General features: G+C 64.7%; 48 protein-coding genes and 2 pseudogenes (1 of these 50 running past the window's edge). 13 read left to right on the top strand and 37 right to left on the bottom strand.

What is annotated here, in order from left to right; translation table 11 throughout:
- Positions 1-922 carry the 5' portion of an ergothioneine biosynthesis protein EgtB gene (gene egtB, locus ABQZ09_RS11905; RefSeq protein WP_349776966.1) on the bottom strand. The gene continues 362 nt to the left of window position 1, outside the view, so the window shows 922 of its 1,284 coding nt (coding positions 1-922); it begins with the start codon at positions 920-922; the stop codon falls past the left edge of the window.
- Positions 923-993: 71 nt separating this feature from the next.
- On the opposite strand from egtB, the gene ABQZ09_RS11900 reads away from it, so the two are divergent.
- Complete coding sequence (locus tag ABQZ09_RS11900) at positions 994-2,175, top strand: aminotransferase class V-fold PLP-dependent enzyme (protein WP_349776965.1); 1,182 nt, start codon at positions 994-996, stop codon at positions 2,173-2,175.
- A 117-nt stretch (positions 2,176-2,292) separates the two neighbouring features.
- Here the strand turns inward: ABQZ09_RS11900 and ABQZ09_RS11895 are convergent, their stop codons facing one another.
- From ABQZ09_RS11895 to ABQZ09_RS11880, 4 genes are read right to left on the bottom strand one after another with little or no spacing between them, the layout of a single operon-like run.
- Positions 2,293-3,765 carry an ABC transporter permease/substrate-binding protein gene (locus ABQZ09_RS11895; protein WP_349776964.1) on the bottom strand — a complete coding sequence of 491 codons (1,473 nt, stop codon included), beginning with the start codon at positions 3,763-3,765 and terminating at the stop codon, positions 2,293-2,295.
- The gene (locus tag ABQZ09_RS11890) at positions 3,762-4,499 is read right to left on the bottom strand and encodes an ATP-binding cassette domain-containing protein (protein ID WP_349776963.1); all 738 of its coding nucleotides are present in this window, start codon (positions 4,497-4,499) and stop codon (positions 3,762-3,764) included. Before ABQZ09_RS11890 ends, ABQZ09_RS11895 begins: the two co-directional genes overlap by 4 nt.
- 48 nt (positions 4,500-4,547) lie before the next feature.
- Complete coding sequence (locus tag ABQZ09_RS11885) at positions 4,548-4,958, bottom strand: EF-hand domain-containing protein (protein WP_349776962.1); 411 nt, start codon at positions 4,956-4,958, stop codon at positions 4,548-4,550.
- Positions 4,948-6,153 carry a DesA family fatty acid desaturase gene (locus tag ABQZ09_RS11880; RefSeq protein WP_349777045.1) on the bottom strand — a complete coding sequence of 402 codons (1,206 nt, stop codon included), beginning with the start codon at positions 6,151-6,153 and terminating at the stop codon, positions 4,948-4,950. The genes ABQZ09_RS11885 and ABQZ09_RS11880 overlap by 11 nt, the downstream gene beginning before the upstream one ends.
- Before the next feature lie 147 nt (positions 6,154-6,300).
- Here ABQZ09_RS11880 and ABQZ09_RS11875 point away from each other — a divergent pair, with 147 nt between their 5' ends.
- From ABQZ09_RS11875 to ABQZ09_RS11865, 3 genes are all read left to right on the top strand, one after another.
- Positions 6,301-7,137 carry an ABC transporter ATP-binding protein gene (locus tag ABQZ09_RS11875; protein ID WP_039407086.1) on the top strand — a complete coding sequence of 279 codons (837 nt, stop codon included), beginning with the start codon at positions 6,301-6,303 and terminating at the stop codon, positions 7,135-7,137.
- Between the two features lie 409 nt (positions 7,138-7,546).
- Complete coding sequence (locus ABQZ09_RS11870) at positions 7,547-8,557, top strand: TIGR00266 family protein (protein ID WP_039407083.1); 1,011 nt, start codon at positions 7,547-7,549, stop codon at positions 8,555-8,557.
- 471 nt (positions 8,558-9,028) lie between these two features.
- Positions 9,029-10,066: a patatin-like phospholipase family protein gene (locus tag ABQZ09_RS11865; protein WP_228889998.1), complete on the top strand. Its 1,038-nt coding sequence runs from the start codon at positions 9,029-9,031 to the stop codon at positions 10,064-10,066.
- Between the two features lie 342 nt (positions 10,067-10,408).
- Here ABQZ09_RS11865 and ABQZ09_RS11860 read toward each other — a convergent pair whose 3' ends face one another.
- Both ABQZ09_RS11860 and ABQZ09_RS11855 read right to left on the bottom strand, forming a co-directional pair.
- The gene (locus ABQZ09_RS11860) at positions 10,409-12,610 is read right to left on the bottom strand and encodes a TonB-dependent siderophore receptor (protein ID WP_349776961.1); all 2,202 of its coding nucleotides are present in this window, start codon (positions 12,608-12,610) and stop codon (positions 10,409-10,411) included.
- Between the two features lie 503 nt (positions 12,611-13,113).
- The gene (locus ABQZ09_RS11855; RefSeq protein ID WP_039566292.1) at positions 13,114-13,596 is read right to left on the bottom strand and encodes an Lrp/AsnC family transcriptional regulator; all 483 of its coding nucleotides are present in this window, start codon (positions 13,594-13,596) and stop codon (positions 13,114-13,116) included.
- A gap of 128 nt (positions 13,597-13,724) precedes the next feature.
- Between ABQZ09_RS11855 and phhA the strand changes: the two genes are divergently transcribed.
- Together phhA and ABQZ09_RS11845 are read left to right on the top strand one after the other, a co-directional pair.
- Positions 13,725-14,615, top strand: a complete 891-nt coding sequence (phhA, locus tag ABQZ09_RS11850) for a phenylalanine 4-monooxygenase (RefSeq protein ID WP_349776960.1) — start codon at positions 13,725-13,727, stop codon at positions 14,613-14,615.
- A gap of 140 nt (positions 14,616-14,755) precedes the next feature.
- A complete protein-coding gene (locus ABQZ09_RS11845) occupies positions 14,756-15,400 on the top strand; it encodes a DMP19 family protein (protein ID WP_039407065.1) in 645 nt (214 codons plus the stop codon).
- Between the two features lie 159 nt (positions 15,401-15,559).
- Here ABQZ09_RS11845 and ABQZ09_RS11840 read toward each other — a convergent pair whose 3' ends face one another.
- The 10 genes from ABQZ09_RS11840 to ABQZ09_RS11795 form a co-directional block, all read right to left on the bottom strand.
- A complete protein-coding gene (locus ABQZ09_RS11840; RefSeq protein ID WP_349776959.1) occupies positions 15,560-16,678 on the bottom strand; it encodes a GDSL-type esterase/lipase family protein in 1,119 nt (372 codons plus the stop codon).
- A 289-nt stretch (positions 16,679-16,967) separates the two neighbouring features.
- Positions 16,968-17,630 (bottom strand): RpiB/LacA/LacB family sugar-phosphate isomerase, encoded by a 663-nt coding sequence (locus tag ABQZ09_RS11835; RefSeq protein WP_039566719.1) that lies wholly within the window; start codon positions 17,628-17,630, stop codon positions 16,968-16,970.
- Between the two features lie 285 nt (positions 17,631-17,915).
- Positions 17,916-18,671, bottom strand: coding sequence for a 2-dehydro-3-deoxy-D-gluconate 5-dehydrogenase KduD (gene kduD / locus ABQZ09_RS11830; RefSeq protein ID WP_039407056.1), 756 nt, complete (start codon positions 18,669-18,671; stop codon positions 17,916-17,918).
- Between the two features lie 145 nt (positions 18,672-18,816).
- Positions 18,817-19,671, bottom strand: a complete 855-nt coding sequence (gene kduI / locus ABQZ09_RS11825; protein ID WP_047695036.1) for a 5-dehydro-4-deoxy-D-glucuronate isomerase — start codon at positions 19,669-19,671, stop codon at positions 18,817-18,819.
- A 714-nt stretch (positions 19,672-20,385) separates the two neighbouring features.
- A complete protein-coding gene (locus ABQZ09_RS11820; RefSeq protein ID WP_029218312.1) occupies positions 20,386-21,444 on the bottom strand; it encodes a LacI family DNA-binding transcriptional regulator in 1,059 nt (352 codons plus the stop codon).
- Positions 21,445-21,585: 141 nt separating this feature from the next.
- Complete coding sequence (locus ABQZ09_RS11815) at positions 21,586-23,169, bottom strand: family 43 glycosylhydrolase (protein WP_184553647.1); 1,584 nt, start codon at positions 23,167-23,169, stop codon at positions 21,586-21,588.
- Positions 23,170-23,367: 198 nt separating this feature from the next.
- Positions 23,368-24,651, bottom strand: coding sequence for a TRAP transporter large permease (locus ABQZ09_RS11810; protein ID WP_039407044.1), 1,284 nt, complete (start codon positions 24,649-24,651; stop codon positions 23,368-23,370).
- Complete coding sequence (locus ABQZ09_RS11805) at positions 24,651-25,172, bottom strand: TRAP transporter small permease (protein ID WP_039407042.1); 522 nt, start codon at positions 25,170-25,172, stop codon at positions 24,651-24,653. Before ABQZ09_RS11805 ends, ABQZ09_RS11810 begins: the two co-directional genes overlap by 1 nt.
- Positions 25,173-25,182: 10 nt before the next feature.
- Positions 25,183-26,181, bottom strand: a complete 999-nt coding sequence (locus ABQZ09_RS11800) for a TRAP transporter substrate-binding protein (protein ID WP_039407039.1) — start codon at positions 26,179-26,181, stop codon at positions 25,183-25,185.
- 38 nt (positions 26,182-26,219) lie between these two features.
- A complete protein-coding gene (locus tag ABQZ09_RS11795) occupies positions 26,220-27,041 on the bottom strand; it encodes a 2-keto-4-pentenoate hydratase (RefSeq protein ID WP_349776958.1) in 822 nt (273 codons plus the stop codon).
- A gap of 138 nt (positions 27,042-27,179) precedes the next feature.
- On the opposite strand from ABQZ09_RS11795, the gene ABQZ09_RS11790 reads away from it, so the two are divergent.
- From ABQZ09_RS11790 to ABQZ09_RS11780, 3 genes are all read left to right on the top strand, one after another.
- The gene (locus ABQZ09_RS11790) at positions 27,180-28,250 is read left to right on the top strand and encodes an alpha/beta hydrolase (protein ID WP_349776957.1); all 1,071 of its coding nucleotides are present in this window, start codon (positions 27,180-27,182) and stop codon (positions 28,248-28,250) included.
- A complete protein-coding gene (locus ABQZ09_RS11785; protein WP_349776956.1) occupies positions 28,247-29,869 on the top strand; it encodes a carboxylesterase/lipase family protein in 1,623 nt (540 codons plus the stop codon). Before ABQZ09_RS11790 ends, ABQZ09_RS11785 begins: the two co-directional genes overlap by 4 nt.
- A 183-nt stretch (positions 29,870-30,052) precedes the next feature.
- A complete protein-coding gene (locus ABQZ09_RS11780; protein WP_349776955.1) occupies positions 30,053-31,039 on the top strand; it encodes a rhamnogalacturonan acetylesterase in 987 nt (328 codons plus the stop codon).
- 301 nt (positions 31,040-31,340) lie between these two features.
- Here the strand turns inward: ABQZ09_RS11780 and ABQZ09_RS11775 are convergent, their stop codons facing one another.
- The 9 genes from ABQZ09_RS11775 to ABQZ09_RS19900 all read right to left on the bottom strand — a co-directional run bounded on the left by ABQZ09_RS11775 (position 31,341) and on the right by ABQZ09_RS19900 (position 45,204).
- Positions 31,341-32,489, bottom strand: coding sequence for an aldo/keto reductase (locus ABQZ09_RS11775; protein ID WP_349776954.1), 1,149 nt, complete (start codon positions 32,487-32,489; stop codon positions 31,341-31,343).
- Positions 32,490-32,556: 67 nt separating this feature from the next.
- On the bottom strand, positions 32,557-33,021 hold the full coding sequence (locus ABQZ09_RS11770) for a metallophosphoesterase family protein (protein WP_349776953.1): 465 nt from the start codon (positions 33,019-33,021) through the stop codon (positions 32,557-32,559).
- Positions 33,022-33,317: 296 nt separating this feature from the next.
- Positions 33,318-34,871: a PepSY-associated TM helix domain-containing protein gene (locus tag ABQZ09_RS11765; RefSeq protein ID WP_349776952.1), complete on the bottom strand. Its 1,554-nt coding sequence runs from the start codon at positions 34,869-34,871 to the stop codon at positions 33,318-33,320.
- A complete protein-coding gene (locus tag ABQZ09_RS11760; RefSeq protein WP_123137596.1) occupies positions 34,868-35,140 on the bottom strand; it encodes a hypothetical protein in 273 nt (90 codons plus the stop codon). Before ABQZ09_RS11760 ends, ABQZ09_RS11765 begins: the two co-directional genes overlap by 4 nt.
- Positions 35,130-35,429 carry a hypothetical protein gene (locus ABQZ09_RS11755; RefSeq protein ID WP_349776951.1) on the bottom strand — a complete coding sequence of 100 codons (300 nt, stop codon included), beginning with the start codon at positions 35,427-35,429 and terminating at the stop codon, positions 35,130-35,132. Before ABQZ09_RS11755 ends, ABQZ09_RS11760 begins: the two co-directional genes overlap by 11 nt.
- Before the next feature lie 388 nt (positions 35,430-35,817).
- Entirely contained in the window at positions 35,818-38,001 is a 2,184-nt protein-coding gene (gene glgB, locus ABQZ09_RS11750) for a 1,4-alpha-glucan branching protein GlgB (protein WP_349776950.1), read from the bottom strand.
- 11 nt (positions 38,002-38,012) lie between these two features.
- Entirely contained in the window at positions 38,013-41,363 is a 3,351-nt protein-coding gene (gene treS / locus ABQZ09_RS11745; protein ID WP_039407011.1) for a maltose alpha-D-glucosyltransferase, read from the bottom strand.
- A complete protein-coding gene (locus ABQZ09_RS11740) occupies positions 41,360-44,476 on the bottom strand; it encodes a maltotransferase domain-containing protein (RefSeq protein WP_349776949.1) in 3,117 nt (1,038 codons plus the stop codon). Before ABQZ09_RS11740 ends, treS begins: the two co-directional genes overlap by 4 nt.
- 452 nt (positions 44,477-44,928) lie before the next feature.
- The gene (locus tag ABQZ09_RS19900) at positions 44,929-45,204 is read right to left on the bottom strand and encodes a DUF6959 family protein (protein ID WP_503018964.1); all 276 of its coding nucleotides are present in this window, start codon (positions 45,202-45,204) and stop codon (positions 44,929-44,931) included.
- 435 nt (positions 45,205-45,639) lie between these two features.
- On the opposite strand from ABQZ09_RS19900, the gene ABQZ09_RS11735 reads away from it, so the two are divergent.
- Positions 45,640-45,939 (top strand): hypothetical protein, encoded by a 300-nt coding sequence (locus ABQZ09_RS11735; protein ID WP_349776948.1) that lies wholly within the window; start codon positions 45,640-45,642, stop codon positions 45,937-45,939.
- 76 nt (positions 45,940-46,015) lie between these two features.
- Here ABQZ09_RS11735 and ABQZ09_RS11730 read toward each other — a convergent pair whose 3' ends face one another.
- Positions 46,016-46,636 carry a DUF4142 domain-containing protein gene (locus ABQZ09_RS11730; RefSeq protein ID WP_349776947.1) on the bottom strand — a complete coding sequence of 207 codons (621 nt, stop codon included), beginning with the start codon at positions 46,634-46,636 and terminating at the stop codon, positions 46,016-46,018.
- Positions 46,637-46,917: 281 nt separating this feature from the next.
- On the opposite strand from ABQZ09_RS11730, the gene ABQZ09_RS11725 reads away from it, so the two are divergent.
- Positions 46,918-47,583, top strand: a complete 666-nt coding sequence (locus ABQZ09_RS11725) for a hypothetical protein (RefSeq protein WP_349776946.1) — start codon at positions 46,918-46,920, stop codon at positions 47,581-47,583.
- 1,236 nt (positions 47,584-48,819) lie between these two features.
- Here the strand turns inward: ABQZ09_RS11725 and ABQZ09_RS11720 are convergent.
- The 4 genes from ABQZ09_RS11720 to ABQZ09_RS11705 all read right to left on the bottom strand — a co-directional run bounded on the left by ABQZ09_RS11720 (position 48,820) and on the right by ABQZ09_RS11705 (position 50,780).
- Positions 48,820-49,179, bottom strand: a complete 360-nt coding sequence (locus tag ABQZ09_RS11720) for a hypothetical protein (RefSeq protein WP_184553671.1) — start codon at positions 49,177-49,179, stop codon at positions 48,820-48,822.
- Between the two features lie 63 nt (positions 49,180-49,242).
- Entirely contained in the window at positions 49,243-49,668 is a 426-nt protein-coding gene (locus ABQZ09_RS11715) for a hypothetical protein (protein WP_349776945.1), read from the bottom strand.
- A gap of 53 nt (positions 49,669-49,721) precedes the next feature.
- On the bottom strand, positions 49,722-50,279 hold the full coding sequence (locus ABQZ09_RS11710; RefSeq protein WP_349776944.1) for a hypothetical protein: 558 nt from the start codon (positions 50,277-50,279) through the stop codon (positions 49,722-49,724).
- Positions 50,280-50,303: 24 nt separating this feature from the next.
- A complete protein-coding gene (locus ABQZ09_RS11705) occupies positions 50,304-50,780 on the bottom strand; it encodes a DUF4262 domain-containing protein (protein WP_228313233.1) in 477 nt (158 codons plus the stop codon).
- Between the two features lie 250 nt (positions 50,781-51,030).
- Here ABQZ09_RS11705 and ABQZ09_RS11700 point away from each other — a divergent pair, with 250 nt between their 5' ends.
- A complete protein-coding gene (locus tag ABQZ09_RS11700) occupies positions 51,031-51,762 on the top strand; it encodes a carbon-nitrogen hydrolase family protein (RefSeq protein ID WP_228313232.1) in 732 nt (243 codons plus the stop codon).
- A 21-nt stretch (positions 51,763-51,783) separates the two neighbouring features.
- On the opposite strand, the pseudogene ABQZ09_RS11695 reads toward ABQZ09_RS11700, so the two are convergent.
- Positions 51,784-51,971 (bottom strand): annotated as a pseudogene (locus tag ABQZ09_RS11695) (SymE family type I addiction module toxin); the annotation flags it as partial.
- 771 nt (positions 51,972-52,742) lie between these two features.
- On the opposite strand from ABQZ09_RS11695, the gene ABQZ09_RS11690 reads away from it, so the two are divergent.
- Entirely contained in the window at positions 52,743-53,081 is a 339-nt protein-coding gene (locus ABQZ09_RS11690) for a Rossmann-fold NAD(P)-binding domain-containing protein (RefSeq protein ID WP_228313231.1), read from the top strand.
- Between the two features lie 320 nt (positions 53,082-53,401).
- Here the strand turns inward: ABQZ09_RS11690 and ABQZ09_RS11685 are convergent, their stop codons facing one another.
- The 5 genes and pseudogenes from ABQZ09_RS11685 to ABQZ09_RS11665 form a co-directional block, all read right to left on the bottom strand.
- Entirely contained in the window at positions 53,402-53,911 is a 510-nt protein-coding gene (locus ABQZ09_RS11685; RefSeq protein ID WP_349776943.1) for a hypothetical protein, read from the bottom strand.
- 387 nt (positions 53,912-54,298) lie between these two features.
- The gene (locus ABQZ09_RS11680; RefSeq protein WP_349776942.1) at positions 54,299-54,745 is read right to left on the bottom strand and encodes a hypothetical protein; all 447 of its coding nucleotides are present in this window, start codon (positions 54,743-54,745) and stop codon (positions 54,299-54,301) included.
- 176 nt (positions 54,746-54,921) lie between these two features.
- Positions 54,922-56,114 (bottom strand): annotated as a pseudogene (locus ABQZ09_RS11675) (RHS repeat-associated core domain-containing protein); the annotation flags it as partial.
- 58 nt (positions 56,115-56,172) lie between these two features.
- A complete protein-coding gene (locus ABQZ09_RS11670; RefSeq protein ID WP_349776941.1) occupies positions 56,173-56,535 on the bottom strand; it encodes a hypothetical protein in 363 nt (120 codons plus the stop codon).
- A partial coding sequence (locus ABQZ09_RS11665) for an RHS repeat-associated core domain-containing protein (protein ID WP_349776940.1) occupies positions 56,532-57,071 on the bottom strand: 540 nt, incomplete at its 5' end. The genes ABQZ09_RS11665 and ABQZ09_RS11670, both read right to left, overlap by 4 nt.

Below are 57,071 nucleotides of genomic sequence, written 5' to 3'. Positions count from 1 at the left end.
CGCCGGCCCAGCGCGCGAAGGCGTCGGCTTCGAACAGGCTCAGATGACAGACCGGCGCATGCGGGTCGCGCATGCGCCAGCCATCCAGGGTGAACTCGCGTCCGTCCGCGTCCCAGTACAGCGGGTGCTGCCAGCCTTGCGCCTGCACCATGGCCCAGCCATCGCTGAGCCAGGCGCCGGCACTGCGGTAGCCACCGGCGTCGATGAATTCCTGGAATTCGGCGTTGGTCACGACCCGATGCGCCAGCGCATGCGCGCCCACCAGCACGCGGTGACGGGGCGATTCGTTGTCGTAGGCAAAGCTGTCGCAGTGCGGCCATGCGGCAGCGCCGATCTCGACGATCTGCTCGTCGCGCGCGTGCCAGCGTAGCGCACTGGCAATGGCGGCAGGCGGCACCGGCGCATCGCGGTAGGCCGGCTGCAGCGGGTTGCTCCAGAGCGCGTGCTTGATATCGGTCAGCAGCAATTCCTGATGCTGCTGCTCGTGCTGGATGCCCAACTGCACGATGGTGCAGGCCTGCGCATCCAGCCGCCCCTCCTGCAGGCGTTGCTGCATGTGGCCGTCGACGGCCGCCCGGTAGTCGCGCACCTGCTGCAGCGACGGGCGCGACAATACGCCGCGACGCGCGCGCGCGTGCATCGGGCCCACGCTCTGGTAGTAGCTGTTGAACAGGAAATCCCATGCCGGGTCGAACACGCGATACGCCGGGTCGGCCTGCAACACGAAGCGTTCGAAGAACCAGGTGGTATGGGCCAGATGCCATTTGCTGGGGCTGGCATCGGGCATGCTCTGCACCATCGCGTCTTCGGCGCTCAACGGTGCGGCAAGGCGATCGCTCAACGCGCGAGTCTGCGCATAGCGTTCCAGCAGGGACAACTGCTGTTGCTGGCGATCGACCAGCAGGGGTGAGGTTGCAGACATCGCCGTATGCTTGGTCAGCGCCCGTGAACGCGCCGTGTCGGCGGCATGGCAGCCAGCGGTAAGCTGTTGGCATGCCAACGTCTTCGCTGTCCAGCTCGTTCCCCGCCCCCTTCGATTGGGCGCACCGCCAACAGGCATTTGCGCTGCCCGATGAGGTCATCTATCTGGACGCGGCCTCTCGCGGACCACTGCTGCGTGCAGTGCAGGGCGTTGCCCATGAGGCCGTCGCGGCGATGGCCACACCGTGGCGGTTGCCGTTCGATACGTGGGTGCGGGACATCGAGCAGCTGCGTGGGTTGGCTGCGCAGGTGTTCGATGGCGATGCCGACGCGGTGGCGATGCTGCCATCGGCCGCGCATGGGCTGGCCACGGCCGCACGCAATCTGCCGTTGCAGCGCGGCGAAGCGGTGCTGGTGCTGGAAGGGCAGTTCCCGTCCAACCTGCTGATCTGGCAGCGGCGGTGCAGCGAGGTCGGTGCGCACCTCGTGGCGGTGCCGACCGACAGCGGCGCCGACCTGAGCGAGGCGGTGCTGCAGGCCATCGAGCGCACACCGGCGCTGCGCATCGCGAGCCTGCCGCAGGCGTACTGGCTGGACGGACGGCAGCTGGACCTGGACCGCATCAGCGCGGCGCTGCATGCACGCGGTGCGGCGCTGGTGCTGGACCTCAGCCAGAGCCTGGGCGTGTTGCCGACCGATCTGCCGCGCTGGCGGCCAGCGTTCGTGGTCAGCGTCGGCCACAAGTGGCTGCTGGGGCCGATGGGTCTGGCGTGGCTGTGGGTGGCAGCACCGTGGCGCGTCGACGGGGTGCCGATCGAGGAGCACTGGATCGGCCGCGATGCCGGCAGCAGTTGGGAATTCCCCATCGCGCAGGCACCGCACTACCGCGAGGGCGCCCGTCGCTTCGATGCCGGCGGGGTGGCCGATCCGTTGAGGATCGCGATGGCCACCGCCGCCTTGCAACAAGTGCTTGCCTGGCAACCTGCGCGAATCGCCGCAGCGCTTGGCGCGCTCACCGCGCAGTGGGATGCGGCCCTGCAGGCACGCGGTCTGGGCAGCTGGTCCACGCCCGCGCATGCGCCGCACCTGACCGCCCTGCAGCCGCCGGCACACCGGCTGGAGGCCGTGGCAACGACCGTTGGCGAACGCGGGGCGATCTGCACGCGGCGTCACGGACGCCTGCGTATCGCACCGCACCTGAGTGTCACCGGTGAGGCGCTGTCAGGTCTGATCGCAGCGCTGCCAGGGGCATGAAGCCGCACGTAGGAGCGGACCCGGCCGCGACGGGCGTTACCGAACGTTGTCAGGCGTTACCGGGATAACGCCGTGCCCCGTGTAACGCCCCGTCGCGACCGGGTCCGCTCCTACGCGTCAAGCGCGCTGGCTGAAGCGCAAGCCACGCGGGGTGACCCAGCGTTCCAGCCCCTCGAACAGCGCCTGCACGATCAGCGCAAGTACCGCTGCAGGGATCGCGCCTTCCAGAATCAGGCCGATGTCGTCCAGACGGATGCCGGTGAGGATCGGCTGGCCATAGCCGCCGGCACCGATCAAGGCGCCCAGCGTGGCGGTGCCCACGTTGATCACCGCGGCGGTCTGGATGCCGGCCACGATCGTGCGGCGCGCCAGCGGCAACTCCACCCGCCACAAGCGCGTCCACGCGGGCACGCCGATCGCTTCGGCGGTCTGGCGCAGCTCGCGCGGGATCGAGGTCAGCCCGGCGTAGGTATTGCGTACGATCGGCAGCAGGCTATACAGAAACAACGCCGCAATCGCCGGTTTCGCGCCGATGCCGAACAGCGGGATCATGAACACGAACACGGCCAATGACGGCAGCGTCTGCAGCACGCCGGTCAACGACAGCACCCACTGGCCCAGACGCGGCCGCCGTGCGGCCAGCACGCCCAGCGGCAAGGCGATCAGCAGCGCCAAGCCCAGCGAAACGCCGACCAATGCCAGATGCTCGCGCGTGTGACGCAACAAGCGACTGAAACGCGAATCGGCTTGCGTGGCCGGCGCCACGCCCAGCCACTGCGCCGCAACCGCCGCCTCGCCTTGGCGCTCCAGCTTCACCTGCGCGTTGAGCCGCTGCATGGTGGCTTCGTCGATACGCCCCTGCAGCCCCTGCAACGCCTTGAGCATTGCCGGTGCGCGCTGTGCCAGATCCTTGCGATACAGAAAGACCGCCTGGTACTCCGGGAAGTAATGGCGGTCGTCGCGCAGCACCTGCAGCCGGTAATACGGAATCTCCGCATCGGTGCTGTACAGATCGGTGACCTCGATCGCTGCGCTCTGCAGCGCGCGATACGCCAGATCGTGATCCAGCCCGGTGGCGGTCTGCGGCAAGGCGTAGGCCGCACGCACGCCGGGCCAGCCGTCGGCGCGCTGCATGAATTCGTTGCTCAGGCCGATCTTCAGGGTTGGATGACGGGCCAGATCGGATAAGGTGGCGATGCCCAGCGCGCGTGCCCGCTCGCGCTGCATGCCGAATGCATAGTTGTTCTCGAAACCCAGCGATTGCGTCATCGCCAGGCCACGTGCATCCAGCGCCTCGCGCAGTTCGGCCTGGCTGGCGGTGGGCAGCTGCAGCAGTTCCTGCGCGAGTGTGCCGGTGTATTCGGCGTAGGCGTCGATCTGCCCGGTCTCCAGCGCGCGCCACAGGATGCGGGTGCCACCGAGCTGGGCGCGGTGCTGCACGTCCACCCCAGTACGCTTGCCGGCAGCGGTGGCGATCTCGCCCAGGATCACCGCCTCGGTGAAATTCTTCGAGCCCACCGTCACCCCGGCGGCCGACGCGCCGCCGCTGCAGATCAGCAGCATCACCATGGCAAGCACGCGCGCGATCATGCCGCGTCGCCGATGCTGCGCTGCGCGCTGAGAAAGCGCTGCACGAACGGCTCGGCCGGCTGCGCGAGCAAGGACTGCGCGCTGCCCTGCTGCACCACGCGGCCTGCGCGCATCAGCACCAGGGTGTCTGCCAGATACGCGGCTTCGGCAACGTCGTGGGTAACCAGCACCACGGTCTTGCCAAGCTGGGCGAACAGTTCGCGCATCTGCGCCTGCAGGTCGTACCGCACGATGGGGTCCAGCGCACCCAGCGGCTCGTCCAGCAGCAGCGCCGGCGGGTCCAGCATCAGGGCACGGATCAGGCCAACGCGCTGCCGCTGGCCACCGGAGAGTTCGGCCGGGTAGCGTGCCAGCAACGCCGGCGGCAGCTGGCAGAGCGTGCACAGACTCTCCAGCCGCGCCTGGATGCGCTCGCGCGGCCAGCCCAGGGTCCGTGCCAGCAACACCGCATTGCTGCGCGCGTCCATGTGCGGAAACAGGCCACCTTCCTGGATGACATAGCCGATGCGCTGGCGCTGCGCCTGCAGGCCGGCACGCGTCAGCGGCGTGCCATCGAAGCTGACGCTGCCGCTGTCGGGCCATTCCAGCCCGACCAGCATGCGCAGGACGGTGGACTTGCCGGCGCCGCTCGGCCCGATCAACGCCGTGGTCGCACCACGTGCAACTGTCAGCGTGACGTTGTCGAGCGCAATGGACTGGCCGTAATGCCGGCTGACCTGATCGAGAGTGAACATGCGCTCGAGCTTGCCCAAGCCGACGTCAGCCGGGCGCGAAGGTAGGCATCAGCGGGGCGGCGCCAGCAGCTCGCGTGCGCTCAGATAGCCGTCGCCATTGGCATCCTGCCGCGCAAACCGCTCGACCAGGCTGGCCCGGTGCGCCGTACGGGTAATCGGCTTGCCACGGCGGCCGGGCAACTCTTCGCCCTGCAGCACGCCGTCGTGATCGGCATCGCGCTGATCGAAGGCGTAACTCATCCAGGCCACATATTCATCGCGGCTGACCCGGCCATCGCCATCGCTGTCCATGCGCTTGAGATACTCCTGGCTGTCCTGCACCTGGGCATGCGCTGCGGGCACCCACGCCAGTACAAGGCAGGCCAGTACAACGCAGGCCATCAGCAGCGCAGGCGGCGCCAGACGATGCAACGCACGCGCACTCACGGCAGCACGCGTGCCGCCGGGCTTACGGCCCACTCAGCGCATAACCCTTGAGCCGCGCCGCGTAGGCTTGCAGCGCTGCATTGCCGCTGGCTTCGGCCTCGTGGCACCACTGCTGCAACTGCTTCAGGCGCTCGGATGCGTCGTGGCTGCGGGCCTCCAGCACCGCACTGAGCCGCGCGCGGTACTCGACCAAGGTGCGCATGCGCGGGCGTTGCGCCACCCACGCCTGCAACTGTGCGCGCGCATCCGGCTTGAGCCAGCGCCCGTCGTCGACCAGGCCCTTGCGCAGGCGTCGCGGCAACAGCTCGCGCAGCTTGGCGCCGGTGGCGGCGGCCTCGTCGCGCAACGCCGGCTTGAGCACATTGCGCTGGTAGTCGGTCATGGCCTGGAAGCGATGCGACAACAGCGCCTTGAGCGTATCGGCATCGGGCACGGCGATATTGGGGCGGATATCCAGCGACGGCGCCACGCGCAACACCTTGGCCAGACCCACGGCCTGCAATCCACGGATGGCGATCCAGCCGATGTCCAGTTCCCAGCGCCGCATCGAAAAGCGCGCCGAACTCGGGAAGGCGTGGTGGTTGTTGTGCAGTTCTTCGCCACCGATCCACAGCGCCCACGGGGTGAGGTTGGTGGAGGTGTCGGCGGATTCGAAATTGCGATAGCCCCACCAATGGCCCAGGCCATTGACCACGCCGGCGGCCCAGAACGGAATCCACGCCATCTGGATCGCCCACAGCGCGATGCCCGGCAGACCGAACAGCACCGTGTTGAGCACCAGCAAGGCGACCGGGCCGGCATTGGCATGCGGGGTATACAGGTGCCGCTCGATCCAGTCGGTGGGTGCGCCCTTGCCGTACTGCTCGATGTCGGCACGCTGCGCGCGCGCCTCGCGGTACAGCTCCACGCCACGCCAGAACACCTGCGAAATGCCCTTGGTCTGCGGGCTGTGCGGGTCTTCTTCGGTCTCCACCTTGGCGTGATGCTTGCGATGGATCGCCACCCACTCGCGGGTGATCATCGAGGTGGTGAGCCAGGTCCAGAAGCGGAAGAAATGCGCCACTACCGGATGGAAATCCACGCCGCGGTGGGCCTGGCTGCGATGCAGGTACAAGGTCACCGAGAAGATGGTGAGCTGGGTGAACGCCAGTAGCACTGCAAGCATGCCCCACACGCCCAGCCCGGCCACGCCGGCGGTCAGGAAGTCGATGATCGGGTCGGACAACATCGGCAGGTCCACGGCGGCGCATCTCGTTGGTCGATGCAGACATGATGGGGGCGATCGCGGCAAACTTCACCCTTCGCACGCGTAGGGTCGCCCCTACATTTCTAAAGCGGTTCACACGTCTGTCTTCCCACTGCCTGATGCCTCCGTATGACTGTTGTTACCGATGTTGCTGCTGTACCCGCCGATGCGCCGGCGTTGATCGAACTCGACCAGGCGAGTGTGATGCGCGGCCAGGTTCGCGTGTTGCATGCATTGCAATTGCGCATCGCGCTGGGCCAGCACACCGCCATCCTGGGCCCCAACGGCTGCGGCAAATCGTCCTTCATCAAACTCATCACCCGCGAGTTGTATCCGCTGGCACGCGGCGACGGACAGGCCTCGGTCAAGGTGCTGGGGCAGACGCGCTGGCAGGTGGACCGGTTGCGCTCGCAGCTGGGCATCGTCACCAGCGATCTGAGCGTCAACCTGGCCGACATGCCGGGGCTGGATGTGGAGAGCGCGGTGCTGTCCGGATTCTTCGCCAGCTACGTGGTACCGCCGCATCGGGAGATCGACGACGGCATGCGCGCCCGTGCCCGCGAAGCACTGGCGTTGGCGCAGGCGTTGCCGTTGCTGGACCGCCCGTTTGCCGAGCTGTCGGCCGGCGAAACCCGCCGGGTGCTGATCGCACGCGCCCTGGTCAACCGCCCGCGCGCCCTGTTGCTGGACGAGCCCTCCACCGGCCTGGATCTGGTGGCGCGCCAGCACCTGCTGGACACGATGCGTCATCTCGCCCGCCAGGGCATCACCCTGGTGCTGGTGACCCACCACATCGAAGAGATCGTGCCGGAGATCGCGCGGGTGATCCTGTTGCGCGCGGGCAAGGTAGTGGCCGATGGCGCGCGTGATGCGCTGCTCACCGATGCCAGCCTGTCGGCGGTGTTCGATGGCCCGGTGCGCGTGCATCGTGATGGCGAGCGCTATTGGGCGAGCGTTGGGGAGTGAGCGCTGCAGGGTGTTCCTGTGCGCCTGCCTGTCAGACGCGAGCGGGCACCGATGCGGATCTGCGGTGTGTGCGGTAGCCACGCACGCGCGGCGTGGATAGCCGACGCGGCTGCAATACGCGCTGTTTCCCGATGGCTACGGTGGCTTGCCTGGGTACAAGCGCGTGAACGTGTCTTGCCGCAATGTCGGTCCGTGCTGGCGCGCGGTGGTCCATGGCTCGCATCGCACCGTTGTACGCCGATGCGCGTGTGTGTGGCGCGGATGTGCTGCGTGCCCTGCGATGCACGGTGCTGCGCGTGGCACGCCCCGCCGCCGTGCCCACCTGCACCCAGCGCATGACCTTGGACACGGGACGCCGCCGCTGCGGTTGCGCTTAGACTCGCCGCACCTACAGACAGGAGGCGTCCCGATGGCCCAGTGGTATTTCCATGTTCCCGGACAGGCCGAACGCATCGGCCCGCTCGACGCTGCCAACGCCCGCGTATACGCCCAGCGCCAACCCGACGCACTGGCCTGGCGCGATGGGCTCGATGGCTGGACCCCGGCCCGTCAGCTGGCCGAACTGCAGGGCGGCGGCAGTGCGCCGCCACCGCTGACCGGCACGGCTGGCCGCGCCGATGAGATCGACTACCGCATCGTCGGCAACGACATGCAGTTCGTCGAGGTCGAGCTGGACCCGGGCGAGAGCGCCATCGCCGAGGCCGGTGCGCTGATGTACAAGGATTCGGCAGTGCAGATGGACACCGTGTTCGGCGACGGCTCGCATGCCGGCCAGAGCGGCGGTGGCGGGCTGATGGGCAAGCTGCTGTCGGCCGGCAAGCGCGTGGTCACCGGCGAGAGCATGTTCACCACCGTGTTCACCCACGCCGGCAGCGGCAAGGCCAAGGTCGCATTCGCCGCGCCCTACCCGGGCACGGTGCTGGCGCTGCGGCTGTCCGAGCATGGTGGCCAGTTGATCTGCCAGAAAGACAGCTTCCTGGCCGGCGCGCGCGGCGTGTCGCTGGGCATCGCCTTCCAGCGCAAGATCCTGACCGGCCTGTTCGGCGGCGAGGGTTTCATCATGCAGAAGCTCGAAGGCGACGGCTGGGTGTTCGTGCATGCCGGTGGCACCGTGGTGGAACGCGAGCTGGCGCCCGGCGAGCGTATCGATGTGGACACCGGCTGCGTGGTGGCCTATCACGCCGGCGTGGACATGGACGTGCGCCGCGTGGCCGGGTTGAAGAGCATGTTCTTCGGCGGCGAAGGCGTGTTCCTGGCCACCCTCACCGGCCCGGGCAAGGTCTGGCTGCAATCGCTGCCGTTCTCGCGCATGGCCGGCCGCATGCTGCAGGCCGCTCCGCAAGCCGGCGGCCAGCAACGCGGCGAAGGCTCGGTGCTGGGCGGATTGGGCCGGCTGCTGGATGGGGATAACCGGTTCTGAGTGGGCGCTGCGGCGGGTTGGCGTGGTGGTGATTTAGCGAGTGAGGGTGCGGGGCGAAGCAATCGTCGTGTCACTTCTCAAGGCGCGTGGCGACGCGTTTGTCACTCCAGGCCCTGGCAGGTGCCCGAGGCGCACCCTCATCCGCCCCTGCGGGGCACCTTCTCCCCATGACGGGGACAATGTCCCGGTGGAGAAGGGGATCAAAGCCCCTCTCCTGCGGGAGAGGGGTTGGAGTGAGGGTGCGGGGCGAAGCCATTCTTCGGAATGGATGCACGAAGCTTCGCGCGTACCCTCATCCGCCACTACGGGGCACCTTCTCCCCCATGAAGGGGGACAATGTCCCGGTGGGAGAAGGGAATGCAAGGCCTGCAGATGATGCCGTTTTGAATTAGCGCCACCCACGCCAATCACTGCAGCAGCAGTGGCAGCGCGCGTGTATTCTCCCTCGCCTTTCCCATCGACGTTTTCGCCATGACTGCGCTTCGCCGCCCCCGCTCGCTTGCCCTGTTGTCCCTGCTCGGTCTGCTCTCGGCCTGCGGTGGCGAGCCACGCCCGGCCCTGCCCGCGCCGGTGGTGCAGCCGCCGTCGGCGACGGCAGCCAAACCGGTCAAGATCGGGATCGCGCTCGGCGGCGGCGCCGTCAAGGGCTTTGCGCATATCGGCGTGATCAAGATGCTCGAAGCCAACGGGTTTGCCCCGGTGGTGGTATCCGGCACTAGCGCCGGCAGCGTGGTCGGCGCGCTGTATGCCAGCGGCATGACGGCCTTCGACATGCAGGAAAAGGCGGTGGCGCTGGACCAGACCAGCATCCGCGACGTGCGGCTGTTTTCCGGCGGCCTGGTACAGGGCCAGAAGCTGCAGGACTACGTCAACGACCAGTTGGGCGGCAAGCCGATCGAAAAGTTACGCAAGCCGTTTGCCGCCGTGGCCACGCGCCTGGAAGATGGCGAGCGCACGGTGTTCGTGCGCGGCAATGCCGGCCAGGCGGTGCGTGCGTCCAGCAGTATTCCCGGCGTGTTCGAGCCGGTGACCATCGGGCAGTCCCACTTCGTCGATGGCGGCGTGGTCAGCCCGGTGCCGGTGGATGCCGCACGCCAGCTCGGCGCGGAGTTCGTGGTGGCGGTGGATATCTCCAGCAAGGCCAGCGGCAAGAATCCGGGCGACCTGCTGGGCACGGTGAACCAGTCCATCTCGATCATGGGCCAGCGCCTGGGCGAGGCCGAACTCAAGCGCGCGGACGTGGTGGTACGCCCCAAGGTCAACGAGATCGGCTCGGCCGATTTCAACCAGCGCAGCGCTGCGATCCTGGAAGGCGAACGCGCCGCCATGGCGGTAATGCCGCAGATTCGCGCCAAGATTGCGCAGCTGCAGGCCGCGCGCAGCAGTGCCACGCGCACGGCGGCCGATCAGGCCAGGGCAGCAAGGCAGCAGGCCTACGAGCGCTGCCTGGAACAACGCTCGCGCTGGGAAAAACTACGCGGCAAGGACGAGGCCTGCGTGGCACCGTGACGCGGCCACGCCGAGCTGGATGGGTGGATCGGCCGCCGGAGGCGGCTGTTGCCAGGGCACGCGAGCGCGCCAGGAGTTTGCCGGTGATGGCCGTCGCGCGCGCTGGAGAGTCGCGTGTAGCTGCGGAATGTGCGGCCGCTGGATGTCGTGGGCGCTCGAGGGCCCAGGCGTTATCGAGACGGCATCGCGGCCAGGGCCGCTCCTGCAGCGCCTTGTCACTGCACTGCTTTGGCAGGAGCGACCCTGGTCGCGCTGCCGTCCCGATGACCGCGACGCGCATCGCACGGCAATGCGCGCCACCCAGCCCGGTGTTTCACTCAGGCTCATGCATCGCCATCGACCTCAATACCGCCAACGCAATGACACGCTGATGAACCGCGGCTCGCCGTAGTTCTGATAATCCAGATTCGCCCAGTAGGTCTTGTCGAAGGCGTTGCGCACCGCCAGCGTGGCGGTCCATTGATCGCTGATGCGGTAGTTGGCGTTGAAATGCACCAGCGCGTACGGGTTCTGCACCACCGTGACCGGCGTGGTGGCGCCGCTGCCGTCGCCGATGGGGCGCGCGATATTGAAACCGCGCACCGCGCTCTGCCAGCTGATGCCACCGCCGATGCTCAGGCGGTCCCAGGCGCCGGGCAGGCGCACCTGGGTGGATAGCTGCAGATAGTCCTCCGGCAGATTGGCGTAGATCGCATCGGTCGGCGCCCGCGTCACCTTGACGTGCGTGTAGCCACCGTTGACCGTCCAGCCCGGCAGAATCTCACCGTTTAAATCCACTTCCCAGCCACGACTCTTGGTGCCGTCCACGCCGATGAAGGCGGAAGTACCATCGGGCAATGCGCCTTCCGGTTGGGTCATGTCGCGCACCGCGAAGTTGTCCTGCTTGGCTTCGAACACGGCGGCGGTGGCCATCGCGCGGCCGTCGAGCAATTGCGCCTTGATGCCGGCTTCCAGATTGGAGCCTTCCACCGGCGCGAGCAGGTTGTTGTCCTTGTCGCGGTAGTTCTGCGGATTGAAGATCTCGGTGTAGCTGGCGTAGACCGAGACGTCGGGCACGATGTCGTAGACCAGACCCACATACGGGGTGACTTCGTCGCTCACCTTGTAGCGGCCGCTGGTGCCGGTATAGCTGCCACTGGCGCTGAAGGCCTGGGTGCGGGTCTGCCAGGTGCTCAGGCGTGCCCCGGCGATCAGCGACAGCGGCTCGGCCAGACGGAAGCGGGTGGAGGCGTACACGCCACGTTGCGTGGTGCGCGCTTCATTGCGCCGGCCGTTGCGCGCATAGGTCACCTCGGAAATGTCGCCGTTCCAGTTGCGGATGTCCGGAATGAAATAGCAGCGCTCACGCCCCCCGGTCGGGCTGATGCAGGTGGCCCAGTCATCCGGATAGGTCTGCGCGGTGGGGTACGCGGTGGACTGCAGATCCTGCCAGCTACCGCCGACGACCACATCGTGCTGGCGGCCAAACAGCGAAAACCCGCCCGATAGGTACACGTCCACGCTGTCGCGGACATCCTCGGTTTCGCCGGCCGCTGTGCGCAGGAAGATGCCGCTGCCATCGGCCGCCGGATAGCCGGTGCCGTAGACGCGCATGTTCTGCACCTGCCCCTTGGTATGGGCGTAGTTGACGCGCAGCAGCCAGTCCTCGCCAAAGCGCTGTTCCAGGTTGGCGAAGGCGGTGCTGGTTTCGCGCTGCCAGCGCGTCCACTCCGGTGCCATGTTGGTGGAGCGCGGCAGATTGGCCAACGATCCGTCGGCGGCGAAGAACGGCACCGTGCCCCAGGTCGAGCCGACCGGGCTGTTGTCCTGGCGCTGGTAGCCCACGGTGAGCGTCGTGCTGTCGGTCAGGTCGCCTTCCAGCACCGCCATGCCGGACATCTTGTTGTCGTGGTAGCGGTCGTAGTAGTAATCGCGGTCCTGCCAGGCGGCCACCACACGGCTGCGAAAACGCCCATCTTCGGTCAGCGGTGCATTGACGTCGGCCTGCATGCGGCGGAAATCCCAGGTGCCCGCGCTCACCGCAAACGACGCATCGAAGTCCTTGCCCGGGCGCTTGCGCAGCAGGTTCACCGTGGCCGAAGGAATGCCCGCGCCGGTGAGCAGGCCATTGGCGCCGCGGATCACTTCGATGCGGTCGTAGAAGACCGTGTCGTATTCCTGATTGGTCGCCCCGCTATAGGTCGGCAGGCCGTCGACCTGGAAATCGGTGATCTGGAAGCCGCGCGCAAAGTACAGCGGGCGCTGGGTGTCGTAGAACGACACGTTGACGCCAGTCACATTGCGCATCACATCGTCGATGCTGAACAGCGATTCGTCTTCCAGGCGCTGCAGCCCGATCACGCTCACCGACTGCGGCGTTTCCTGCAGGGTCAGCGGCAGGCGCGTGGTGGTGGCCGGTTGCGCGCGGCTCACCGTGCCGTTGACGTTGACCTGGTCGAGCGTCTTGGCATCGGCCAGGTCGGCTGCGTGCACCGGGGCCGGCAAGCTCAGCGCGCACAGCAGGGCGACAGACAGCGTGGTCAGGGAATGGGGCAATGCAAGCATCGGTCTCTCATCGATCGTGGGCGCACGCCGTGGCGCGGCAGCAGGGAGGCAGTCATGTGTCAGCGTCCTGCTCAGGCGATGGCTGGCTGGCCTGGCAAAGGCTGGCGGATCGACGAGAGGACATGGCCGGAGCCGGCCAGACGTTACGCAAATGTAAATCGTTATCGTTTCTACGGCAAGTGCGGCGCGGTTGGGGTCGCTTGATCGTGGCGAGCCGTCAATGGTTCGGCAACGCGCGTCGTGCATCAAGACACACGCCGCGGCGTGGCGAACACGACGGCGCATCCGGCCAGGTCACCGGCGCCGGCGGTGACAATGCGCGTGCTGGTAACGCGCTCACGCTGCCGAAAGACGCGGCCATGGGGGACACCGGTGGTGTGGATGACGACGAAGGACGGCTCCCAACCGCAGCCACGCAAGCGCGAACGTGGCCAACGCGGCGCACAGCGCGTTGGAAACAACGTGGAGGGCCCGCCAGCGACTCGCCAGCGCAGTGCGCCTGCTCAGCCCAGATGCGACAGCGGCAGCCCTTCCGGCGCCTTGACCGTGCGCAGCACGAAACTGGAATTGACGTCCGACACGCCGGTGGCATTGAGCAGGCGATCCAGCAGGAACCGCGAAAAATGCTCCAGGTCGCGTACCTGCACCTGCAGCAGATAATCCATGTCGCCGGTCAGGGCCCAGCACGCCACCACCTCGTCCCAACCGCGCACCCCATCGGCGAACCGGTCGATATCGGCCTGGCCATGCTGTTCCAGCTGCACCCGCACAAAGGCCTGCAGGCCCAGCCCCAGCGCGCGGGCATCCAGACGCGCACCGTAGCCGGCGATGATGCCGGCCGCCTCCAGTCGCTGCGTGCGGCGCAGGCAGGCCGAGGCCGACAGGTTCACCTGCATGGCGAGCTCGGCATTGCTGGTGCGCCCCTGCGTCTGCAGGAGGGCAAGCAACCGCAGATCGGTGCGGTCCAGGGCAATTGGCTGGTCCATATGTTGCGCAGCAGCAGATTCAGACGCACGAATCTTGCGCGCAACCGGTCGCGGCACGCAAGGTTCGCAAGCCTCTTGCGTCGCGATCGGGATAAGGTGAAGAGCTGCCGCCATGGGATTTCTACCGCATGAACACTGCCCCGCGCCGCGTCGAAAACCAGCTCACCGACAAGGGCTACGTGCCGGTCTACACGACCGCAGTGGTCAACCAGCCGTGGGACGGGTACAGCAGCGACGACCATGCCACCTGGGGCACGCTTTATCGCCGCCAGCGCGAGTTGCTGGTGGGCCGCGCCTGCGATGAGTTCCTGCAGGCGCAGGACGCGATGGGCATGGACGATCGGCAGATTCCACGCTTCGACGCGCTCAACGCCGTGCTGCAGGCGGCGACGGGCTGGACCCTGGTGGGGGTGGAAGGCCTACTGCCGGAGCTGGATTTCTTCGATCACCTGGCCAACAAGCGTTTTCCGGTGACGTGGTGGATCCGCCGGCCAGACCAGATCGACTACATCGCCGAACCGGATCTGTTCCATGACCTGCTCGGGCACGTGCCGCTGCTGATGAACCCGCTGTTTGCCGACTTCATGCAGGCCTATGGCCGTGGCGGGGTCAAGGCGCATGGCATCGGCGCGGACGCGCTGCAGAACCTGACGCGGCTGTACTGGTACACGGTGGAGTTCGGCCTGATCAAGACCGCGCAGGGGCTGCGGATCTACGGCGCCGGCATCGTCTCGTCCAAGGGCGAGTCGCTGTACTCGCTGGAGTCGGCTGCACCCAATCGTATTGGCTTTGATCTGCAGCGCATCATGCGCACCCGCTACCGCATCGACAGCTTCCAGAAGACCTATTTCGTCATCGACAGCTTTGCGCAATTGATGGAGGCCACAGCGCCCGACTTCACCCCGATCTACGCCGATCTCGCCCAGCAGGCACAGGTGCCGGCCGGCGATGTGCTGCCAAGCGATCTGGCGTTCCAGCGCGGCACCGGCGAGGGCTGGAGCCGCGACGGCGACGTGTGAGGCACAAGCTGAAGTCACGTGCTGCCTGCTGCGGCAGCGTAAGGCGATGCATGGTGTTGGCGCTGCGATGTGAGGCACACCGACTCGACACCGCTGCCACTGCGGACTAAGGTCAAGCCTCCCCACACCGCCTTCGCTCGATGGACCTGACGCATCTGCGTATCCGGCGCTTGGAGCTGGACGACACCCGCCTGCTGTTCACCCTGGCCAACGGCATCCGCATCGATGAGCCCATCCAGGCCCATCGCCTGTTGCTCAAGGCGACACCGCCGCAGCGTGCGCAATGGCAACTCACCGACGACGGCTTCGGGGTGAACTGGCCGGCGATCGCACCACCCACGCCGGAAGGCCTGCTCCACATGCCCGAGCTGCTGTGGCGCCGGCGCGCTGCACGCGCGCAGGCAAAACTGGCCACGCTGCGTGGACGCCTGGACGCGCTGACGCCGGGCGAACGTGAGCTGATCGCACTGGCCCGGCTGGATGCGGACATGAGCGAAAGCGGCTATGCGCGCTATTTCGACCGCTGGGATGCGGCCACCCGCAGCGATGCACTGCGCGGCCTGGCGGCCATGGGCGCAGCGCAGACGCGGCAGGCCATCGAAGGGCTGGGCGCGGTGTTCGAACGGCTGGAAGAAGACCCGGACCTGCTGAGCATCGAAGACATCCTCGACGCCATGAACGAGGCCGACCGCCAGCGCGTGCAGGGGTGGGAAGAGGTGTATTACCGCCGCCTCGGCGACCTGGCGCGCCTGGGCCTGACGCATTACGGCGTGGACAAGGCCTGAGGGCTTTGCTCTTGCTGCCTGCTGCATGCAGGTACTGCATCGCCGGCTGTGGACCTGCAGCTTGCCGATCGCCGTGGTACGCCTGGCTGGTTCAACTCACCGCTCAACGCGCGCGTGGAGTCGTCGACCGATGACGTCACCTGGTCGGCTTTACGCCGGTTATTTTTTCGGCGTCTGCGTGTAGGCCAGCAGCAGCACTAGCGGTTCCTCACCGATCTGCTGCAAGGCATGCGTGCTGCCAGGCCGCGTCAGTAGCGCATCGCCGGCGCTGACGTCGTACTGCTTGCCATCCAGCGCGTACAAGCCGCGGCCGCTGACGATGTAATAAACCTCGTCCTTGTCGTGCAGGTGCAGGCCGATGCCGGCGCCCTTGTGCAGCACGCGCTTGCGCAGCACGAACTTCAGCTCCGGCGCGTCTGCGAAGAATGGGTAGGCCGTGGTGGGGCCGGCGCCGCCGTGCGGGCCGGGTTGCTCGCGGGCGAGATCGCGTTCGTGCAGCACCAGCGAGGGATGCGCCTGTGCGGTGCGTCGGGCGGCGGTGTCGGGTGCTGCGCCGCAGTCGGCATCGCGGCGTAGTTGCGTCTTGAGCTCGGGCTGCAGTTGCATCCAGCCGTGCACGACCAGGCAGGCGATGGCGGTGGCACCGGCGCGGCTGAAGTGGGTGCCGTCGGCCTTGTGTTGTTTGGGCACGAACAGGAAATACGGTTTGGCGGCTTGTTCGCCGAGTGCGCGGATCCAGTCGCTGGAGCTGGCGTTGAGATCGATCAGGGCCACGCGTTCTTCGGCGGCCAGTTGCTGCATCGCCAGGGTGTAGCGGCCGTGCGTGTCGAGCAGCGCGCCGAAGTCGTAGAGCAGACGTGCGGCCGGGGTGATCAGGATCGGGGTGGCGCCGGTGTCGCGTGCGGTGGCGATGTAGCGGCGCAGGAACTGCACGTAGTCGGTGGTGGGATCGGTGTAGCGCGTGGGATCTTCGCGCTTGGCGTCGTTGTGGCCGAACTGGATCAGCAGGATGTCGCCGCGTTGCAATTCTTTTGCGATGGCATCCAGGCGCCCTTCGGCGATGAAACTGCGCGTGCTGCGGCCGCCCTTGGCGTGGTTATGCACCTGCCACTGCGCCGGGTCGAACCACTCCTGCAGCAGTTGGCCCCAGCCGGCTTGCGGCGCGCGCTCCGGGCCGTAGTCGGCGGCGGTGGAATCGCCGGCGATGAAGATGTGGTGGGGTGCGGTGTGGGCGATGCTTGCAAAGAGCAGCAGCGATGCGAACAGCAGCAGACGCATGGTGGGCTCCGGGGAGGTGGTAAGTGCACAGCGCTGTTCCTTCTCCCTTTGGGAGAAGGTGCCCGAAGGGCGGATGAGGGTGCGACTGCATTGGACCTATTGGACGGCGCTGCTGTCGTCCAAGCCTTCCCCGTTTGGGGTTGCTGTCTGCCGCCGTCCCCTCACCCCAGCCCCCGCTCCGCGCCCCTGCCCGCGCTAGCAGCGCGGGGGCTCCAAGGTACGCGCGCCAATGGCGCGCAAGCGGTACCTTCTCGCCCCGGCGGGAGAGGGGCTCAAGCGCGTTTGCTAGTTACGCGGCGGCAGCTGCAGCTTCGGGCTTGCCCAGTACACCGGCGACGAAGTTGCGGATTTCCGCATCCTGGGCGTTGTCGAAGAAGCACTGCTGGAAACGCTCGCCGCCGATGGCCTGCTTGATCAGCTCCGGGTCGATGGCGCGCAGGCCGTCGAGGTAGGACTTGGCGGTGGCCTGCTTGACCTGGGTCAGGATGCCGGCGTTGGCGGCCTGCGATTCGCGACGTTCGGCCGGGTAGCCCAGGCCGCGCTCGCCGCTGAAGGCCTTTTCGAAGATGTAGCGCACGTTGATTTCCGCGCCCCAGCCGTAGCCCTTGGCGAATGCCAGCGACAGCGCGTTGCCGTTGTTGACCTGCGCGAACAGGTAGGCGTCGGTCGGCTCGATGCAGTAGCCGCAGAACACGCCCGGGTGCGCGTTGAGCGACATCATGGCGCCCTGGCCGGTGCCGCAGCCGGCGACCACGAAGTCCACGGCCTTGGAATTCAGCAGGAGGCTGGCGACGATGCCCAGGTGGATGTAGGTCAGGCGGTGGTCGTTGTCGCCGTCCATGCCGACGTTGAAGACGCTATGGCCCTGCTCGCTGGCGACATCGTTGAGCTGCTGCAGGATCACCGGGTTCTTGGCGGCCTGGCTAAACTCATTCATGAGTGCGATTTTCATGGAAATGCTCCGATTGGTTGGGGAAGAGTGGTTCGGGAAAAGATGAAGGCGATGGTGCCGCCGCGAGGCGTTTTCGGTTGCGCTGCCCGTCCGGGGCGTTGGCGCTAGAGATAACCAAGACGTGACCAACACGCTGCGCGCCGTTGATTGCGGTTGCGGGCGGGGCTGCCCTCATCCGCCCTTCGGGCACCTTCTCCCGCAGGCGGGAGAAGGACACTACATCGCAGCAGCACCAGGGGCGGCGGCGCGCGCTGGACGGTGCGCGCCATCGCCGTGCGATCTGGATCAGCGTGCCAGCCAGCCGCCGTCGACCGGGATGATGGCGCCATTGACGTAATCCGAGGCGCTGCTGGCCAGGAACACGGCAGTGCCGCCAAGGTCGGACGGCTCGCCCCAGCGCGCGGCCGGGATGCGATCGAGGATGGCCTTGTTGCGATCCTGGTCGGCACGCAGCTGCGCGGTGTTGTCGGTGGCCATGTAGCCCGGCGCGATGGCATTGGTGGTCACGCCCTTGCTGGCCCATTCGTTGGCGAGCAGGCGGGTGATGCCGGCAATGCCGGACTTGCTGGCGGTGTAGGACGGCACCCGGATGCCGCCCTGGAACGACAGCATCGAGGCGATGTTGATGATCTTGCCGCGGCCCTGGGCGATGAAGTGGCGGCCGGCGGCCTGCGCCATGAAGAACGCCGACTTCAGGTTGACGTTGAGCACGTCGTCCCAATCCTGCTCGCTGAAATCGACCGCGTCGGTGCGGCGGATCAGGCCGGCGTTGTTGACCAGGATGTCCAGCCCGCCCAGCCCGGCGATGGTCTCGTCGACGATGCGCTGCACCGGTTCGATGCTGATCAGGTTGGCTTCGATGGCGAGGAAGCGGCGGCCCAGCGCCTTGACCTTCTGTTCGGTCTCGGTGGGCGCCTGGATGCCGGCGGCGGCGATGTCGGCGCCGGCCTGCGCCAGTGCCAGCGCGATGCCCTGGCCCAAACCCGTGTTGGCACCGGTGACCAGTGCGACCTTGCCTTCGAGACTGAACGGATTGCTCATTACCTTGTCGCTCCTGCTGGATGTGCCGTGATGTGGTGAGTGAACCGCGCGATGCGCGGCCGATTGCATTGTTCAAACGGGTGCAGTGCCGGCGCCTAGCGCGACCGAGGCGACGCCGTGGTGCCGGCCTTGCTGAAACGAAAACTTATTTGAGCTGGCAGATGTCCAGCACGTGCATGTCGGTGTAATCCAGGTTTTCGCCGCCCATCGCCCAGATGAAGGCGTAATTGCTGGTGCCGGCGCCCATGTGGATGGACCACGGCGGCGACACCACCGCTTCGTTGTTCTGGATCACGATGTGGCGCTGCGCGTCGGGCTCGCCCATGAAGTGGTACACGCGGTCGTTGGCGCCGAGGTCGAAATAGAAATACACCTCGCTGCGGCGGTCGTGCAGATGCGGCGGCATGGTGTTCCAGACGCTGCCCGGCTTGAGCACGGTCAGCCCCAGCAGCAGCTGCGAGGACTGGCAGGTGGCCGGCACGATGTACTGGTAGATGGTGCGCTCGTTGCTGGTTTCCAGCGCGCCGCGGTCCAGCGCCACCGCATCCTTGATCGACAGCTGCTTGGTCTCGAAGCGCGCATGCGCCGGTGTCGAGGCCAGGTAGAACTTGGCCGGGTTGGCGGCATCGTCCGAGGCGAAGCTGACATCGGTACTGCCCATCGCCACGTACAGGCCGTCCTTCGGCCCCAGCGTGTAGGCGGTGCCGTCCACGGTCACGGTGCCGGCGCCCGCGCCGACGTTGATCACGCCCAGCTCGCGGCGCTCCAGGAACGCGTGACCGGCGGCCGACGCCGGCTCGGTCTGCTTGGGCAGCTCCACTGCGGTGCCCAGGGGTGCGGCGCCACCGAGCACGAAGCGCTCGTAGTGGGTGTATTTGAGGGTCACCGCACCGTCGACGAACAGGCCGTCGAGCAGATACAGCTCGCGCAGGTCGTCGTTGCTGGCGCCCTTGATGGCGTCCGGGTGGGTGGCGTAGTGGGTCTTGCAGTACAGGGACATGCGCGATCTCCGGAGCAAGCAAGGGGAAAGAGGGCTTGCACCGGGGTAGTCTACCGGCTCTGGTTAACCGGTGTCATTGCGCAGTGCAAGATGGAGGTTGAGCCGTGCGCCGGCTTGCCCTTCTCCCGTCGGGAGAAGGTGGCGCGTAGCGCCGGATGAGGGTACGAGTCTGCGCATGGTGTTCGGGTGCGCGGTTTGGTTGGTCGGGCAGAGGCTTATGTGGACCTCCTACCAAGGCTTACGGCTTGGCTTTTTTGGATGGCTGTCTGCCGCCTTGCCCTCACCCCAACCCCTCTCCCGCCGGCGGGAGAGGGGCTTTTAACCCCTTCTCCCGTCGGGAGAAGGTGGCGCGCAGCGCCGGATGAGGGTACGAGGCTGCGCGTGGTGTTTGGGGGCGTAGCCTGGTGGTCGGGTAGAGGCTTATGTGGACCTCCTACCAAGGCTTACGGTTTGGCTTTTTTGGATGGCTGTCTGCCGCCGTACCCTCACCCCAACCCCTCTCCCGCAGGGAAAGGGGCTTTGAGCGCTCCGCAGGGAGAGGGGCTTTGTCGCAGCGATCGGCGGACTGCCTTCCCCCGCCTGCGGGGGAAGGTGCCCGAAGGGCGGATGGGGGCCGCCGTGGGCCGACCAAGGCTGCTGTTCTCACCTTGACGGGCTCCGTCCCGCAAAGTGGAGCGGAAGGCCCGTACCGCGAGGGGTCGCGGCGCAAGGCGCTCAATCTTCCGGCGGTTGGCAGGAGTCGCGCACGATCAGGTGCGGGCGCACGCTGGCGGTGGGCAGTTGCGGGGCGTTGTCCGGCTGGATCAGCATCGCGGCGGCAGTGCGGCCGGTGTCGCGGGTGTGGCGGCGCACCGAGGTCAGCGGTGGCCACAGGCGCGAGGCCAGCGAGCTGTCGTCGTAGCCGATCACCGAGAGCTGGCGCGGGATGCTGATGCCGGCGCGCAGGGCGACCTTATAGATACCGGCGGCCATTTCATCGTTACCGGTGAAGATGGCGGTGGGGCGCTTCTTGCCCAGCAGCAGCTTTTCGGCCGCGGCCACGCCGGATTCGAAGGTGTAGCCGGCTTCCACGATGCGCTCGGGCGGCAGTTCGATGCCGCGCCGGGTCAGCGCGTCGGCAAAGCCCGAGGTCCGTTCGATCGAGGAGCGGTAGGCGCTGGGGCCGGTGACCAGGGCGATGTCGCGGTGGCCGAGCGAGAGCAGGTAATCGGCCGCTTCGGCCGCACCGTCGCGGTCGTGGGTGATCACCGTCTGCGAGGTGGCGTCCAGCGCAATCGAGGCGATGCGGGTATAGCGGCAGCCGATTTCGGCCAGCATGTCGGCCAGCGCCTGGTCTTCGGAGGCGCGCGGCACCAGGATCACCCCGTGCAACTTCTGCGCCTGCGCAAAGCGGCGCACGCCCTCGATGTAGCCGGGGCTGCGGCTGTCGCAGGGGTGCACCACCAGCTCGAAGCTGGAGCCGCGCAGCGCGTCCAGCGCGCCGTACTGCATGTCCACGATGTACTGGGCCGTGGGGTTGTCGTAGACCATGCCGATCAGGAACGAGCGCCGGAACGCCAGCCCGCGCGCCAGCGGGTCCGGCGCGTAGCCGACCTCGCGCATCAGCGCCTCGACCTTCTCGCGGGTGTCCTGCCGCACCAGCGGCGAGTTGTTGATGATCCGCGACACGGTCTTCTTGGACACGCCCGACATGCGGGCGATGTCGTTGATCGTGGCTACCTTGCCCTTCGGCAGGCCGGGCATTCCCTCTTCAGGCATCTTGCGGGCGGGCATAGCGGTCAACCGTTGAAGTTGATTGGATTCTACCGGCCACAGGGCCGGCAGACCTGAGCGCAGCCTGCCGAGAGCGCAGGCCCGCCATGCAGGGCCTGTCGCGGCAGGCCTCGCCGCGGCATGCCCGACGACGCAGAACGGTCAGTCCAGGGCGCGGTAGCGGAAGTTGCGGAACTCCACCTGGCCGGGGCCTGCGGCATACAGCGCCGGTTTCAGTGCCAGGAACTTGCCGGCCACGTTGTGGTGGTAGCCGGACACCTCCATCTGCACCGGGTACTTGGTCCACGTCTTGCCGTCGGTGCTGCTGTGGATGGTGACGATGTGGCGGTTGTTGGTGACCCGCAGCCACAAAGTGCCACCGGTAGCACTGGGCGCCAGCGTGCCGGGGCGTTCCTCCCCGTAGCGGTGCATGACGAAGTTTTCGCCATTACTGCCTACGCCGGCATAGAGCTTGTCGCTGTAGAACAGCAGCGCCCCGCCCTGCCCGCCCGGCGCCACGGTCATCTGCACCTCGAACTGGTAGGCCGGGTCGGTGGCGATCACCGTCAGCGGCGAGGCATTGCGCGGGGCGGTGCCCTTGCCCTGCAGGCGCAGCACGCCATCACCCACCTGCAGGCGCTTGGCCTCGTCGGCCGCCGGATTGAAGAACGCCCACTGCGGACCCAGCGTGCTGGCACGGAAGTCGTCCGACAATGCCAGCCCGTGTTGCAGCGCCTGGCCACTGGGTTTTTTCAGCGGCGTGCCCAGGTCGCCGCCCTTGGCGACGAACCAGCCATCCGGGGTCCATTCGATCGGGTCCAGCAGCGCCTGCCGGCCCAGCGTCCAGAAGCCGTGTTCATAGCCGTGGTAGAGCATCCACCAGCGCTTGTCGGTGCCTTCCACCAGGGTGGCGTGGCCGCGCGACCACCATGGCTCGTCGGCGCTTTTGGTGCGGGTGATGGGGTTGTTGGGGGCGTTCTGCCACGGCCCATGGATGGAGCGCGAGCGCGCAGTGATCACCATGTGCCCAGTCGGCGGGCCGGCGGTGCCACCCACCGCGGTGGTCATGTAGTACCAGCCGTTGTGGCGGGTGATCTTGGGGCCTTCCTGCGCGTAGCCTTCCACGTCCCAGCTTTCCGGGTATTTCCAGCCGTCGTAGACGTGCTTGGGCGTGCCAACCACTTTCAGGCCGTCGTCGGAGAGTTGCACGTAATCGCCGCCGCTCAGGAACAGATAACGCTTGCCGTCTTCGCCCACCGCATGGCCGGGGTCGATGTACTTGCCCAGGCCGATATCGATCGGCGCGCTCCACGGTCCCTTGATGTCATCGGCCCACACCACGAAGTTGCTGCGCTCGCCCTGGTCGCCGCGACGGGCCGGAAAATAGATGTAATAGCGCTTGCCGTGCTTGATCAGATCCGGTGCCCAGATCGCGCCGACGTTCTGGGTGATGGCATGGCCCAGCGGCTGCCAGTTGACCAGATCGCGCGAATGCCAGATCGGCAGGCCCGGGTAGGCATCGAACGAGGACAGCGTGAGGTAGTAGTCCTCGCCATCCTTGAGCACGGACGGGTCGGGATGGTCGCCGGCAAGCACCGGATTGAGGAAGGTGCCGTTGCCCTGGTCGGCAATGCGCTGATGCTCGATGCCGCGCTTCCAGTCGGCCGCGGCGCTTAGCCCGGTACACAGCAACAGTCCGCCGGCCAGCAGCCAACGCAGACGGGGTGAGGTGATACGCATACGCATGCTTTCTCCTGGTCCCCGCGGTGCGGGGCGATGCGGTCGCCGGCAGGCAATGCCACCGGTTAACCAGATAAGGCGGAAACCCTCTCGCCAGCAGCGATGCCCAACCCACGCAAGGCATCGCGCGTGCTTGGCAGACGGGAGATACGCCGCTGTTGCCGTACCGATCCGCGCCTGCCAGGCACGCCGTCGCTCAGCTCCTCAGGCGCGCAAGGCGCGTGGCAACCACAGCGACAATTCGGGGAAAAACGCCACGATCAACAGTACGCACAGCGCCGCCAGCCAGAACGGCCAGATGGTGCGCATGCTTTGCGCGATGGTGATCTGGCCGATGGAGGTGCCGATGAATAGCACCGAGCCGATCGGCGGGGTGATCAGGCCGATACCGCCTGCCAGCACCATTACCAGACCGAAGTGGATCGGGTCGATGCCATAGGCCTTGACCACCGGCAGGAAGATCGGCGTGCAGATCAGGATCTTCGGCGCCAGGTCCATGAACATGCCCAGCAACAGCAGCATCACCACGATCATCAACAGCACCATGTTCTTGCTGTCGGCGATGGCCTGCAGGAACTTCACCGCAGCGGCAGGTACCTGCAGATAGGCCAGCAACCAACCGAATACGGCCGCAGTGGCGATCACGAACAGGATCACGCCGGTGGTGCGCGCGGCATGCGTGACGGCGGCGAAGAACTCGGCCCAACGTAGCTGGCGATACAGCAGCGCAGTGACGATCAGCGCGTACACCACCGCAATCGCCGCACTCTCCACCGCGGTAAAGATGCCGGCACGGATACCGATGAAGATCAGCGCCACCAGGCCCAGGCCCGGCAATGCACCGATCAGGCGCAATGCCACCGCACGCCAGCCTGGGAACGGCTCGGTGCCGTAGCCGCGATGGCGCGCCACCGCATAGCCGGTGACCATCATCGCCGCGGTCATCAACAGCGCGGGCACGATGCCGGCCGCGAACAGATCGGCAATCGACAGGCCGCCGCCGGCCGCGGCCGAAAACAGGATCAGGTTATGCGACGGCGGCACCAGCAACGCCACCAGCGCCGCGGTCATGCTTACGTTCACCGCGTAATCGCGGTCGTAACCGCGCTTGATCATCTGTGGAATCATGGTGCCGCCAACGGCCGACACGTCGGCGATGGCAGACCCGGACACGCCGCCGAAGAACAGCGACGACAGCACGCTGACCTGGCCCAGGCCGCCACGCACGCGACCCACCAGCGAAGACGCCAGCGCAATCAAGCGTTCGGAAATGCCACCACGCAACATCAACTCGCCAGCGAAGATAAACAGCGGAATCGCAATCAATGACGCCGAGCCGCTACCGGCGGAAATCTGCTGCACCAGGACCACCGTGGGCAGGTCCAGATACAGCAGCGTGGCCAATGCAGCCGCACCCAGTGCATACGCCACCGGCACGCCGATCAGCAGCAGCACCACAAAGGTTCCCAACAACATGGCGATGCCCATCAGCGCACTCCTCCGGCTTGGATCGGGCGCAGCACACGCCACAACTTGTACAAGGCAAACAGCACCATCAGCGCACCGCCGATCGACAGCGGCAGGTAGTTGATGCTCTGCGGCATCTGCGCGCCGGCCATCTTGATGTCCAGGCCATCGACCAGCAGCGCCGCGCTCCACCACGCCAGCACAGCCCCAATGGCGAGAATCATCAGCGGGCGAATCACTTCGAAGATTCTGCGTACCAGCGGCGGCACGTGTTCGCCCAGCAGATAAAAGCCAAAGTGGCGATTGGTGTGCACGCCGGCGGCAGCGCCCAGGCTCAGTGCGGTGCTCAGCAGCAGCAGCGTCACCGGTTCGGTCCAGCTGGGCGAGTCATTGAGCACGTAGCGGGTGAATACCTGCCAGCCCTGCACGACCACCAGGCCCAGCAATGCCAGCGACGCCACGCCAACGGCAATATCGGAAACGCGGTCCAGCGCGCGCTGCAACGGCGCGACCGGGACGGCAACAGTCTCGGGTTCGGTCATCGGGACACCTCTATGCAAAATCGCGAATGCGGCGGTACAGCGCTTCGATCTCCGGCTGCTTGCGATATTCGGCCAGCAGCGGCGCGGCAGCGGCGCGGAACGCCGGCATGTCGACCTGGTTGAGCTTCACGCCGTAATCGATCACCTGCTTGCGCGCCACCGTCTCCGACGCATCCCACAAGTTGCGCATCACCGGCACCGAGGCGCGCGCCAGTTCCACCACCAGACCGCGGTCGGCCGGGCTCAGTGATTCGAAGCTGGCGCGCGACATCACCAGGATGTCCGGCGCGTAGGAGTGCTCGCTCTGCGACCAGTAATGCGCGGCTTCGAAATGCCGGCTGGACTGGAAGCTGCGCATGTTGTTTTCCGCACCGTCGATCATGTGCGTTTCCATTGCCGAAAACGTCTCGCCCAGCGACATCGGGGTGGGGTTGGCGCCCAGCATGCGCATCAGCTTGAGGAAGATGTCCGACGAGGCCACACGCAGTTTCAGGCCCTTGAGATCTTCCGGGCGATGCAGCGGGTGCTTGGTGTTGTAGAAGCAACGCGCGCCCGAATCGTAGATGGCAAGACCCACCAGATCGCGCTGCTCGAAGCTGCGCAACACGCTGTCGCCGACATGGCCGTCGATGGCGCGGCGCAGATGCGGCACCGAGTCGAATACGTACGGCAGGCACAGCGCCTGGGTGAGCGGGAAAGTGTTGTTCAACGCGCCCGAATACACCCGGGTGATGTCGATGGCGCCGAAGCGCGCCATGTCGATCGCCTCGGACTCGCGGCCCAGCTGGCCGGAGTGGTACTGGCGCAGCTTGAGCCGGCCGTTGGTGCGTGCCTCGAGCTGCTTGCCGAACCAGCGCACCGCTTCCACGGTGGGGTAGTCGCCCACGTGCACATCGGTGGCGGTGAGCAACTGCCCGCCGGGAATCGGCGTGGTGGCGCCGGCGCCCAGCCACGGGGCAGCGGCGGCGGCGCCGAGCCCGGCACCGAGGAAATGTCTGCGTGTGATCATTGGCGCCCTCCCAAGCGTCTGGTCACGGGGGCCCGCACCTAGTTGGCGGACACAGCCGTACAGGAAATGTCGCCGATGCCGGCGAAGCGAATCAGGGCATGCTGTCCCACTTCGATGTCGTGGATACCGGTGGCATTGCCAGTGGCAATGAGATCACCGCGCTTGAGCGGGCGCCCGCGCTGGGCCGAACGGCTGAGCGCAAATGCGTAGGCCGCACGCAACCCGCCGGGAAGCGTGGTGGCGCCGCCGGTGCCGACCACCTGGTCGTCGATCAGGGTTTCGGCAGTCAGCGCAGTCTCTTCGCGGTCCAGCCAATCGGTCACTTCCGGCCCCAGGATCAGGCCGTTGTTATTGCCGAAGTCGGAGATCACCACCCGCGGGCCCAGCTTGTTGATGGTCGCCAGCGGGCTGCTGGCGATTTCCACGCCGATGAACAGCCGCGCCGGCACGGCGGCGGCCTCGTCGGCGGTGTAGTGCGTCTTGCCGCTGGGAGCATCGGCCTCCAGCCGCAGCACGTACTCGGCTTCCACCGCGCCGAAGCCGCCGACATAGATCGGGAACTCGGTTGTTCCACCGGTAGCATTCCAGAGCTTCTGAGAGAAGATCGGGCCCAGCAGCCGTTCGTCGCCGGAGGTATCGCGGCGCTCGGCGACGATGTAGCCCACCTTCCAGCCCACCACCTGGTCGTGCCACTGGCTGATGGCGATGTCCTGCACCTGGTATGCGGTGACCAGATCGTCCGGGATTTGCCCGGGAAAGTCCGGCAGTGAAGCCCCGGCACGGCGAGCCTCCACAAAGCGTTGGGCGATGTCGGACAACGCGGATGTGGACGTTGGCGGGGTGGCGGCGTCGTTGCTCAAGGGTGTCTCCCTGATAGGTGTTTTGTTGCACTGCCAATCGACAGCGGCACGGTGTGCTGTATATGGTAAACCGGTGTCATTGGCAATGTGCAGTGCGACATTGTGACCGCGATAACGAACCGTCCCTGGGAGAGGTGGATGCAACAGACACGTCGCAAACGTAGGGGCAGCGGGCTTTTGCACGCGTTGCGCCAAACAGTGACGGTGGCCCTGGGCGCGCTCGCCCTGGTTGCCACCCCGGCATGGTCGGCGGAGGCGGCCAGCGCCGACACCGCGGCCGAACAGGCCAGCCGCATCGGCCTGTGGCCGCGCGCGCTGGCACCGGGAGACACCGCGTTGCCGCAGCCGCAGCGCATCGTCGACCGCAGCAGCGATGCCGCCCGGCCCGACCGCTACATCCAGAACATCAGCGACCCATACCTGGTGGTCTACCGGCCCAGGCGGCCCAACGGCACCGCGCTACTGGTCACCCCCGGCGGCGGCTATCAACGCATCGTGCTGGACAACGAAGGCAGCGCGCTGGTGCCCAGCTTCGTCGACCAGGCCGGCATCACCTTGTTCGTGCTGCGCTACCGCTTGCCGGGCGAAGGCCACCCCAACGGCGCCGATGCGCCACTGGCCGACGCCCAGCGCGCGCTGCGGCTGATCCGCGCCAATGCAACGCGCTACGGCATCGACGCGCAGCGCGTGGGAGTGATGGGCTTTTCGGCCGGCGGCCACGTTGCGGCCAGTCTTGGCACGCGCTACGCCGCGCAGGTGTATCCGAAGATTGACGCCGCCGATGCGCTGAGCGCGCGGCCGGATTTCCAGGTGCTGGTCTACCCGGTCATCGACATGGACAGCGCCAACGCGCACATGGGCTCGCGCGAACGCCTGCTCGGCAAGGCCCCCAGCCAGGCGCAGGTGCGCGCCTACTCGCCGCAGTGGCAGGTGGATGCCCACACGCCACCGACCTTTCTGCTGCATGCACAGGACGACACCGTGGTGCCGGTGCGCAACAGCCTGTTGATGCACGACGCGCTGCTGCGCGCCGGCGTGCCGAGCGAGCTGCATGTCTTCCCGCAGGGCGGCCATGGCTTCGGCACCGGCCGTACCAGCGGGCTGACGCTGGCGACGTGGCCGCAACTGGCGCAGGCCTGGATTGCGTTCGTCACCAAGCCATCGGTGTCACCGGCACCGGCAGCAACAATGCAGGGCGCGGGGCGATGAGCGCCCCGCACGCGCCCGACCCGCGCCGTCGCACGCTGCTGCGGAGCGGCCTGTTTGCGAGCGCCGCTGCCGCATTGCCTGGACTTGCGACAGCTGCGGCAGCGCCGCCGCCTCGCGATGACAGCGCGCCGGTGGCACGGCTGCGCGGCGGCGCCGTCCGCGGCCTGCGCGATGCAGGCATCTGCGTGTTCAAGGGCATCGCGTATGGCAGCGATACCGGCGCGCGGCGCTTCCAGGCGCCCATGCCGGAAACGCCCTGGCAAGGCGTGCGCGATGCCACCGGCTTCGGCGCTGCGGCCCCGCAGCCCAAGGCCAGCGAGCCCACCAGCGAGGACTGCCTGTTCCTCAACGTGTGGACGCCCGGCCTGCGCGATGGCGGCAAGCGGCCGGTGCTGGTCTATCTCCACGGCGGCGGCTACACCACCGGCTCCGGCAGCGACCCGCTGTACGACGGCGTGCGCCTGTGCACGCGCGGCGATGTGGTGGTGGTCACGGTCAATCACCGGCTCAACCTGTTCGGCTACCTGTCGCTGGCGCAGCTGGGCGATGCGAGCTTCGCCGATTCGGGCAATGCCGGGCAGCTGGACCTGATCCAGGCCCTGCACTGGGTGCGCCAGCATGCGGCCGAATTCGGTGGCGATGCCGGCAATGTCACCGTGTTCGGCCAGTCCGGTGGCGGCGCCAAGATCGCCACGCTGATGGCGATGCCGGCCGCACGTGGGCTGTTCCACCGTGCCTGGACCATGAGCGGGCAGCAGGTCACCGTGGCCGGCCCGCGCGCGGCCACCCAGCGCGCGCAGCTGCTGCTGGACGCATTGAAGATTGCGCCAGGCGATCTGGCGCGGCTGCGCACTGTGCCGGTGGCGGACCTGCTGGCCGCCGCGCAGGTGCGCGACCCGTCGCGGGTGGAAAACAGCGCGCTGTATTTCGGCCCGGTCCTGGATGCGCGCAACGTGCCGGTGCATCCGTTCTGGCCCACCGCACCAGTGCAATCGGCCGGCATTCCAATGGTGATCGGCAACACCCGCGACGAGACACGCGCATTTCTCGGCAACGACGCAAAAAACTTTGCGCTGAGCTGGGATGAGTTGCCGGCCAAGCTGGAAGCGCAGCAATACGTGGACCTGTTGCCGCAGGTGGTGATTGCCGAATACCGGCGGCTGTATCCGCAGTACTCGCCTTCGCAGGTGTTCTTTGCCGCCACCACTGCCGGCCGCTCGTGGCGCGGTGCGGTCGAAGAAGCCGAAGCGCGTGCGCGTCAGGGCGCCCCCACCTGGGTCTATCAACTGGATTGGGGCTCGCCGCTGGAAGGTGGCAAGTTCGGCGCCTTCCACACGCTGGATATTCCGCTGGTGTTCGACACCATCGCCCAACCCGGCTCGCGCACCGGCAACAGCATTGATGCGCAACGCATGGCCGATCAGATGAGCGATGCGCTGATCGCGTTCGCGCGGCATGGCGACCCGAACCACCGCGGCGCACCGCACTGGAAGCCGTATTCGCTGCAACGGCGCGAAACGCTGCTGTTCGACGTGCCCAGCCGGCTGGCCAACGACCCGCGTGGCGGCGAACGACGGCTGTACCAACAGGCTCCCTTCATCCAGCGCGGTACGTTCTGACCATTTCTGTCTTGGAACAACAATGGACGTGCCCGATGGTCGTCACTCACATGAAAGTGTTCTGCGCGGAAACAAAGGAGCCTCTGATACATGCCAGTTCAGGCACCGGCCACGCCCTAGCTGCGCTGCGCAGCCACGTCTATTCAATCTTGCAGCAGTGTTGATTCAATCTTGAGGTGATGCATGCGTCATGAGTCTGTTGCTTTACCGCTGCTGCTGGCTGCACTGGCAGCTGCCTGCCTTCCGTTCGCCCATGCCGCCGCAGCGGCGTTGGTCGACACGCCGCTGGCGTCTGCGGCATCCACCACCGATCCCTCAAAAAACAACGCGCCTGCCGCGACAGCTTCGTTTGCCGCCAGCAAGATCGTGCTGGTGGGCGATTCCACCACCGCCGTGCAGGGTGGCTGGGGGCCGAGTTTTTGCGCGCAGCATGTGACCTCGTTTTTGAGCTGCCTCAATCTGGCGCGCGGCGGGCGCAGTACCTCCAACTATCGTGCGGAAGGCTCGTGGGACATCGCACTGAAGGAGTTGCGCAGCGGTGGCTACCGGCAGGTGGTGGTGCTGATCCAGTTCGGCCATAACGACCAGCCCGGCAAGCCGGGGCGCTCTACCGACCTGTCGACAGAATTCCCGGCCTACCTGCGCCGCTATGTGGCCGAGGCGCGTGCCGCGGGTGCGGTTCCGGTGCTGGTGACGCCGTTGACGCGGCGGCAGTTCGCGCGCGGCCAACTGCTGGACGACCTGGCGCCATGGGCGCAGGCCACACGTGCGGTTGCGCGCGAGTTGCAGGTGCCGGTGGTCGACCTGCACGCGCGCAGCCGCGCGTTGGTGCAGGGCATGGGGCCGGTGCTGGCGATGCGGCTTGCGCAGCGGCCAGCCGACCCGCAGCAGGTGATCGCTGCGCAAGCGGGTACCACCGTCGGCAAGACACCGGCGCAGACGCTGCCGTCGTCATCGTCATCGTCGAAAGTGCCTGAGGGCGCCAGCGTGACTACGGCCACCGCACCTGCCACGGCACAGGACAATGCCAGTGCCGAACCGATGGGCCAGGCCAAACTTGCGTTCGACTACACGCATCTGGGTCCCGAGGGCGCGGATGTCTTTGCGGCAATCGTTGCAGACGAGTTGGCAAGGCAAGTGCCGGCATTGCGGCCGTTGTTGATTCCGTGATGCGTTGACGGCAACTGCGCTTGGCACGGTCGGGAGCTTGCCAAGCGCAATGACGCTGAGGTCGTTCCCAGACGTGCAGCGCGGGGTTGGTGCAATCAACTGCTTGTCGGGGACATGGTCGCTTGTTCCGTACCTTCATCCGCCCCCTCCGGGCACCTTCTCCCCCATGAAGGAGGACAATGTCCCGGTGGGAGAAGGAAACGCAGCGTGGCTGCGCTTTGTTGGACGCATCGCACGAGCACCGACCGCGCCGGCCCGGCGACTACGCTGATGTTTGGTCAGACGCTCCAAGCGCCATCCTTCAACGTACAACAGGCACCGGCGCATCCGTCTCGATCACGCCTTCGCGCTTGAGTTCTTCCCACACCGCTGCAGGAATCGCCACCCGCATCGATGCTGCATTGGCGATTGCCTGCTCGGCCGTGCGCGCGCCAGGAATCACCGACGACACCACCTGCGGCGCCGCGGCAAATTGCAACGCCACGGTGCGCAGATCCACGCCATGCCGCTCGCAAACGGCCAGCGCTTTCTGACGCTTGGCCGGTGCCCATTCCGGCACCGTGCCGTCGTACAGATAACGCTCGCGGCCGGCCAGATACCCGGCCAGCAATGGCGCACCCACCACCACTGAGGCGCCGTGCTTGGCGATCTTCGGGAAGGTGTCATGCAAGGCCTGCGCATGATCGAGCAGCGAGTACTGGCAGGCCAGCAGGAAGATATCCGGGTCGGCCTCTTCGATTGCGCGCAATGCAGGCTCCGGGCGATTGACGCCAAACCCCCAGGCCTTGATCAGGCCCTCCTTGCGCATCCTGGTCAGCTCCGGCATCGCGCCCTTCACCGCTTCGGCAAAACGCTGCTCCCACGGCATGCCCAGGTCTTTTTCGTTCTCCGGCGACAGGTCGTGGATATAGGCGATGTCGATCTGCGACACGCCCAGACGCTGCAGGCTGTCCTCGATCGAACGCCGCACACCGGCCGCGCTGTAATCGTAGCGATAGTCGAATGGCGAGGGCTGCACCCACATCGTCTTGGGCGGTTTGTCGGTGGCGGTGAGCAGGCGCCCGACCTTGGTCGACACCACATAATCGTCGGCCGCGTGATTGTGCAGGTGATGGCCGGTGCGTCGCTCCGACAGGCCCAGCCCGTACCATGGCGAGGTATCGAAATAACGCACCCCCGACGCCCACACCGCTGCCAATGTCTGTTCGCTCTGTGCATCGCTGGTGGGCGCAAAGCCATTACCGATCGCCACGCCGCCAAAGCCCAGGCGACTGCGCGGCCGGTAGCGTGCGCCCTTGACGACGGGATTGGTCGGCAATGCGTTCGCAGCGGTTTTGCCACGCGTCGGCATCACACTGCCAGGCGCAGAAGCCTGTGCCAGCAGCGGTGCAGCGGCCAATGCCGCAGTGCCCGCAGCGGCAGCGGACAGAAATTGGCGGCGTGTATTCATCGGGATTCCTTGCAACAACGTGGCCCACGAGGATGGCCCCGCGCATGTGCATGCCAGGTCAGCGAACTCAGCCCACTGCCAACTCATGCACCTGTGCGCGTGGCGCGCCATCGCCCAGCCACAACGTGGCCGCGCTGATCGGCAGACTGAAGCGACGTGGCCCGGCGCTGCCTGGATTGACGTACAACACGCCGTCGCGCGTCTGGATGGCCGGCTTGTGCGAATGCCCGCTGATGATGACGTCTGCTGCAACGCTCGGCGCCAGCGTTTTCAGATCGTGCAGCACATGGATGCGTACGCCAGCGATCAGCACATCCAGCATCTGCGGCAAGCCCGCTGCCCAGGGCTTGTTGTCGATATTGCCGGCAATCACATGCAGCGGCGCCAGCGCCTGCAACGCGGCGAGAATCTCCGGCTTGCCGACGTCGCCGGCATGAATGATCGCATCGCTTCCCACGAGCGCGGCCACTGCTTCGGGTCGCAACAATCCATGGGTGTCGGAGATCAGGCCGATGCGTATGCGGGCGGGCATGGCGTCCTCTTGCGCAGACAGAAGCGGCACATGCTACGCACTGCAAGTGCGCCGGACGTGAGGCCAGCGCGTGCAGAGGTCGCACGCCGCAGCTCAACGCCGTGCAGGTACTACACGTTCACAACAACACGCCTGCGCCGGCAATCACCCGCGGCGTAGCGTGACCAAAAGCGTAGCGGGCGGTCGTCAGATGGGTGCGGTCACCACGCTTGGACCACCGCGCACGCGTCGTACGTGCCGCATCGGGCAGAGACCGCGCCCGCCTGGCGATGCGCGCAGTCATCTGTTCGCCGCTCCTAAGCAACCCCGCGCGCCGGCCATGCCCATACGCTATTGGGATCGCCCTGCATGCCACGGCGTTTGCTCGCAAGCGCCATGCGCCAATAGGCCCAGGCCATCAGCAGCGCAACCAGATCGATACCGAGCACGGTCGCGCTCTGCCACGGCGCGGTCGCGCCGTGTGCGCCAATGCAGCTGGCCAGCGGAATCAGCGCCGTCAACCCGGCGCAGGCCAGCAAGAGCTCGTACGCACCGCGTGCGGTGGGGCGGAGCAGGGCCCACAGCAGCGTTGCGGTGAACACTGCGTAATAGACATAGCGCTCCTGGCCCTGCGGCAGGTACCGCGCAGCGATGAACAGCGCCGAGATGCCGGCCACACTGCCCAGGCAGACGCCGACGGTGAGCCGTGCCATCGCATGTGTGCGACGCGGCTGCGCAATGGCGCGGCGCTTGCGCCGTGTTTCGATCCACAACAGGTTGCCGCTGTAGAACAGGAACGCGCCGCCGAGGCCGAGCAGGAAGTACAGCCACTGCACCGCGGCATGCCCGAAGTTGCCGAAGTGCAGCGCCTGCAACCCGCGCAACGCGGCGGTGCCGGGCGACATCGTGGCCGGCTCCAGCACGCGCAACACCTGCCCGGTGCTGGCATCCAGTGCCACTCCGCCCAAGGTATTGAGCCGACGCTGGTCATGATGGCCGTAGACCTCCACCCGCGCATGGGCATCGCCGGCATCGTGGTACGCCAGGCTTTCCGGCACGAAGCCGGGGCTGGCTGTCACCGCTTTGTCCAGCAGCACCGCCACCGGCAGCAACGGCGCTGCACGCTTGGCCGGCGCCACATGCGGTGCCAGTTCGAAATCCGGCTCCAGGATCTGCATCAGCTTGCCGTCGAACACCAGGAACTGGAATGGCGCCAGCAGCAGCACGCCCAGGCACAGCACCGCGCCGGACCAGGCAAAGATCACATGGAATGGCAGCGACAGCATGCCCACCAGATTGTGCGCGTCCTGCCACAGCCGTTTGAGGTTGGCGCCCACGCGCAGCGCGAACAGGTCCTTGAAGAACACCGGCGCGTACAACACCACGCCGCTGACCAGCGCCAGCCCGTACAACACGCTCACCACCCCGAACAGATAGGTGCCGAGCACACGCGGCAGGCCGGCGGTGAAGTGCAGGTCGTAGAGAAAATCCGCAAAGCCCACGCGCTGTGGCAACTCCAGCAAGCCGCCATCGGGCCCCGCCTGATACTGGCGCATACCGCCGCTGGCATCGGCCTGCGCGCCATACCAATACAGCCGCGCAATCGGCCCGTGTTCGCCCGGCAACAGCAGCAAGAACGAATCGGCCACCTGCGGGTGCGTGGCGATGACCGTGTCCAGCAAGGACTGCGCCGCAGTCACCGGATCGGCAGGCGCCGTTTCGGTGACCGCTGGTGCACTCTGCCACTCGCTGAGCTGATGCGTGAACACGGTGATGGCACCGGCATAAAAGGCAATGAACAAGGCCATGCCGGCCAGTAACCCCATCCAGCTGTGCACGGACAGAAATGCGCGCAAGGTCGATGCTTTCATGCGCTCAGCTCCGTCCAGCCCAGTGCCTTGATCGCGGCGAGTGCGAGGTAGCACAGCAGCGTCAGCCCGCCGAGCACGATCCAGGCATGCGATGCCCGCCGGAACACGAACGGCAACGCCATCGCGCCGATCCAGACCGGAAACATCAGCAGCAACCACACCAGGGTATAGCGCTGTTGCGGCCCCGGTAGCAGCAAGGCGCACAGGCCGACCACGCCCACCGCAAGCGGCAGGCCCAGCACCACCGCACTCAACCATCTAGCCCACATGGCGTGCCTGCCTGCGTTGTGCGCGCAGCTGCCGCCCGATATCCAGCACCGGCAGCGCCACTGCCGCCAGCATCAGCGCCGTCACGGCGGCGAAGATGCCGGCCCACATGCCCAGCGCATGGATGGCGCAGGCCAGTGACAACGCCAGCAACACGCAGCCACCGACGCGCAACCCGCGCGCCGAGGGGCGTCGCTGCAGCAACAGACGTTGATGCGTGGTTGCCAGATAAAACGCCAGGGCCGAGGCGGCAGCGGCAAGCAGATAGAGTGCGGTCATCAGCGCGCTCATGCGCCAGCCTGCATCGAGGTGAGCGAAGGCAGCGCACCGCGCTGGGCACGATGCGCGCGGCGAGGTTGCGCCCTCGCTTGCGGCGACACCAGCGTCCACACACCTGCCTGCGCACTGCCATGCACGCCCAAAACACAGCGAACGGCCGCAACCGGCAGAAAACCCACTACAGCGATCAAAACGCCCACGCACACCACTCCCGCAAGAGGATCGACGGAAGGCATGGCGGCGGCTGTGCCCGGCAGCCCTCCCCGGGCTGCCTAAGAAAGCTGGCAATCCTGCAGCGCGGCCCGGTGGGCATGCGCGGCAGGGTGTCAGCCACTCTACGGCGCGCAATCTAACAGGTGGCACACCGCCGGACCAGCTGTCCGGCGGTGTGCATGACGCATCAGCCGTGCGGCGTCAGCACGATGGCGCCAAGCGGCGGCAACAGCAACGGCAGCGACTGCGCATGGCCATGCATGGACTGCTGCTCTGCCGTCACGATGCCGCCATTGCCCAGGTTCGCACCGCCGTAGATGCCGGCGTCGCTGTTGAACACCTCACGCCACTGGCCGCCTTGCGGCACGCCGATGCGGTAGCCGTGCTGCACCACCGGGGTGAAGTTGATGACCACCAGGACCGGCGCATCGCCGCGTTTGCCCTTGCGCAGGAACGCCAGCACGCTGTTGGCGGCATCGTCGCCCACCACCCAGGCGAACCCGGCCGGGTCGTCGTCATGCGCGTGCAGTGCGGGATATTCCGCGTACAACCGGTTGAGATCGCGCACCAGGGTCTGCACCCCGCGGTGGCGCGGGTCGTCGAGCAGGTGCCACGGAATGCTGGCGTCGTGGTTCCACTCGGTGGGCTGGCCGAACTCGCAGCCCATGAACAGCAATTTGCGCCCCGGGTGCGTGAACATATAGCCCAGATACGCGCGCAGGTTGGCAAAGCGCTGCCACTCGTCGCCCGGCATACGGCCCAGCAACGAGCCCTTGCCGTGCACCACTTCATCGTGCGAGATCGGCAGCACGAAGCGCTCCGAATACGCATACACCATGCTGAAGGTCAGCTCGCCATGGTGGTAGCGGCGATAGATCGGGTCCAGCCCGGCGTAATGCAAAGTGTCGTGCATCCAGCCCATGTTCCACTTGTAGTGGAAACCCAGGCCACCGTGCGCCACATCGGCAGTGACACCGGGGAATGCGGTGGATTCTTCGGCAATCATCACCGCGCCCGGGGTGTGTTCGCGCACCACTTCGTTGAGCCGGCGCAGAAAGGCGATGGTTTCGTAGTTCTCGCGCCCGCCATGGATGTTGGGCACCCACTCGCCGGCATTGCGGCTGTAATCGCGGTACAGCATCGAGGCCACCGCATCCACGCGCAGCCCGTCCACGTGGTAACGCTGCAAGAACTCCAGCGCGCTGGCGATCAGGAACCCGGACACCTCGCGGCGGCCGTGGTTGTAGATCAGCGTATTCCAGTCGCGGTGGAAGCCTTCGCGCGGGTCGGCGTGTTCGTACAGCGCGGTGCCGTCGAAATGCGCCAGGCCATGCGCGTCGGTGGGAAAGTGCGCCGGCACCCAGTCCACCAGCACGCCGATGCCTTCGCGGTGGCAACGGTCGACGAAGCGGGCAAAGCCGTCCGGCGAGCCGAACCGCGCAGTCGGTGCAAACAGGCCCAGCGGTTGATAGCCCCACGAGCCGCCGAATGGATGCTCGGTCACCGGCATCAATTCGACATGGGTGAAGCCCATGTCGGCCACGTACGGAATCAAGCGGTCGGCCAGGCCATCCCAGTCCAGGTCCACGCCTTCTTCGCGCAGCCAGGAACCGGCATGGATCTCGTAGATGCTCATCGGTGCGTCGTGCGCCTGGCGGCGCGCGCGCGTGGCCATCCAGCCGTCGTCGCTCCACTGGAACGGCGCCGGGTCGGCCACGATCGAGGCGGTGCCGGGCGCCAGTTCCGCACGCCGCGCCACCGGGTCGGCCTTGGCCGGCAATTCGTGCCCATGCGGGCCACGCAGCTGGTACTTGTAGTGCGCACCGGGCCCAACGTCGGGCACGAACAGCTCCCACACGCCGGACTGATGCCGCAGCCGCATCGGGTGACGGCGCGCATCCCAGCTATTGAAGTCGCCCACCACCGCCACGCGCGAGGCATTGGGCGCCCACACCGCAAAGCGCGTGCCGCGTACGCCATCCACCTCGACCACGTTGGCGCCCAATGCGTCGGCCAGCTGCAGATGGTGGCCTTCGCTGATCAGGTGCAGGTCGAAGTCGCTGAGCTGCGGGCCGAATGCGTAAGGATCGGCCGTTTCCTGCTCGCCACCGGGCCAGCCGATACGCAGCCGGTAACCGCCCTGCGCCGGCAGGTCGCCGGCAAACAGGCCCGGTTCCGGGCCGGGCTCCAGGGCGATCGTCTGGCCGTCGTCGAGCACGGCGCTCACCTGGTTGGCGCCCGGCAGATAGGTGCGCAACACGCGCCCGGTGTCGGTCGGATGCGCGCCCAACACGGCAAAGGCGTCGCCGTGGCGTGATTCGGCCAGCGCGCGTACCACGCCGGGGTCCCATCGATTGGTCACTGCTGTCATTACTCCATTCATCATGTGTCTCCTGCACCGGCGCGTGCACGTTGCAGGATGCGTCGCAAGCCTTCGATCGGCACCATCAACCAACCCGGGCGATTGGCCGCTTCGTAACGCACCTCGTAGCAGGCCTTCTCCACCAGGAACAGCAAGGTGGCCGCGTTGAACGCCGCCGGCGCAATCCACGGGTGGGCGCTGGCGTCGAGCACGGCATGGTAAGCGTCCAGGAAGGCTTGTGTGGAGCGGCGGCGGAATTGCACCAGGAATTCGTCCAGATGCGTGTCCACACCGACACCTGCGCGCGCGGCCGTGCCTTCTTCGCCACGTGCCGAGACTTCGCTGGCGTAGTCGAGCGAGCGCAGGAAGCCGGCCACATCGCGTAGCGGGCTGGCCTTGGCACGACGTTCGGCCAACGGCTTGGCCGGCTCGCCTTCGAAGTCGATCAACACCACATCGTCAAAGGCGACCAGGATCTGGCCCAGGTGGAAGTCGCCATGCACGCGGGTCAGCAGCGAATCGGCCAGCACGCTGGGTGCCTTGGCCAACAGGCTGTCCAGTTGCGGGCGTTGCGCGAGCACCGCTTCCAGCGCCTCGCGTTCGGTGGCGTCGTCGGTGCCTGCCAGCCGCGTATTGACCGTGTCCCACATCTCTTCCACCTGTCGCGCCACACCGGCCACCACATCGTTGGCGGCGGGCAGGTCGATGCGCTGCGGGGCGAAGTCGGCATCGTCGCTGGCACGCGACAAGGCTTCATGCAGCTCGGCCAGGCGCTTGCCGACCACCGCGGCAAAGGCGTCGTACCCGGCAATGGCTTCGGCACGTGCTTCGTCGGTCTGCGCAGTGGCGTACTCGTCGAAGCTGCGCGCCAGGTGATCCAGCGTCCAGCGCCAGGCATCGCCCTGGTTGCGGATGAAGCCCTGCAGCAAGGCGATGGTGGTGACGGTGCCCTGCGCGTCGATCCGGCTGACGCTGCCCAGCAACGGCGCGGCGTTGGCGTAGCCCATCTCGGTCAGGCGGCGGCCGATCTCGATCTCCGGGTTCGCCCCGTCGGCCACATGCCGCAGCAGCTTGAACACCGCCTTGTCGGCCACCACCAGCGAGCTGTTGCTCTGTTCGGCCGACAGCCAGCGGATGTCCGGGTCGGCGGGGATCTCCAGCCTGGCCAGTGCCGGCGTCGCTTCGAAGCGCACCTGGCCCTGCTGCGCGGCATCGTCGCCATCGCGTACGTCCAGCACCGCATTGCTGCGCAGCGCATCGATCACGCCGCGCACCATCGGCTTGAGGGCGAACGCATCGGTGAGATAGCCCACCTCGCGGCCCTGGCGCACCCGCGCCAATGCCAGCTGCTCGGCGAGCGTGCTGGGGTGGTCGCGCTCCCACACGATGCCTATCGGCAGCATGTAGCGCTCGTGGCGGCCATCCTCCAGCTCTGCGTCGAGTTCCAGCAGGCTCATCGGCTCATCGCCCGGCAACGGTGTGCGGCGCGAGATGCGCACGTTCTTCAATGCCTGATCCTTGGCCGAGAACCAGCGCCGTGCCGACAACCAGGCCGGCAGGATCTCGCCTTCCAGGGTGGCCAGATGTGGCAGCAAGGCATTGCTCTCATCGGTGTCGCTGCGCAGCACCAGCGTGCGGTAATCCGGCAACGGCACCGGGCTGGGCACATGCCAGTCCGGCAAGGTGCCTTCGCTCACCAACTGGAACGCGTAGAAACCGAACGGCGGCACCGTGAGCAGATAGGTCAGCCGGCCGATCGGCGGGAAGCTGCCGCCGCCGATGATGTCCACCGGCACGCGGCCCTCGAACTCGGACAGGTCCAGCTCCACCGCCTGCAGCGTGTGCGACAGGTTGGCCACGCACAGCACGGTCTCGTCCTGATAGCAGCGCAGGTAGGCCAGCATGCGGCGGTTGCCCGGGTACAGGAAGCGCAGGCTGCCGCGCCCGAAGGCCTGGTAGCGCTTGCGCACGCTGAGCACGCGGCGGGTCCAGGTCAGCAGCGAATGCTGGTCGCGGATCTGCGCTTCCACATTGACGGCCTGGAAGCCGTACAGCGGGTCCATCACCGGCGGCAGCACCAGCTGCGCGGGGTCGGCACGCGAGAAGCCACCGTTGCGGTCGATCGACCACTGCATTGGCGTGCGCACACCATCGCGGTCGCCCAGATGGATGTTGTCGCCCATGCCGATCTCGTCGCCGTAATACAGCACCGGCGTGCCGGGCATGGTCAGCAGCAACGAGGTCATCAACTCGATGCGGCGGCGGTCGCGCTCCAGCAGCGGCGCCAGCCGGCGGCGGATGCCCAGATTGATGCGCGCGCGGCGGTCGGCGGCATAGGTTTGCCACAGATAATCGCGCTCCGAATCGGTGACCATTTCCAGCGTCAACTCGTCGTGGTTGCGCAGGAAGATCGCCCACTGGCAGCTCTCCGGAATCTCCGGGGTCTGCCGCATGATGTCGGTGATGGGGAAGCGGTCTTCGCGCGCGATCGCCATGTACATGCGCGGCATCAGCGGGAAGTGGAACGCCATATGGCATTCGTCGGCGTTCTGGCCGAAATACTGCTGGGTGTCTTCCGGCCACATGTTGGCCTCGGCCAGCAGCATGCGGTCCGGGTATTCGGCATCCAGTGTGGCGCGGATCTTGCGCAGGATCGCGTGGGTTTCCGGCAGGTTCTCGTTGGAGGTGCCGGAGCGCTCAATCAGATACGGCACCGCATCCAGGCGCAAGCCATCCACGCCGCGGTCCAGCCAGAAGCGCATCACTTCCAGCACTGCTTCCAGCACTGCGGGGTTATCGAAGTTGAGATCCGGCTGATGCGAATAGAACCGGTGCCAAAAGTACTGCCCGGCCACCGGGTCCCAGGTCCAGTTGGACTTTTCGGTGTCGCAGAAAATGATCCGCGTGCCTTCGTATTCCTGGTCGGTGTCCGACCACACATAGAAGTCGCGCTCCGGCGAGCCCGCCGGCGCATTGCGTGCACGCTGGAACCACGGGTGCTGGTCGGAGGTGTGGTTGATCACCAGCTCGGTGACGATGCGGATGCCACGCGCATGCGCCTGCGCCACCAGCTGCTCGAAATCCTCGATGCTGCCGTAGTCCGGATGCACCGCCATGTATTCGGCAATGTCGTAGCCGTCATCGCGGCGCGGGCTGGGGTAGAACGGCAGCAGCCAGATGGTGTCCACGCCGAGCTCGGCAATGTAGTCCAGCTTGGAAATCAGCCCCGGAAAATCGCCGATGCCATCGTCGTTGGAGTCGAAGAACGACTTGACGTGCACCTGATAGATGATGGCGTCCTTGTACCAAAGCTGATCGGCAACTACCGACGACTGCTCGGCATCGGCTTGTAACGCTGCAACTGCATTCATGCGACCTCTCCTGCGCGGATGCGCCATAACGCGAACGGTCGCGTTGCCTCTAGACGGATGTGTTGGTATTTGCCGTGCCACTCGAACCGGTGCCCGTCCCACAGATCTTCCACGGCAACGGTGGCGTGATCGGGCAGGCCCAGCTCCCACAGCGGGATTTCGATATCCGCATCCTGCCCGGCATGCGGGTCCAGGTTGATTGCCACCAGCACCATGCTGCGGCTGCGCGACAGGTAGCCGGCATCCAGGAACTTGCCGTAGTACAGCACCTGATCGTTATGCGCCTGGTAGAAGCGCGTGCCCAGGTGCGACTGCAGCTCCGGATGCATGCGGCGCAGCTGATTGAAGCGGGTGATCTCATCGACGATGTCGCCAGGCGCACGCTCGGGCCAGGCGCGCAGCTGGAACTTCTCCGAGTCCAGATACTCTTCCTTGCCCGGGGCCAACGGCGTGGCTTCGCACAATTCAAAGCCCTGGTACATGCCCCAGAGCCCGGACAAGGTGGTTGCCAGCGCGGCACGGATCAGATGCCCGTTGCGCCCGCTGTGTTGCAGGAACGTGGGATTGATGTCCGGCGTGTTGACGAAGAAATGCGGGCGGAAGCATTCGCGCGGCACGCCTTCGTTCAACTCTTCCACGTACTCCTGCAGCTCGTGCTTGTGGTTGCGCCAGGTGAAGTAGGTGTAGGACTGCGAAAAGCCGCACTTGGCCAGGCGGTACATCATCTTCGGGCGGGTGAACGCCTCCGACAGGAACACCACATCCGGCCGACGCCCGCGCACATCGGCAATCAACCATTCCCAGAACGGGAACGGCTTGGTGTGCGGGTTGTCCACGCGGAACAGGGTGACGCCTTCGTTGACCCAGAACAGCACCGCATCGCGCAGCGTGTTCCACAGGTCCGGCACCGCGCCGCTGGCGTAGAAATCGACGTTGACGATGTCCTGGTATTTCTTCGGCGGGTTCTCCGCATACGGGATCGACCCATCGGCGCGCCAGGTGAACCAGTCCTTGTGCTCCTTCAACCACGGGTGGTCGGGCGCGCACTGGATCGCGAAATCCAATGCCACCTCCAGCCCGTGCGCACGCGCCGCCTGGATCAGGCGGCGAAAGCCCTCTAGCCCACCAAGCTCGGCATGCACCTCGGTGTGCCCGCCATCGCTGGCGCCAATCGCATACGGGCTGCCCGGCTCGCCCTCGACCGCGGTGACCGAGTTGTTGCGGCCCTTGCGGTTGTTCAACCCGATCGGATGGATCGGCGGCATGTACAGCACATCGAAGTTCATCGCGCGGATGTGTGCCAGCCGCTTGATCACATCATCGAAGGTGCCGTGCCGCTGCGGGTCGCCGCTTTGCGAGCGCGGGAACAATTCGTACCAGCTGGCAAAGTGCGCCGCGCGGCGCTCCGATTCCACCCGGTAGGTCACCGGCGTCTCGGAGCGGAACGGCTTGTCGTCGGCTGCCGCCATTGCCTGCGCGGTGTCCGGCTCCAGCACGATCGCCAGCTGCTGCAACGGCTCACTCTGCGCGCCGATACGGGTCAGCACCGCCTGCAAACGCTCGGCCAGCGCGCCAATGCTACGCGCATGCGCTGCCTGCACCACGGCGACGGCTTCCTGCACGTCCACCGGCAGCACCGTATTGGCCGCGCGCTTCTTTTCCAGATCCGCATGCAAGGTAGCGAACACATCGCGCCAGCCTTCCACCCGGAACTCATAGGTGCCGATGCGCTCCAGCGGAAACTCCGCGCGCCAGCGGTCGTTGCCCAGTGCCCGCATCGGCGCGCTGGACCAGGTCTTGGCGTCGGCCGGGCGCCACAGCACCGCCACCGCGATGCGGTCGTGCCCGTCGCAGAACGCATCGGCTTCCACACAGATGCGGTCGCCCACCGTGCGCTTGACCGGGAAACGGCCGTTGTCCACCGACGGCGTCACCGACTCGATGCACACCCGCGGCCAGGTGGCCGCGGTCTGCGCACGCGGGCGCATGCGTGGCACCGCCAGCACATGGCGCGCCGGCACGCTGCGGTACACGCGGACCTCGCCCGGCTCCAGCGCATCGAGCGTTGCGCCCGACAAGGTACGGCCGTCTTCGGCCACCAGCGCTTCGGCGTCGCCGAGCAGGCGCAACAGATCCGATGCGGGCACCGGTACCACATGCCGCGTATCGCCATTGATCAATAACAAGGAGGGCAAGCCGCCCAGTGGCTCCACTGCCACTGCGGTCAGCCCGGTGGATTCGCGCAGCAGCGGCCGCAGCCGCATGCCGGCATTGCTGGTGGGCAAACCATCGGTGGCACGGATCGACAACGGCAACGCGTCCAGATGCGTATCGTCCAGCAACCAGGCACTACCCAGGGCCAGCGCCAGCTGCCAGTGCTGCTCGGGCGCGGCAGCACGCTTGCCGTCCGGTGCATCCAGCACGGCAATCACTTGCGAGGCCAATGCACGCAGCGCGGTGTCTTCATCGAAGAACCAGCTGCCGCGTCCATCCCACCATGCCAGCGACGAGAACGCCGCATCGAACCCGGCGCCGGACAGCTGCTGCAACGCCTCCAGCCCCAAACCGGGCGTCCACGCCGCAAACACCACTTCCGGCGCCTGCGCATGCACGCGGGCAATCAACTCGCGCCAACGCTGCGCCGGCACCTGCTGCGGCTGCAAGAGCCGGAACCCGGCCACACCCTGCCCGGCCCACTCCAGCAAGCGTGCGCTCCACCACTCCACCAGCGCGGCGCCCTCTTGTGCATAGCTGAAGCGCGCCTCGGCCACTTCCGGCGTGGCGCGCGGCTGACGCGGGTCCGGCACCGCCGTACTGCGTGCGCGGAACCACTGCGGGTTATCGCGCACTACCGCGCTGGCCCCGCCCACTTCATCCAGCCGCAGATCGATCAGCAGCTTCACCCCGGCGCGATGCGCGGCCTGCGCCGCCTCATGCAACGGGCCGTGCTGCGCACCGGCAGCACCAGCCGGCTCGATGAGCCGGCCATCCGCATCACGCTCGAACGGCGCAGCCATCACCACGTAGTCGCACCCGGCCTCGCGCGCCGCCACGCAGCGCTGCTCCAGCCCGGTGGCGCTCGGGGTCGTTTCATTGAGTACACAGATCCGCATGACCGCCCCTCAGCAGGCAACGGCGCGCGAACGCACCGTAAGAATGGACGTCACGCGGCAGCGGCCGCTCCATGCTGCTGCAAGCGCTCGCTGCCAACGCGCCGGCCCTCCCCCCGCTCGGACCGATGCCAGCCGCAGCGACGCATGCTGCGCCGCCGCCTGCTGCACTGATGCCCGCTCGCTCAACGCCTGGTCGATCCTGCCCACCGTGACTGCACTCATGCGCAACTCCGCAACGATTCTTGACCCATGCAGTCAAGCACCCGGCCTGCGAATTTCATGTGTCGGCCGAATTGACGAAAATCAAACAAGCCCGGCTGTGGTGAGGGCTCAAGCAGCATTGGCCAGCTCCCAAGCGTTGAGGCTACAGCCTCCATCTGCTGGGAGAGCAAGGATGCGTGGCCACGTCATGGCGGCACTGCTGACCATCGCCACGGTTGCAACGGCAAAGGTCAGAGGCTGAGCCAGAGTCGCGCCGGAGAGCAGCATGCGACGCTTGAGTTAAGCCCAACTGCCAAGCGCAAGCTGCCTGGACGAATTGTCAGGCACCCGTGGGCCGGGAGAGAAGGAATGGCCAGCTGATGTTCGCTAAGTACTGAGGTGTAATGGGCAAGCATACTGAGCAGCTTGCTGTGTACCTCTTTGAGCTCATCAGAGGCATCGGGACCACCGGCTAGCGCGTCGGCGACCTGGGCACACAGCGCATGGCGTGTATTTCCTTGCAGCAAACTCCTGAAGACTTTCGCCCAGGATGACGAAGCACAGCCATGTTAGGTCGATCGGAGTAGATCTCAACGCTTTCGAATGCGCCTCTGACTCCTGAGGGCCTCTGACGTTGAGCCAAACGTACGGCACGCCATTGTCCATGGCGCAACGGATAAACACCTGCATCATCCATTGCACGCTGTGTGACTGCGCTCCAGCGAAGCCGAGTTGCTTAAGGCAGCGGCCGCGTAAGCACAGCGTAGGGACGCATTGATTGTTTGCGGGTAATGGCCATCGCTGATTTCGCCGGGTGGCGGCACCGCAGCGCGTTTGACGTCATTGCAACGTTGCGATGACGCTGGTACTGAAGCAATCACGTTCAGTGGATGCGTAAGAGGAGATCGCATTGATAAGGCACCCAGCTGTGGCAACATTCCAGATTGTAGAGATGTGGAGATATGAGCATTCAAACAAGAACCGCTAATGCATTCGCGATCCGCTCTTTTCTGTCGCTTGTTGGTGGAGTGGTCTTGGTTCAAGTCGGAAGCGCGCTGGGCAAGGGCTCCTCTTATCAGATCAACTGGTACTTTATTGCCCTTTGTGCAGGCTATGCATTAATTCCGATCGCCATTCTCCGGGCCATCCGGCGCCGCCCCACTTTTTCCAGGCGTCTGTATTCGATAATTCTCAACGTGCTGGCGCTGTTGGCAGTTGTGGGAGGAATCGTTTCTTCCCTGATTCCCTTTTCGGGTCCGTGAAACTCTAGAACGGCGACGTTGCTCCCTCCCGCTTGCAAACCAGGCGTGGCAGACCAGCGATCTGCCACGCCCACGCTCACATCGCCTTCTTGATGGCTTCCGCCTTCGCCAGGTGCTGCTCGACGTGCGTCTTGGTCTCGGTCAGGTGTTGCTTGACCGGCTCGGTGGACGCGGCCGTCATCATCTGCGACTCGATCAGCTGCAAGGCGTCCTTGTGCCCAGCGATCATTGCATCGATGTAGGCCGCCGCGTAGTCCTTGCCGGACTTCTGCCCCAGCGTGGACAGGTCCTGCTCGCCCTTGCTCTCCAGCTTCTTGACGTCCGGGGTTTCGGCCAGCGTCCCCAGCGCCTTGGTCTTTTCCAGGTTCTCGGTGTGCTCCTTCTCCATCATCTTCGCGTACTCGAGCACCGCGCCGGTGACCTTCTTGTCCTGCGCCTGCTTCGCTGCGGCGATCTCGTGGTTGTTCACCGCCCCGAGCAGGCCCAGGGCGATGTCGTCTCCGGAGCTCGCGCGCGCAGCGCCTTCCGGCGCCGGGCTGGCTTCGCCAACAGGCGGCGTGGTCGGGGTCGCCGCCCCACCGGTCGGCGTCGGCTCGGTGGACGCGGCAGGCGCTGCGGCCTCCTTGTCGGCATTCGGCTTGCAGCCAGCGAGCGCCAGCGCCGCGACCATGGACAGGACCAACAGTGATTGTTTCATGCTCCACTCCCTTTCGATTGAAGACAGCAGCATCGCCCTCCCCAGGTGAAGAGGGCTCATACACGTCCACTGGGGTAATCAGACACAAGCATGGGCCGCGGGGCGAAGACACAACGCCGCACCATGCACCGCACTGCACGCGGCGGCACGCGCCTGCGCACGGGGGTGGAACTGTACGTGGGCCAGCGCGGCTCTGACATGCGTGGCGTGTGGTGACACTTTCCTGCTGAAAAACGGCCCGGTTTGCCGCAGACTACTGCGCCACATTTGGAGTGATTGCCATGCGTAAGGCCTGGATGCTCGCCCTGTTGGGCATTTCGCCATTGGTCCACGCCGCGCCTGCTGACGACGATGGCACGTGCCGCAACGGGTTGTTCACCAGCGCGCCGGTGGCATTCTCCCTCGGCAAGGTCGTCCCGCCGCGCCTGTACCTGCTCAAGGACACCGATGGCTGCCCGGACACGGGCGGAGCCGCATGCCAGGGGCGCGCCTACGTGGTCAAGAACGATATCGTCCTGACGGCGCAGCGCCGCAATGCCTACGTCTGCGTGCTCTATCCCAACAAGGGCGGCGGCACCGCCGGTTGGGTCGCACAGTCCAGCCTGCAGATGCAGCCAAGCACGGCCACGCCCACAGCGCAGGCGTGGAACGGCCATTGGCACGACGGCGACAACACCCTGCAGTTGGCCGCCAATGGCGACGGCAGCATCACCGTCAACGGCGATGCGTACTGGCCCAGCGCCCATCCCGACCCGGAACAGACGCCGGGCGGCCCGCACATGGGTTCGGTCACCGCGCGCGGCTATCCAGACGGCAACCGCGTCGAGGTCAACGAGGACACGTGCAAGGTACGCCTGCAGTTGCTGGGCGACATGCTGCTGGTCGACGACAACCTGGAATGCGGTGGAATGAACGTGTCCTTCGGTGGGGTGTACCGAAAGAAGTAATCGCAAGCCTAGCCACCCTGCGCGTCGCACTCCTGCAGAGAACGGCGCACACGTGGTTGCGCGACGGAGAAGGGCGCGGTGACGACGAGCATGGTGTGATACCTGAGACGTGAGCGCTGCAACGAGGCAACTCCTACCTGAGCAAGTTGTCAGGCGCTCCGTTGATGCTTCCCAGCAAGAAAAGCGATTGCCTCCGGATCCTGGCTAGTGATGTGATCCGTGAGGTGAAAGACCTCCTTGCACCACGGGTGAGTCAGCGCCTGGGCCCGGTCGAGCACTGCCCCAAGAAATGTTGCACTGGACCATGGCGACTCTGCGGCGTCGGTGAGCCCGACGTTATACGTCCCCTCGGTAGCCCAGAGGCGGAACGGAAATGCAAGGCGATCTGCTGGCGAGGCCGATTCACCCCACTCGCCGAGGCTGATCAAACCGCTTATATGCTCCGGTTCGTGCCCGGGCGTGTACTGAAGGTAGTAAACGGCGTGCGCGTTACCGTCATCTGTAACGAAACGCGTGAGGCGAACGGTCTCTTTACCGCAACACTCGCAGTAGGAAACGCTTGGTGGTTCGAACTCGATTGCGATCATGTATTTTTGGCGCCTGAAACCAGAGGGACGTCGCGCCGCCCAGTGGGGGACGGTATGAATGCGTCGTCAGAGAGATACCAGTGAATCGTTACTTCTCAGGCCAAGTCATGCAATGCGCGTTCGACGTGTCAGGCCTCATATCGCACCGGACAAGGAACTAAAGACGGCGGACGGCGCTTGAGAGAGGCAGGCAACCAGAGCCGATCTGCCTGGCGGCCCCCCAGGTCCAAGTGACGCATGCGACACAATCAGCATCGAACCTGCCCAATCCAGGCCAAACCTGCCATTACCATGGTTGATATAGGCTGCACGTAGCAGATAAGGCCCGGTAGACGCCGGGCATGCAAAATCAGGCCGGCCAAAGGAGGCCATGTCACTTTGCTCCTGAGCCAGGAAGGCGGCATCTGCAAGCAAGGCTTCCGCGTTCGATAACATTGGCGCCGGAACCTTAAAAAACGCACTTTCGGGAATCGCAGTCCAATCGCGCCAACTGCCGGCCGAATCAGGCACTGGCTCAAGCCAAGCTTTGGGAACGGCAGCGGTGGCAGAGGACGATAGGAATATTAATAAAAGTGTCGCCAGATACGTCATGAAGGATGAGCTCCTGAATTGAGCCGCGTCGCGAGGCGGGTTCGGCTTGAATGAATTGTCAGGATTTCCAAGACAGGAGACCAGCAGCGATAAGCTTGAGACGCACCATGGCCTCCTCGGTGCCGAGCCTGCCGGCCTTGCCATAGCTGGCATGAGTCGCAGGGGCTTCGGGAGGGAGATAAGCCAGGACGGTCTCAGCCAGTGCGCGATGTGGAGCTATGCGGGCTGCCAGCAGTCCTAGCAGCGCCTGGCCCGTAGCGTCGGACTCATGCCCATCCAGCGCGTACGCCCAGTAAAAGTTGTCGTACGCTGCACGGAAAGCTTCGAACGACAACGCACCGGCAGCACACTGCCGCACCAACTCATCGTGGTGATCGAGCGCGAGAACAAGTTCCGGCTCTGAAGGGTAAGTGGCCATATGCTCCAAAGGACCTGACGCCCGCGTCACCTCGACGTTGCCGTGGAGGCAGTGCCGCTCACGTTACCTGCCATGCGACCGCTTGGATAGCGCCTTCAGCGCCTTTAGGTCAAGCGTAGTCTCCAGTGGTGCGGTCCTTGAGCAACTGCCCAGCATCAGAGGCTGGGAACTGCTGGCGTATACCAGCAGATCGGAACCCAAGAGCGGGACGAATCCATCACCGACAAAACGGATTGAATCTTCCGCTGTTGCCTGGACACGGTCGCCTGGCTTCAGATGACTTTTCCAGACCTTCAGCACGCGAAGCTCGACGAACTGCACAGCATCCCGACCAAAACCGGGTGCCGCATAGCTCCTTTCAACATGCGCAGAGACCACGTGCTGAGCAGAGGAGTAGGCCTGCGCCGTGGATTGCTGCCTACCGCATGAGATGGCCATGGCAGGCCCAGTGACGGCGAGGCAAGCAATGACAACGGCGACTTTCAGCATGCTGCCCACCAGTTGAAGAGATTCGTGCCGCGCCAAGGGACAGCTTGGATAAGTTAGCGCTCAGCAAGCGTGAACGCATCGCCGACCGCGGCGAATGGCTGGCCCAGCTGGAGCGCCCCACGCGCATCACGCGAGTGCGGTATGAAGACCTCGACTGACTCGCCCGACACATGCGCCAATCGCGTACAGATTGCATCCGTCTTGTCCTCCCGCCCGGGTAGCACCACAGACATCTCCATGCAGATGCCGGCGGCCCGGATGGCACCAAGACGGGCAGATTGCGAGAAGGATGCTTGAAGTAGCTCGACCATCTTCGCCGATACGGAACGTTCAACCCCACGCTCACCAGCCACCTGAGCAATTGTCCCATCTGGACGCATCAAGACACCGAATGGGATGAACTCGCCATGTGCCAGCAGCATGTACTCGGCGAATCCACGCGCCGCGTTATTGAGGGAATTCAGATCTTCGGAAGCCACAGTACCGTCCTGATCATGCCTGCTACGGGAATGCGGCAACGCAAATGCCTGGCGATACGTTGGTCGCCGTCGATTGCTATCGGCGATCGAATCCATCGCCTGGCAGTCTGCATCCGCCTCTTCGACGATCACCCAGCGGCCCTGGATGAAGGATTGTCAGTTGCCACTCGCGGCCTGGCCGAGTACCGGCTGGGTTGCACGGAACTCCGCACTGGCCCGGGGGTGCCAGGGAAACAGGCCGGACTTGGACGGCCACACAATCTGGTAAAGCGGAAAGTCGTCCCCCTGATAGTACCAGCGTGCAAAACCCACATGCTCGTAATACTCCGACAATGGGACTTCGGCAAAACAGCAGGAATGGTGATTGATGAGGGCATCTGTTGGGTGTGACATATCGAGCGGTGTTCCGGCTCGCGCCGCATCCGCAACGATCGAGAGGATCTGGTGCGATACCCTTGAGGACAAGCCAAAGATGAGCAATTCCGGGTGCCCAAATGTCTGGTACAGGCCAACGGTAAAGGAGTACCCAACCTGCTCGCCCTCCTCCATGATGTGGATGCAATGCCATCCATATTCGGCAACGTCATCAAGTAGCTGCCGCTCACTTTCGTCTATACCAACAGTGCGAACCATGCGTTGCGCCTGACTGCGGCCCGACCGCCCAAGTGCGGTACGGCACTATCCTCGCCGAGCGGTCAAGTAAGGTCAATCTGGAATTCACCTGCACAGCCTGCCGGATCCACAGGCGAGCGAGATACGCACGCTGGCGCAGCGTGGCGTGGTACCGCGACTGGCACCATGCCTGGTCTTCTAAGCAGGCTTTGGCTACCAGCCTTTCGGAATCCGCTACGCTCAACCCCAACACGTGAACGCGAGACAGGCAATGAAGTTGACAGCTGCGCAAATCCTTTCGATGCCTGGTCAAGTCGAAGAGAACATCAGTAAACACTTCGCTGTCATTCGCCTGGCTGCGAGCAAGGGGGCGGATGTGCTGGTCTTTCCCGAGCTTTCGCTCACCGGTTACGAACCAGCACTGGCACAGGCCCTGGCGGTGCACCCGGCTGATCAGCGCTTTGATCCGTTTCAGGCGGCAAGTGACCGGTACGGCATGCTCATCGCCGTTGGAGTACCTACGAAGGGGGCGAAAGGCATCGAAATCAGCATGCTCTGCTTCCAACCGGGGCTGGAGCGCACAAGCTACTCCAAACAGCAGCTACACCCCGACGAGTTCCCGTTTTTCACCGCCGGTACCGAGCAGCTTGTGCTCAGACACGCAGATCAGGTGCTGGCGCCTGCCATTTGCTACGAGTCACTGCAGGCAAGCCATGCGGAACAAGCTGCAACGTTAGATGCTGGCGTGTATATGGCAAGCGTGGCCAAATCCAACAGAGGCGTGACATCGGCCTACAGCCATTATCCGACGATTGCAAAAACGCATTCCATGGCTGTCTTGATGGCGAATTGTGTAGGCCCTGCCGACACCTTCATCGGAGCCGGTCGGTCTGCCATCTGGAGCAGTGTCGGTGAACTCGTTTGCAGCGCTGACGCCTTCCAGGAGGCATTGGTGGCGTACGACACGAAGGATGGAGAAGCGAGCGTCTTTAGATTGGTTTGAGGTCTGGCCAAGACTAATGGGAGCCACGGTGACGACCAGCTCGCCGTTGCGCATGCGGATGTGGAGTTTGCTGCCGATGATGAAGCCGAGTTGTTCCAGCCAGCGGCCGCGTAGGCGTAGCGTGGGGATGCGTTGGTGGTGGCGGGGTAATAGCCGTAGCCAACGGTGCAGCGTTGCGGAGCACGTGGGTGGCGGGGCTCTGTGCGGGGCTCGGGATGGAGGTGGGTCATCAGGCTGAATCCTCTACCGACTAATGGTCCTGGAATCGGGGGCGGGTCAGCGCAACAACTAGCCTCGTTATTGGCCCGAAGTCGGGCTTACTTCCCGTAGAAGTGCGCTCGTCGGTCACATGGGGAGCAGGTATTACTCTGCTAGGTAGGTCGCCACTAGCAGATCCCTACCGTTACATTTGGCGAGCCTATGCAAATCCACGATATCGTAGGTTCAACCGGATCGTCATCTGAGAGGGTTCCTACGGCCAATGTGTGTGCAGTGGAGAATATGCCGCCCGGAAACTAAATTACGCACCTCCGACATACATGAAAAACTTATGAAAATAACTATTCTACAAAACCTTAGTCCGGGCTGGGGGTTCTTCTTTGGCGCCATTCCGGGCATAGTTTTTATCTTCATAAACATGTGGATCTTTGCAAGGCTATCTAAACGGGTTCGTGCTCTTGCACTGGCAGAGGGTCAGGATTGGCATGTCAAGAGGGATTTTGTTCAATTAATTAGAGCCCTAGAAGATCCTAATCAAATTCTATGTCCTGGTGAGAGCAAAGGGCTCGCCGACATCAAAAAAATTCTCATAAAAGAGCAATGGCGTTTTATGGCCAAACACCTTTTTGGTGGATTACTGATCGCGCTTGGAGGAACGGTAGGGACTGTGCTCGGCGTGTATGTGCAAGACCAGTTTAATGCGGACAGCGAACGCAAAATATCATCGGCATTGTCGAACCATCTGATGGGCGAGATCGCGTGTGGCCGCGACGGTGCTGACCGAAGAAGGCCACGCAGGCGCAACTTATTTCCTCACCGGGCCAGAGACACTCGACATGCAGGCGGCAACCGCGCGCCTGTCGCACGGCATTGGCCGCAAGGTGCGTTATCTCAACCTACCGACACCGGTATTCCGCGTGCTGATGCGTGCCACGGGCAACTCGCCCTGGATGGCCAAGGGCCTCACGGTGCAGTTCGCGGACGTGGTGGCAGGCCATCACGATATCGACCCCACCTTCGAGATCGAACGGCTCACCGGAGTGCCACCACGTACATTCGATGACTTTATTCGCGACCACAGGCAGTCGTTTGTGGGTTAGTCGTTAGCAGGCCGGGTTAAGGGCTTTCCAGCAGGCCCGATCTGGTGCTCTTCCGATAGCTGGAAGCCTAAGGTTCCTCGTCATCCTCAGCTGTCTCGATGCGCGAGTTACGTACCAAGCTGGCGTGGTCGCCTGGCATGCAGGTTGCGATTGCAGCCAGGACATCTGCTGGCGAAGCAAGAATGATCTGGAACACCCTCATTGGACAACTCGTCCAACGCTTGATCTGCTAGCAAGATGGTCCCGACGCTTGCCATGAGTGCTAATCCCTGGGCTTAGCCGCACCGCAAAGCAATTTGGGCCTGGACGAAGTATTACGCCTACATCTGCGCTGACGCATGGGCGGCCAGGAACTTGGCGATGCTATCAGGCTCGCGCTTGGACCCCGGGAGCCATTGCGGCTGCCACTCCGTGATGCGTGCGGCGCGTTCGTGCTGATAGACTCCGGGCTTCGGCTCATTGATGGATTCCAGCTGCCGCACAAGCACTAAAGGCGGCTCGGCCCCCTTGTGATCCCGCGAGAAGGCCAATGCCGGCTCGTATTGCGCAAACGCGGCAAAGTAATCAGCGTCTCCGGCCAGTGGTTCCGCTCCCTGCTCGGGATGAAGCCAGACCCTGTACTCAAGGACTTGGTCATAGAAGTAGCCGGCTCCAGACTTCGACTGACCTGGATAGGTTCCGACACGTGATGGCTCGGCTGCCAACGGATAGCGGCTCTGCTCTGATACGGATTGATCGACGTGTGCCGGCGAAAACGGAGCCACTGAGCGAGAGCACGCCACAGCAAGAACCACGGACAATACTGCGATAAAGAAACCCGCTTGCTTCATTGTTACCAACAGTTCCTAGCCCATGAGTGAAGACGCGCCGCGCTGGTCTGGCTCGGACGAGTTGTTAGGCTCAGCCGGAGGCTCTTCGATTCCAACGGAGAGGGTGCCCCATTGACTTCCCAAGTGCCCCAACCCGCTTCAGGCCCTTTTATAAGCCTGTTTCTGCTTTTGGGGATGTATCTGAATAACTGAACCTGCCCCCCCCCTTCTCTCTCGACTCCTGACAGCTACGCTTACGCGTTTGACCTGGATCATGCGACCGGCAGTGTCGTACAGCTTCTCGCGTACCTTGCCGCCGATGGTGAGGGATTTGCCAAACTTGTCGTAGGCGCGCGCCACCCCTGCAATCGTACTCAGACTGGGGCTACGGATGTCTAGCCGAGCTATTCATTTCGACTTGCAATAATAAACTCCCTCCCCATCGGAAACCCATTCAATTCCATAAATCCAGTGAGACTTGTACGAATGCTCGAGCAAAAGCATCATCCTCTTTTTGCAAAATCGATAGCTAACTGAATAAGGTGATTTTGCAGGCACAACCTCTACCCACCCTGTTTTTAATGCTAGGCTCCTGAAATTAGCTAGTGGAGGAACCTTTCCGGGACTCAAGCGAATGTTACCTGACAGACCGCCGGCAACGCTAACTCGATCAAAAAAATTTATGGGTGTTCCTCCAAAGCTTTGCGCAAACGGTTCGATTTCAGCTTTTAGCGTACTGATTCCGGGCTTTCCAGACAAATCTTTAGCTTTAGACTTCTGTGAAGACAAATAGATGCCGCAGGCTAGACAAGCGCAAGTGGCGGCAAAAAAGAAATAATTCAGTATCTTTACCATCCCCATCCCCATCCTCATCCTCATCCTCATCCCCATCCTCATCCCCAACCATCGTTGCTGATAACCTCACCTTTTTCACCACCAAATCCTCCGGTACCACGACCTTTCGTGATAGAAACTCCCATACCCACTCCGATTTCGGTGGTAGATCCCGCTCCAGGTGAGTAGCTATATGCTCAGCCGAGTGGCTCATACGCTCCAAGCCCGGCCAATCCAGGACCGGTGAAAAGATTATTCAATTGAGCGTCGTTTGGACGCCCTTCACAGTCGTTAACCCATCCCACGCTGGCTGAAATGCCTGCGGATATCGAATGGGGATATATCTTTGCTATCCCCTTACTCATATAGACTCGACCATTCCTTCCCCGCGTGAAGGAAAGGGTACCGGGACCATAATTGAATGATACTTTTACAAAATCAGGGCCCCTAAGATTTACGCCATCTTCCCAAGAGAGTCTGCGCCCCCCGTTATTAAAAGAACCGACCGACTCCAGGCCTAATAGATCAAGCATTTCGTATGGATTTGCAGAGACATATGAATAGGTGCTTATGTCAGCTGCTATACCAATCGGATCACTCTGCCCGTACCGACCAGTGGCCGCATCGTAATCGCGGAAGTAGTTCTGATTGAACCCGCTGGCCGCATCAAACCGCTGCCCTGGGAACCGCATGTCGAACACCATCGCAGTGCTGTCTCCATCCGGATCCTGGTTGGGCGCGGTGTTTCCGAAGGCTTCGCCTTTCAGGCTCCAGCTCCATACGGCAACGTCGCGGGCGGCATCCACGACCACACGCGGGCTGCCTAGGTGGTCGGGTTCGATGTAGTGCAATTGACCCCCGTTGGCCAGCAGGCCCACCGGCAGGTCGTCCAGCCAGATTGCTTGTTGCTTGGGTGCACCGTTGGTGTCGTAGTCGCCGAGCCAGTGGCCGGCCTCGTCGTAGAGCGTATAGGTGTTGGTGGTGCCCAGATAACGGCGTACCTGCTCTCCGCGGCCGTTGTAGCGGTAGTTCATGACCGCGACGCCTGCACGCTTGACCTGGGTCATGCGGCCCGTGGTGTCGTACAGGTACTCGCGTGCCTTACCGCCGATGGTGAGGGTGTTGCCCATCTTGTCGTAGGTGCGCGCCACGCCTGCGACTGCGCTCAGGCGGTGGTTGGTCGTCGGATAGGTGTAAGCCTGGGTGGCGCCGCCGACCTTGGCACTCAGGCGATTGCCGGTGCCATCGTAGCTATAGCCGTCGATCACCGCCTCGGTAGCGCCATCCTTGAGCGCGGTGAGCCGGCCCAGGGCGTCGTAGTCCAGTCGCAAGTCCGGTGTGGGGTTGCCAGCCGGGGTCAGAGCGGTGAGGTACCGATTGGATCGATGCCAATTCATCTTCCCAAGGCCCCTCCACAGTAGGCCCCTCCACAGTTCTGAATGAATTATCTACTCAGGAAAAGGCCAGTTCTTATGCCAAGGCAATTCGCATCCTAACCATTCTGTACCCTCAAAAATAATTTTTTTCATCTTTTCATATTTTCCAAGCACCCTGGGATGAAAAATTCGATCTGAATTTAAAAACTCGATTGAGTTTTTCAGAATGGATTTTTCTTCCGAGTTTTCTTCTATTTTAATAATAAACTCATGTTCGTCGTCAAATAAAGTCCATATCCAGTACCCGATCGACCTAACCGCATTATCCTCAGTTTTTTTTGGCCAATTCCCCTCAAATTCACTTGAGGAAAGTCGGTTTTCATCTAGCTTCCGCAGCAAGTCAACTCCGATATTTCTAGCAGAATGGTCGATCACTGAGCACCTCGACATTTTACAAAAGCATTCAATGCTTCAACGTGCTCTGTTATTGCACCAATCCCTGCTCCAATAATACCTGCCCTCTTAACTACCGTTCCTATTCCGAGTCTACCAATAGTTCTCCCGACCCCATTTCCCAGGTAGCGTCTGGAGTAACTCGTGTAACGCCCGCTGGGACCTCCACCTGCCACCCCACCACGCGGCTTAATTGCTGACTTATTGACCACCTGCGCGGATCCACCAAAGATTGCGGAACCGGCGCCAAATCCCACAATCGAATTAACTGACTCTTCCATAGAGTAAGTACTTAGAGCAGCATCAAGACGGTCTTCCTTTGGTTTATCTTCACAAAGACCAGAAGGATCTAGGTGGCTAACTGGGCTTCCTTCAACATAAACGTATGTACCAACTCCTGCTCTTAATCCAATCGGATCACTCTGTCCATACCGACCAGTGGCCGCATCGTAATCGCGGAAGTAGTTCTGATTGAACCCGCTGGCCGCATCAAACCGCTGCCCTGGGAACCGCATGTC

The organism is Xanthomonas sp. WHRI 6106 (assembly GCF_040202405.1).
Taxonomy (GTDB): domain Bacteria; phylum Pseudomonadota; class Gammaproteobacteria; order Xanthomonadales; family Xanthomonadaceae; genus Xanthomonas; species Xanthomonas cannabis.
The sequence above is the reverse complement of the archived record's forward strand: the minus strand, read 5'-3'. Positions and strand labels throughout refer to the sequence as shown.

What these genes read in the sequence shown, in the direction of transcription:
- ABQZ09_RS11900 (WP_349776965.1), top strand. Translation starts at nt 994, where the DNA reads ATGCCAACGTCTTCGCTGTCCAGCTCGTTCCCCGCCCCCTTCGATTGG.
- ABQZ09_RS11895 (WP_349776964.1), bottom strand. Translation starts at nt 3,765, where the DNA reads ATGATCGCGCGCGTGCTTGCCATGGTGATGCTGCTGATCTGCAGCGGC.
- ABQZ09_RS11890 (WP_349776963.1), bottom strand. Translation starts at nt 4,499, where the DNA reads ATGTTCACTCTCGATCAGGTCAGCCGGCATTACGGCCAGTCCATTGCG.
- ABQZ09_RS11880 (WP_349777045.1), bottom strand. Translation starts at nt 6,153, where the DNA reads ATGTTGTCCGACCCGATCATCGACTTCCTGACCGCCGGCGTGGCCGGG.
- ABQZ09_RS11875 (WP_039407086.1), top strand. Translation starts at nt 6,301, where the DNA reads ATGACTGTTGTTACCGATGTTGCTGCTGTACCCGCCGATGCGCCGGCG.
- ABQZ09_RS11870 (WP_039407083.1), top strand. Translation starts at nt 7,547, where the DNA reads ATGGCCCAGTGGTATTTCCATGTTCCCGGACAGGCCGAACGCATCGGC.
- ABQZ09_RS11865 (WP_228889998.1), top strand. Translation starts at nt 9,029, where the DNA reads ATGACTGCGCTTCGCCGCCCCCGCTCGCTTGCCCTGTTGTCCCTGCTC.
- ABQZ09_RS11860 (WP_349776961.1), bottom strand. Translation starts at nt 12,610, where the DNA reads ATGCTTGCATTGCCCCATTCCCTGACCACGCTGTCTGTCGCCCTGCTG.
- ABQZ09_RS11855 (WP_039566292.1), bottom strand. Translation starts at nt 13,596, where the DNA reads ATGGACCAGCCAATTGCCCTGGACCGCACCGATCTGCGGTTGCTTGCC.
- phhA (WP_349776960.1), top strand. Translation starts at nt 13,725, where the DNA reads ATGAACACTGCCCCGCGCCGCGTCGAAAACCAGCTCACCGACAAGGGC.
- ABQZ09_RS11845 (WP_039407065.1), top strand. Translation starts at nt 14,756, where the DNA reads ATGGACCTGACGCATCTGCGTATCCGGCGCTTGGAGCTGGACGACACC.
- ABQZ09_RS11840 (WP_349776959.1), bottom strand. Translation starts at nt 16,678, where the DNA reads ATGCGTCTGCTGCTGTTCGCATCGCTGCTGCTCTTTGCAAGCATCGCC.
- ABQZ09_RS11835 (WP_039566719.1), bottom strand. Translation starts at nt 17,630, where the DNA reads ATGAAAATCGCACTCATGAATGAGTTTAGCCAGGCCGCCAAGAACCCG.
- kduD (WP_039407056.1), bottom strand. Translation starts at nt 18,671, where the DNA reads ATGAGCAATCCGTTCAGTCTCGAAGGCAAGGTCGCACTGGTCACCGGT.
- kduI (WP_047695036.1), bottom strand. Translation starts at nt 19,671, where the DNA reads ATGTCCCTGTACTGCAAGACCCACTACGCCACCCACCCGGACGCCATC.
- ABQZ09_RS11820 (WP_029218312.1), bottom strand. Translation starts at nt 21,444, where the DNA reads ATGCCCGCCCGCAAGATGCCTGAAGAGGGAATGCCCGGCCTGCCGAAG.
- ABQZ09_RS11815 (WP_184553647.1), bottom strand. Translation starts at nt 23,169, where the DNA reads ATGCGTATGCGTATCACCTCACCCCGTCTGCGTTGGCTGCTGGCCGGC.
- ABQZ09_RS11810 (WP_039407044.1), bottom strand. Translation starts at nt 24,651, where the DNA reads ATGGGCATCGCCATGTTGTTGGGAACCTTTGTGGTGCTGCTGCTGATC.
- ABQZ09_RS11805 (WP_039407042.1), bottom strand. Translation starts at nt 25,172, where the DNA reads ATGACCGAACCCGAGACTGTTGCCGTCCCGGTCGCGCCGTTGCAGCGC.
- ABQZ09_RS11800 (WP_039407039.1), bottom strand. Translation starts at nt 26,181, where the DNA reads ATGATCACACGCAGACATTTCCTCGGTGCCGGGCTCGGCGCCGCCGCC.
- ABQZ09_RS11790 (WP_349776957.1), top strand. Translation starts at nt 27,180, where the DNA reads ATGCAACAGACACGTCGCAAACGTAGGGGCAGCGGGCTTTTGCACGCG.
- ABQZ09_RS11785 (WP_349776956.1), top strand. Translation starts at nt 28,247, where the DNA reads ATGAGCGCCCCGCACGCGCCCGACCCGCGCCGTCGCACGCTGCTGCGG.
- ABQZ09_RS11780 (WP_349776955.1), top strand. Translation starts at nt 30,053, where the DNA reads ATGCGTCATGAGTCTGTTGCTTTACCGCTGCTGCTGGCTGCACTGGCA.
- ABQZ09_RS11775 (WP_349776954.1), bottom strand. Translation starts at nt 32,489, where the DNA reads ATGAATACACGCCGCCAATTTCTGTCCGCTGCCGCTGCGGGCACTGCG.
- ABQZ09_RS11770 (WP_349776953.1), bottom strand. Translation starts at nt 33,021, where the DNA reads ATGCCCGCCCGCATACGCATCGGCCTGATCTCCGACACCCATGGATTG.
- ABQZ09_RS11765 (WP_349776952.1), bottom strand. Translation starts at nt 34,871, where the DNA reads ATGAAAGCATCGACCTTGCGCGCATTTCTGTCCGTGCACAGCTGGATG.
- ABQZ09_RS11760 (WP_123137596.1), bottom strand. Translation starts at nt 35,140, where the DNA reads ATGTGGGCTAGATGGTTGAGTGCGGTGGTGCTGGGCCTGCCGCTTGCG.
- ABQZ09_RS11755 (WP_349776951.1), bottom strand. Translation starts at nt 35,429, where the DNA reads ATGAGCGCGCTGATGACCGCACTCTATCTGCTTGCCGCTGCCGCCTCG.
- glgB (WP_349776950.1), bottom strand. Translation starts at nt 38,001, where the DNA reads ATGACAGCAGTGACCAATCGATGGGACCCCGGCGTGGTACGCGCGCTG.
- treS (WP_039407011.1), bottom strand. Translation starts at nt 41,363, where the DNA reads ATGAATGCAGTTGCAGCGTTACAAGCCGATGCCGAGCAGTCGTCGGTA.
- ABQZ09_RS11740 (WP_349776949.1), bottom strand. Translation starts at nt 44,476, where the DNA reads ATGCGGATCTGTGTACTCAATGAAACGACCCCGAGCGCCACCGGGCTG.
- ABQZ09_RS11735 (WP_349776948.1), top strand. Translation starts at nt 45,640, where the DNA reads ATGAGCATTCAAACAAGAACCGCTAATGCATTCGCGATCCGCTCTTTT.
- ABQZ09_RS11730 (WP_349776947.1), bottom strand. Translation starts at nt 46,636, where the DNA reads ATGAAACAATCACTGTTGGTCCTGTCCATGGTCGCGGCGCTGGCGCTC.
- ABQZ09_RS11725 (WP_349776946.1), top strand. Translation starts at nt 46,918, where the DNA reads ATGCGTAAGGCCTGGATGCTCGCCCTGTTGGGCATTTCGCCATTGGTC.
- ABQZ09_RS11720 (WP_184553671.1), bottom strand. Translation starts at nt 49,179, where the DNA reads ATGGCCACTTACCCTTCAGAGCCGGAACTTGTTCTCGCGCTCGATCAC.
- ABQZ09_RS11715 (WP_349776945.1), bottom strand. Translation starts at nt 49,668, where the DNA reads ATGCTGAAAGTCGCCGTTGTCATTGCTTGCCTCGCCGTCACTGGGCCT.
- ABQZ09_RS11705 (WP_228313233.1), bottom strand. Translation starts at nt 50,780, where the DNA reads ATGGTTCGCACTGTTGGTATAGACGAAAGTGAGCGGCAGCTACTTGAT.
- ABQZ09_RS11700 (WP_228313232.1), top strand. Translation starts at nt 51,031, where the DNA reads ATGAAGTTGACAGCTGCGCAAATCCTTTCGATGCCTGGTCAAGTCGAA.
- ABQZ09_RS11685 (WP_349776943.1), bottom strand. Translation starts at nt 53,911, where the DNA reads ATGAAGCAAGCGGGTTTCTTTATCGCAGTATTGTCCGTGGTTCTTGCT.
- ABQZ09_RS11680 (WP_349776942.1), bottom strand. Translation starts at nt 54,745, where the DNA reads ATGGTAAAGATACTGAATTATTTCTTTTTTGCCGCCACTTGCGCTTGT.